Below are 47,274 nucleotides of genomic sequence, written 5' to 3'. Positions count from 1 at the left end.
TCGCTAATGTGTTAACTCCACTGACGTTAATCGTCCGTTAGGTCGAAACGTTAGAAACCCCCACTTCAAGCTTTGCTAAGTGGGGGAGTATTCATTAAATAAAATTCCTCGCATCATTATTCCGCCCAAACTTATAAATCGCAATTAAGAAGAATGCTATCGCAAAGGCGAATAAGATTAAAATATTTAAATACAACTCTGAAAACGGAATTCCTTGCTGCAATTTCGAAATCGTGTCCATTAACCAGCGTTGCGGTAAAAAATCAGCTATTTTTTGTACCGTTTTCGGCATGATATCATACGGAAAATAACATCCCGCTAATAAGCATGTCGGTACAATAACAACATTTTGCAACGCATTTGAAGCAGTTGAACTTTTTGAAAAAGACACAATAACTAATGATAAACCAATTGCGATTAAAGCAAATATCATGAGTACACCAATCATAACTGTGAAAGGCATATTTATATTCGTATGAAAAACATTCGTCATAAATAATACTGCAATTACAATTTGCAATGTTAATATAATCATATTCACCGCGACATTAGATAATATAAATTTCTTTCCATCTATCGGTGTCGATAATAATCTAAAATACGTTCTGTTCTCTTTTTCTTTTAAAATAAATCCTGATAAGTTCACCGCTGAAAATAGCATAAACATGATAAGATAACCAATCGTTTGATTTGTCATATCCTTATTTTTCGAAGTATCTTCAAGTGTCTCAGACTTTACTTTAAATGAACTTTTTTGATACCCTGCATACATATTATTAAACGTACTTTGATCCGCACCTGCCACTTTACTAATCGCAGCGATGTTATCAACATAGTTATATAAATATGATTTTATAAACCCCGTTACTTGATCGCCTTTAATCGATGAAATCTCAATATGGCTCGGTTTCCCTTCTAGAACACTTTCCGAAAAACCGGACTCTAATGTAATAACACCATCAAGTTTTTTTGAAGTGAGTTTATCTTCTACTTCAGACTCCTTAACTTTACTTACATTTACATGATTTAATCCTTCTAAAAATTTCACTGTATCATTTGCTATAGGCTGATTTTCTTTATTTATAACCCCGATATTTAACGTTCCTTGCTCTACATTTCCATATATCGAAAAGGAGATGAGTGTTCCTATTATCGGCAAGCTAATAATGATTAGTAACCCTTTTTTATTTTTCAGAAGTACAGATAACGTTTTTTGTATGAGCCATAAAATATCTTTCATACTATAGCCCCTCCCGTCTACGTAATGCAATAATCGCAATTAATAAAAAGAGTGCTGAAATTCCGAGATTTAAAGATATTACCGGTAGCGCCGCCCCTATGTCATTTGCATAAATAATTTTCATAATGGCTGTGTTGGCCCACGTTAATGGCGATAAATTCGTAACAACATTTTCTTCCACTACGAAATAAGCACCGCCAAAAATAGAAGCTAATTGCACAACAACCATAATAATCGCTCTAGATGCCTCACCTGTTTTTGTAATATATCCGATCCCTAAACCGAAGCTAATTGCTAGAAAGACTTCTGTTAGTAAAATAATAAATATGATTCCAAGATGGTCGCCCCAATTCGCTTGAAAAACAAATTTACTAAATAAAACGACGAGTAATAGACAAAGTGCATTTGCTACAAGACTACCGAGCACTTTCCCAATGAAAATTTCAGCCTTACTTATAGGTGCTGCAATTAAACGATCTCCTGTTTTACGTATTCGTTCTCCTCGAATTAAAAAACTCGCACCCATTGCAGCATACAGTGCAATCATTGTCGTCATTACAACCGCAAAGTAATCCATAGAACCTGGTTTTTTAGCAGCTTGTAAAGATGTTTCTTTAATATAATCATTATGATTTCCGTTTGAAATAACTAAGCTAACCTTACTTGGGTCTACTTTTGCAACTTCAACTGCTACATTGTACTTATCAACAAATGTCGTAAGCATTCCTTCAACAATACTTCCTTCAATACTACTTCTGTCGCTTCCATAAAATTTCGCACCATCTTTATTCAATTCTACATATGCAGCATATTTATTTTGCTTCACTTCTTCTTTCCCATCTATACCTTCGGAAGCTTTTTTAAAATGGATTCCCGATTTATCGACCTCTTTAGTAAATGCTTCAAATGATTGAGAAAACATGCTAATCGCCTCATCTTTATAAAGCACTTGTATATCTTTAATCGAATGACTATCGCTATTAAATGCGTTACTTAACGCTGTTCCTAATACAAGCATAAGCACAATCGGCAATGCTAACATAAAAACTAAAGTTCTTACGTCCCTGAAATCTCTTTTAATGTGCATAACTGCAATATTGAAGATGTTCAATCGATGAACCTCCCTTTTCTATTCTTAAAATCACTTTATTTATCTCGTAAGTTTCTTCCGGTCAATGTAAGGAATACTGTTTCTAAATTCGGAGCCTGCTCCTCTAACGAGCGAATTTCAATGTCATGATTAATAAAGTGTTGAATAATTTTATTTAAATTATTTAATCCTGCATCAGAATTTACTTTAATTACGTTCTCTTCAATTTGAACAGCTTTCACACCGTTTATCTCTTTTAATTTTTCAACGTCTAGATTTTCTACTGACTTCACTTCAATCCAAACGTCTTTCGTATCTGTAATAATCGCTTTTAACTGTTCTTTCGTTCCTTCTGCAATTACTTTACCGTGATCTACAATTGCTATTTTCGTACAAATCTCTTCTACTTCTTCCATGTAGTGACTCGTATAAATAATGGTGCTTCCCATTTCATTTAATTTCCGGACAGACTGAAGGATATAATTTCTTGACTGCGGATCAATTCCAACTGTCGGTTCATCCATAATAATTAACTTCGGTCTATGAGCGATTGCACAAGCGATATTCAGCCTTCTTTTCATCCCGCCAGAAAAGTTTTTCGGGTAGCTTTTATGTTTATCACTAAGCCCCACAAATTGAAGCGCTTCCTCTACTCTCGCTTTTAGCTCAGCTCCTCTTAGTCCGTACAATCCGGCAAAGAATTTCACATTTTCATAGGCGGTTAGCTCTTCATATATTGCTATATCTTGCGGAACAATACCGATGTTCATTTTCGCAAATCGATTATTTTTTTTTATATTTTTTCCTAGTATGCTGATTTCACCTTCATTACTTCTTAACAGCCCAGCAATCATATTTATCGTTGTACTCTTACCAGCACCATTCGATCCTAAAAATCCAAATATTTCTCCTTCTTTAATAGATAAAGACATATTATCTACCGCGATGAAATCACCAAATTTTTTCGTTAAATTTTTAATTTCCAATGTATTCATCATTTCACCCCTATTTCGGTTTCTCTGCTGTTATTATAAACAAAAAGAATGAACCTGCTCAGTGCAGAAGTTCATTCTTTTCACATGAGATTATTCACTTTTTTCATATGAGATGATTCATCCTCATCACACTTTCCTATATCGGCAACAACATTGTTACTGAAAAACCACTTGTCCCATCTACAATAATTTTCCCGTTTACAGACGCTGTTCTCTCCTCCATCCCCATAATACCGAGACCTTTTTTAACGAGAATTTCACCTTTTCCATTATCCTTTACTTGTACTTTCACCATTTTATTAAGCACACGAATATCTATTGAGATGACGGTTGCATCAGCGTATTTCATCGCATTTGTTAGCGCCTCCGTAACATTTTCACCGATAATTTTCCACTGAATTGGAGAAATCATATCTAAATTCCCTTTATATACGAAAGGAATGTTTATATCATGCTTACCGGCAAATTCCTCTATGAATAATTTCATACGATGAATGCCAATTTGCTCTGTTGGTGGCTTCATATTTTTTAATGTAATCCGAATGCTTTCAATGCCGTCTTTCGAAATATGAATTGCATTTTGTAATAACTCCGCAGATTTCACTTTATCTATTTCCATTAATCTCTTCGCTGCTTCCATTTGAATAAGTGCCCCCGTCATCGAGTGACCAATTTTATCATGAATTTCTTGAGATAATCGATTTCTCTCCTCCAACTTAAATGTGTATTCTGATTGCCTTATGTAATCTTTATTTTCATTTAAACTTTTCGTAAGTCTTTGTATGTCTTTTCTCATTTTATCATTTTGCATTTCGAATTTTAATAATCGTGCTATATAGCGGTGGGCTATCGTTAAGGAAAAAAAACAAAATGCACTAATAAGTCCATACGTCATTTGAATACCTTCACCTATAAAAATAATAGGAAGGGTCATAATGAAAAAGATTAACCATTTCTTTTCTATATAATAATTTGCAATTTCATATAAGTTCAAAGGTAAAAACAAAATAAAAAACGGATGAACCTTCCATGTAAATAACATGACTACGCCAATTGACACACAGATTAAAAACTTTTTGTATGTATCTTTTTTTAATATAGAAATCATTATGTTTACAGAAAGGTATATAAGTAACGTAAATATAATCCACGGTAAGTTCGTAACATTTAAATGAATGTAGCTGAACACTATATATATAAAGACAATAAGTTTACTGACAGTTAACCAAAATTCCATATCATTAATCTACTTTCCCTGTTAAATAGTAAATCGCAATTTGTGTGCGATGTTCAAGTCCAGTTTTCCCTAAAATAGATGTAATATAATTTGCAATCGTTCCTTCTGATATGAAAAGTTGCTTCGAAATTTCTTTATTAGAAAATCCTTTTGCAATTAAAGCAATAATACTAAGTTCCCTCTCTGTGAAAAGAGTCTTATCTATTTTTGACTCCTCTTCTTTATTTTCCAGCAAGTTAGACTTAATTTTATCAAGCACTACGTCTTGCATAACAGTTTGCCCGTTATATACTCCTTTTATCGCATCACGAATGCGCTCCGGGTCGTTATTTTTCAGTAAATAACCTTTCGCTCCGTTTTTTACTGCCTCTAAAATATACTCATCATCATCAAATGTCGTTAAAATAAGCGGCTTCGCTTTTGTCTCCTCACATATTAACTTTGTCGCCTCTACACCATTCATATTTGGCATACGGACATCTAAAAGCGCAATATCTACATCATGTTTTTTGCAATAATCTAGAGCCTCTTTCCCATCATTTACTGTTTCTAACACTTCAAATTCTTCGTATGTACTTAAAATAATCTTCATGCCTTCTCTAATAAAAGAGTTATCATCAGCTATTAATATTTTTATTTTCATGTTTGTTAGTATGGAAATTCTCCTACTAACATTCACATCCTTTCTCCATGTAACATTCCCTATTGCTCATTATATACTTCTCCATACCATTTTTTCACACTTTTTTGAAGTAGTTTCTCCCCTAAAAATATATTATTATGTTTTTTACATATATGTAGAGTCACTAATCATGTCTTACGTCTATATAATTGAAGTAGAAATTTCTTCAGATACTAAAAAACCTTCCACATGGATTTCATATCATATGGAAGGTTCTTTCCTATATAAGTGCTTTAATTCCTTCTAAAACTAATCCAATCATAAAACCACAAACAGCGCCATTCACACGGATCCATTGCAAATCTTTACCGAGGTTATTTTCAATCATTTCAATCAATGTTTGATCGTCTAGCTTATCAAGATTTTCTTGTACAAGCTTTCCAATTTTAGAATGATTATTTTCAACAAGGTTTACAATTTGCTTTTGCAACCAATCCTCTATTTTTTGAACTGTTACTTGGTCTTCTTTCACTTTGTTCATTTGCTTTGTTAAAAACGGAAGAATATATTGATCTGCAAACTCTTCTTTTTTAATAAAAGCAACCGCTCTTTCCTGTGCTTGTCCTAGCAATTCTTTTATTTTGTCAGCAGCATTCCAATTTGTAATCCAGCTTTCTTTCCAATTCTCCAATTCCTGTAATACCGCTTCATTCCCCTTCACATTAATAAGTTCTTGGCGAATTTTCATTAATATAAGTTGTCTTGTACTATTATCAGGGTTTTGTAAACTACTAATATTACTAATCACAAACTTCTGCAAAATGTTTCCGATTTTCTCTTCATCTACAATATTCATGAAAGATTTAAGAGTAAACTGCAAAAATCCATCCACTTTTATATTTTCCATTGCTTTCATACCTAAACTTCCGAGCTGATAACGAGCTTCATCTTGAGCTGTCCACTCTTTCGCTTTCACCAACATGTAATCAAGCGTTTTTTCATCATATTCTTGTACAACTAATTGATTAATAAGGATTTCCAATATGTTTCCTGTATTAATCGTATGCAAATATGTTTTTAATTCTTTTTCAATTACAGTAGCTAGCTTTTCGGTATCAATTTGAAGAATCGCCTTTTCAGCAATTGTAACAATCCCTTTCTTCACGCTATCGGATTGCAACTCTCTCTCAGCAACTTGTAATACCATTTGCGCTAACTGCATTTCTTTCACTTTATTTGTGATACTTTCCTTCGTCAGCCACTCATTCTCTAATGTAGAAATGAGTCCTTTTGTAACCCGTTTCCGGTTTTTAGGTAATAAAGCTGTATGCGGAATGGGAATACCCATCGGATGACGAAATAGCGCTGTAACCGCAAACCAATCGGCAAGTCCACCAACTAATCCAGCCTCAAACCCACCTTGTATAATCTCTCCTGCTATCGTTCCTTGAAACGGGATTGTTGCTGCAAAACCTACGCCCATAACCCCAAGTGAAATACCCGCTAAATATTTTGACTGTAGTGACATTGTATATACACACCCTCTTGTTATGTAAAATGAAGCTTCTTAATTGTATTCAATTCATATTAGTAACCTTGTATATCTTGAAAAAGCTTATATCTATACTATAAAGAACCTCGGTGAAAATAACAAAGAATTTTAGCATTTGCTAGAACGACTAGTTAAATATACGGCAAGTTATATAAATCCATTTTAATTTTTCAATATCTAAATCCCTGCTATGCAGAATAAAAAATAACCTACACTCTGTTTTTACTTCGTATGTGGCAGAAAAAGGCCCTGACCGATTCTATGCATGGCCAGATGCTCTCTCCCACCTAAATAGAAATGTTTTATGTCGTTTTTTTAATTGATGTATATATACTGATTTCCCTCCACTTCTTCTTAAGAGTTGGTAATCTTACTTAAATCAAAAAGATGAGGCTATTCATGCCTCATCTTACATTACTTCTCTTCTTCTAGCGCTAAATTTAATCCCTTTTGATAATATTGCATCATCACTTCTTTAGGAACCATGCTACCACCAGTTCCCCAAACGATGTGTGTACCTTTATTCACTTTTTCCGTTACATTATACTTCTGTAAATATTCTTTGCCCTCTTTACATAATTTCATTGGTCCGATCATACCTGCTAGTGCAGAAGGTTCTAAATAAATCTTCTCTGCATCAGCAAGTTCCTTTAACAACTTATACAACTGCTCGTCGCTAACTGTGTAATTACCACTTAAAAAAGGTTCCATCGTTTTCCCTACAAATCCAGACGGTCTCCCTACAGCAAGTCCATCCGCGTCTGTTACATTATCAATGCCAATATCTTGGACAGCAATTTTATCATGAAGTCCAGTCATTAAACCAAGTAACATACATGGAGAATGAGTAGGTTCTGCAAAGAAGCAATGGACATTGTCTTTATATAATAGCTTTAAACCAAATGCTACTCCTCCAGGTCCACCACCTACTCCACATGGAAGGTAAACGAATAAAGGATGATCTTCATCTACTGTGATCTCTAACTCTTCTAGTTGTTTTTGTAAACGTGATGCTGTCACAGAGTATCCTAAAAACAAATCATGAGAATTTTCATCATCGACAAAATAGCAGCTAGGATCTGCATTTGCTTGCAGACGCCCCTCTTCTACCGCTTTACTATAATCCGCTTCATATTCAATAACCGTTACATTTTTGCTTCTTAGCAAATCCTTTTTCCATTGTTTTGCATCAGCTGACATATGAACAGTCACATTAAAGCCTAACTTTGCACTCATGATGCCTATACTAAGTCCTAAATTTCCAGTTGATCCTACCGTAATGGAATACTCTGCGAAAAAGTTTCGAAAACGATCACTATCTAAAATTGAATAATCATCTTGCACCGTTAACATTCCATGTTGAAAGGCTAATTTTTCCGCATGTTTCAGAACCTCATAAATTCCTCCTCTTGCTTTAATCGATCCCGATATTGGAAGATGGCTATCACATTTTAATAATAATTCCCCTAATATAGGTTGCTCATAATTCTGTTCTAAAGAACGTTTCATAGAAGGCACTCTCACTAAAGGAGATTCTATAATGCCGTTTGTTCCTTTTGTTTCAGGGAATACTTTCGCGATATATGGCGCAAAACGTTTCAATCTTTCCTCTGCATCCTTTACGTCCTCTTGAGTAAGAGGAGAACTTTTCATTCCTACTTCAAATTTTTCGATATTAGGATTAATCCAAAATACTTCTTCCATCGAAATAAGCCTGTCTAGTAACGGGTATTTATCCTTCCACTCTTGTATATTTTCATTTTCAATCCCCTTCATTGGTCCAATCCTCCTCATTTTCTTGTAGCAAGTTTCATAATAAATTATAATTAAATAAATTTTAATACAGTTTAACACACAATTATCTTTATGTTAATTTTAATTTAATTTATTTAAATCAAATTAAATATTTTTTATTAAGGAGTATGAGTTATGGAAAATATAGACATCGGGAAGAAGATTGAAAAATATAGAAAAATTAAGGGATTAAATAGTAGAGAGTTAGCAAAATTAGCTGAAATTACCCCTTCAATGTTAAGTCAAATTGAGAGAGGGTCAGCTAATCCTTCTATTCAAACACTGAAGGTTTTAGCTAAAGTTCTTGATGTTCCAACTTTTAGTTTTTTACTTGAAGAAACTAAAACGGATGATTTGATAGTCAGATCTAGTAAACGAAAAAAAATGATTATTGATAATTTATCTTATGAGTTATTGTCACCCGATTTTACAGGGAATTTAGCAACAGCGATTATGAATCTGCCTCCGAATACTTCTTCGTCAGAAAATCCTCTAGAACATAAAGGAGAAGAAGTAGCATTTATTTTAGAAGGAAAGATTAAGGTATATTTAGAGGAAGAAGAATATGTATTAGAAGCTGGTGATAGTGTGAAAATACCAGCATATTTGAAACATAAATGGGAAAATAATTTTAATCAAAGTGCAGTCGTTTTATTTTCTGTTACCCCGCCTGTATTTTAATGTAGATACATGTAAAATGTTACTCAACAATTGGATTCGTTTGTTAAATAAGAAATAAAAGGGGAATACATATTATCTATACTAATATGTATTCCCCTTTTATTTTTTATGATTTAGATCTTGATATTATAATTTTATCAGACTTTATTTTAAATCAACATTAGACAAAAATATCTAAAGGGGTAAAACGGTGCAACTTTTTTATAAACGGTTAATCTTTATTTCAAATCCACAATTCTTCCATAAGTTATTGAATTCTGTACAGAAAACACCTTTTCAGTCTACAACTATTTTTTAATAGTCTAATACTTTATTCTATAGTCTAAAACATTTTTTTAATAAAACAATAAAAGAAATTAATAATCTATAAAACAAAAAAGTGAGATAAAATATTTGTTTTGGGGGTACTTCAAAATCTTAGCTTGATGGGCATGTATGGTGACCCCTAATAGCGCATTTCACCGTGCTTATTTGTGTCCATATCCCACTCTACCTTACCCTCAAAGTGAAATTGTACCATTAAAAATGAAAAGTAAACAAAAAAAGACCAATGCACCCATTGGTCTTCCCTTACTTCCCTATTCACAAACAAGAATTTGCCGAGAAAAGTTTCCTTTTCTTGTTACGCAGCGGTCTGTAATTTCAAATCCAATTTCTTCGATCATGTGATCCATTGTTTCGCTTGTTACAACTACTACTTTTTTTGCAATACGGCGCGCATGTTTTAAAATCGAGAATTGATCTTCTGGTGTTGCGCACGTAAATAGATTGTACGGCATATCGATAATTGCTACATCGTAGTTTGTCTGAATGTCTTCGATAGGTCCTACCGTTACGTCTCCTTCAAAACCAAAATGCGCGATGTTTTCTCTTGATCCGATTACGACAAGCGGATTAATATCACGGCCAACGATGTCAATGCCCATAGAGAGTGCTTCTACCACTACCGTTCCAATACCACAGCATGGATCGATCGCTTTGACTCCATCAGGATTTGGCACAGCGATATTCGCAACAGCTCTCGCTACACGTGTGCTTAGTGACGTAGAATAGCTGCGTGGTTTTTTCACGTGATGGAACCAAACAGCCTCGCTTTCCATATATGTTCCGAAGTACCAACGTCCGCCAATGATTACAATGCCAAATACACGCTCTGGATGATGCACATCGGCTTCACCTTCAATATGCATGCCGATATCTCGCTCAATAAGGCGGCGTTCTCCGTATTCTATTTTTTTCGATTTATCAAGATCATTAATTTTAACGAAGATGACTTTAAACGTGGATCCAGACAAATCAATCTGTTCGACCTGCTTCAAAATATCTGGCAGCTCATCTCCTTCATACATTACGTCAATCCGTTCTTTAATAAACGGGCTTCGGCTCGGATCAATTTTGATTGTGCTTTTCAATATATTAGAGTGCGATTCCGTTCCAAAAAGTGAGCGCATCTCCATATAACATAAAGAACGTTCCTCTTCGCGAAATGCATACGTATATATATACGCCGGTGTTTGGCTATGATTATCCAATCTATTCCCATCCTTTATCGTATCAAATTGTTCTTTCTCTCAAATGATATCCGTATCATTGTGCAACGTAACGTTGCAAGCGGTAAAAAAGGACTAATAAGCCGAGGCAAAGTTATCTCATTTTATTAGTCCTTTTTATGAGCTTTTACTTATTTAAAGAACACTTTGTCTACATTATATTTCGACTTTTGTTTATTAGCGATATATGTTTCATAAATTTCTCTTTCCATCGCGTTTTCTACAAGACAAACATCAATTTTGATTACTTCATCTCTATGGTCTTTGATTACTGATACAGTATCTTCAAAATGTTTTTTTATTCTTGGTCTTAACTTTCTTGCCTTACCAACAAACATTAGTTCATTCTTGTTGTTATAAAACATAAAGATTCCACCTTTATCTCTAGGAATTAGGTGAAAATCAGTAAACCCATACATATTACTTAGTTCCGGATCTTTCTGTTTCGTAATTGTAATATCGGGTCTAGGCGCTTTAATTGTAATCACGATTGCTCACGTCCTCTTTCTATATAAAGTTAAATGATATCACAGGCTTCAAGTAAAATCTATTGTAGCTTCCCTCTTCATTGTTGGCATGTTATTTCAAACTAAAACTTATGTATCGATACACTTGGCATGGGGCAGGAAAAGAATCTGACCGCTTCTATGGCCTGATGACAGGGTTCTTGTCACTAACCGCAAAGTAATGGTTTATAAAGTATTGCTTTGCGACTCTTTATGGATGTAGATCGCAAGAACATGGTAATGGCTACTTGTTTTTGAACCAATTTTATTGTAATCATGGGTACCAAAAACGACCGTTTATAGGACTTTACTTATTTCTACCCAAATAGAGAAAAATACTATTCAAATTCAGTTTCAAAACTCATTAACAAAAATAAAAGCTCCTAACATATTAGTCATATATAATATGTTAGGAGCTTGATATTTTAAGTGTTTTTTGGATTTAGGTCTTGATAATTTTTTAAATAACTTTATACTCACTTTACACTTATGGAGACACCCCACACTAATTAAAGATACCGATTCATACAATCTATAAAAATACTAAAAACGGCAATGTACGAACAGTTATTCATACATTGCCGTTTTTTATTTTTTCGGAAGCAATACAATACCTATACTAATCACAACAAAAATAAGTAACTGCTGCATAGACAGACCAAATAATAACGGCATTTGCTCAATTATAAGTGAAATCAATATATGCGCAATTCCTTCTACAATTAGAAAATAACTCATGTATTTTCTAGTTCCTAATCTCTCGTTTTTTATCCACAGCCATCCCATTATGCAGATTGCTATCATAATTTCATACATATATATAGGATGATAGAAAAATTTCGAATCATACAGTTTCGTTCCCCACGGCATTGTTGTGTTCATACCAATATGCTGATGGAATAGATAATAAAAAATAATAATGCTTCCGATTGCAAAAGGAAGTACATCTAGTAAGATCCAAAGTGAAAAATTAGCCTTTTTACTTTTCCATATAGCATATCCGCTAGCAATGAAACAGCCAATTATAATGTGATTTACATCTCCAACAGCTAATAATGCTTGCCACGGTGCATGAACAGCCCACTCCGGATTTAAAAGTGCCGGTGCAAATTTCCATACTAACATAATGATAAAGAAGCCATTTGTTATCGTATCCATAATTCCCTCATATGAGATACATTGTTTCTTTAACTTCAATTTCATCAAAACCAGCCCAATTAAAACTCCTAATACAGGGGAAATCGGCTGTACTTTTACCATCCATTCCATCATCATTATGATGTCCCCTTTTACTTCTCAATTAATTGTTTAAATTTCTGTTCTAATTGATTCGGAGGCAATACTCCACGCGCTTGCTCTACAATAATCCCATCTTTATCAACAAAGAATGTTGTTGGCAGTGAAACAATTTTATAATCAAGTCCTGCCACTCCATCTATATCTAGCAAAACCGGGAACTTAAATCCAAAACGCTCTGCAAACGCCTCCGCTTCTTGCACTGGATCTCCAATCGTTGCATTCACCGCAAAAATTTCGATTTCTCCTTTATATTTCTCATAAAGATGTACTAAGTCTGGTGCTTCCATTTCACATGGCTTACACCATGATGCCCAGAAGTTGATAATATACGGCTTTCCTTTTGCATCATTTAATGAATAAAGCTTTCCATCAAGTCCTTTTAGTGTGATTTTTGGAGCTTTAAATCCTGGCTGTGGTAATACTTCTTTCTCTTGCAGTGCTGCTTGTTTTGCTTTCCGTTCTTTTTCTTCTTGCTTGGAATTATAAAAGTTAACTCCAGCCCAAATAAGCGCTCCAGCTAGTATAATTGCAATTAATTTTTTCACTATTTTCCCTCCTATTTTTTTAAAACCCTGTAAGTCCATTAAATAATCTGATGAAGAATGCAGTTATTTTAGTCATTTGATTCGTATAAAGTAAAACACCAGTCAGAATCATTATCCCCCCGCCAATTTTCATCATGACACCCGCATACGTCACAATCCATTTGACTTTACCTATACAAAATGCCATGACAAAGAATGGAACTGCAAAACCAAGTGTATACGCTGTAATATAAAGAAATGCCTCATCTGGATTTGTCGCACCAAGCATTAACACTGCAGAGAATATCGGACCCACGCATGGCGTCCATCCAGCTGCATATGTCATACCAACAAAAATAGAACGTATATATCCAGTCGATCTACCCCTATAATGAATTTTCTTTTCTGACATAAGCCATTTCGGCTGAAATAGTCCTGTCATAAATAAACCCATGATGATAATAAAGATTCCACCAATTTGTTGAATCAGCCTTTGATTAGAGGTAAAGGTTACACCAATCCAACTTACAGATAAACCTAGTGCATAAAAAATAATGGAAAAACCGATTATGAAAAACAACGTATGCATCAGTGCTGATTTTTGCATCATACCGCGGTTTTCTTTTAGATCTTGAATGGAAACACCTGTAATATACGATAAATAAGATGGGTATAGCGGAAACAAACATGGTGATACAAACGAAAGTATCCCTGCTCCTACTACAAGCCATATCGTTAAATCTGCTGCGTTCATTTTCCTCCTCCTACAAAACACTACATAAAGTAGTGTTAAATATTAAAAAAAGAGGCTATATGCACTCTCCAATAATTAGTACAAACGAAATAAGAAATAGCCCCATAGTCACGTAAACTGAATTTGTATGTAACGGCATGCTTAGCTTTATAGATGACGGACTAACAATTTGCTCAATACGCAAATTGATTGCCGTCTTTGCAAACGACGCTGTTATAAACGGAGTAGATGCTGTTTTTATTTTAATTAATTTTAATAATGCACTACCTAACGCAAAAGATGATTTCATTTGATCCATCGCATATTTATCTGCCAATAGCTCCTGATACATATGATAACGTTGTAACATCCCTTTCAATACTGGAACGTACATCATCCCTTCTGCTAACACCGTAAAGAGAAACAATTTTAAAGGATCACGATTCTTTTGATGATATTCTTCATGCAATACAATCGCATCGATTTCTTCTTCTGAAAAAGATTGAAATACACCTTCTGAAAGAACGATTTTCGGATGAATAACCCCGATAGTAAACGCTGTAACTTCTAAAGATGGTAGCAAATACAGTTGTTTTTCTTTCCGAATAACCCCAACCAAGTTTCTCTGTAATTTCCGGCTATAGAAAAACTGTTTCCACACTCTTTTACATACAACCAATAAGGTGAATAACAACAATCCACCCATTATGATGCGAATGATCGATAATTCTCTCATGTGTTTTTGCAATTCAAAGAGACAAAACTGTGATAAAAAAAGTGTTTTATTTTCAAAGAGAAATGGATATGTAACGTAGTACACTAACATACCGAAAAAGAGAATACTAATGATGCATGCTAACAATACCATTTTTCGTATTTGCCACTTCATCATACTAGTCCTCTTTTTTCAATTGATTTAGTTTTGCTTCTAACTTCTTTATTAAAGCTGGATCAGCTTGGTCTAGTTCATCTAACATGTGATTCACAACGAGATCACCAAACTCTCCCATTAATTCTTGTGTCATTTTCTTTGTTTGATTTGATAAAAAGGACTCTTTCGTTTGTACAGCACGATATACACCGCTTCTTTTTACCGTTTGTTTTTGTAAGTGTCCTTTTTCTACTAACCGATTCATCACAGTCATTACTGTATTAAAATTCACAGGAGATTCTTCACTTAAATTTTGTTGGACTTCTTTAATTGTAATACCTGAAGTGTTCCAAATAATCTCCATAATCTTCGCTTCGAGCGGTCCAAAAAAATGGTTTAATCCTTGCTCATTTAACTTATAGTTTTGTGTGAACATATACTACCTCCCATCACACTACGAATTGTAGTATGAAATAAATAAAATGTCAAATATAGAAATTACTCAAAAAACATTTCCTTTATTCATTTACGCTTTTTACTTTTCATATTTTGTTACAGCAGGAATGAAACTCTTTTACAGCGAAATTCTACACATAACAAAAATCTATTAGGTGGTGCTTCATTATGAAGTTAGCTGTAATTGGTGGCGGTTACTTTGAACAAACAAATCATTTCCAAATAAATCAACGACTTATAGAGTTAACTGGGAAACAATCTCCTAGGGTACTGTTTATCCCAACGGCAAGCAATGATGATGAAGGTTATATAAAAGAATTTAGAGAAACATTTGAAACACAATTAGGGTGTGATGTTCACATCCTACGCTGTATAAAAGAAAGCATGAGCGAAGATAAAATAAGTGAAATGATTCATTTTGCTGATTTCATCTATCTAGGTGGAGGAAATTATATCAATATGCTTGAAAAGTGGAAGGAAAACAAAATAGATGAAAAATTAATAGCAGCCCTAAACAATGGAACATTCATTGCAGGATGTAGCGCTGGTGCTATGTGCTGGTTTACAACCGGACTTCGTTCTAATTATATAGGAGATGGCTATATAGAAAACAATGGCTGGAATATGGTAAACAAGCACTTCTGTCCCCATTACAATCAACCGGATAGAGCAACCGCTTTCCATTTATTCTTACAAAATCATGCCTGTAATATAGATGGAATTGCTTTAGAGGATAATTGCGCTTTATATATAACAGAAAATTCCTTTGAGATTATCGGAGATCCAGAGAAAGCCTGGGAATTCTATATGCACGATGGAAAACTCATGAGACACCATTTTGATGTAACTTTGAAAAGTTATTTATAGGTTCTTTATACTCAAAAAAAATAGAAATGTCCCCATTTCAACACAAGGCTACTGAAAAAGTGTCTACCTTGAGTAAATAACAGAATTTTTATCAATATACAGAAATAAAAAAGAAGATAACTATCTATATATAGTGGGTGATTATCTTCTTTTTCTTTTTTAAGGGACTTTTTCAGTGCCCTTTTTCAACACTGAGGACATTTTTATTTTAACTAACAAGTCGTGTAATGCGTTTCTTCTGCCATGAAAGTTTATAATATCCGTATTGTAAAAGTAAGCTCACAATAAATGCTGCTGGATATCCAATCCATATTCCTTTTATACCAAGACTTGTATGATAAGAAAGGAAGTATGCAACAGGTACCTCCACAAGCCAAATTGATACAACACTGATAACAGTCGGCCATAGTACAGTTCCACTTGCCCGCATTGTCGCACCAATAATTTGTGCGTGACCGAAAATCAAATAACTCCACAGTGTAATCATAACTAAACTATGTGCAATTTCAATTGTATTCGGACTCGTTAAGAATAACGATAGAATTTCTCTTGAGAACAAGTAAATAAGAGTAATTAATACTCCCCCAATTATATAGTTCATCACAATTCCTGCCCGAACAACTTTCTGCAATCGATCAAATTGATTAGCACCGATTGATTGTGCAGCAAAAATTGATACCGTAATTCCAAGGCTGACCGCTGGCATTTGCACATAGCTTGCAACCTGGTTCACAACTCCGTATGCTGCAGTCGCATCAGAACCAAAGCGATTCACAAATGCAATTACTGCAATCTCTGATAGCGAAACTAATATCATGTTAATACTCGCTGGAATACCAAGGCGTAATAATAATTTTAATAGATCCCAATCCATACGAAGATACTTTCGTACTGTGGCATCTAACTGTAATGGATGATTCTTTTTCTTTAAATAAATAAGCATAACAATGAACGTTACAATTGTTGAAATAACAGAAGCATAAGCTGCCCCATAAACGTCCTGTTTCGGTATTCCTAACCAACCAAAGATAAGAACAGGTAATAATATCATGTTTAATGCTGTACTAACAATTAGGAAGTAAAATGGTGTTTTAGAATCTCCTGTACCGCGCATAAATGTTGTATATGCAAAATATAAGAATAAAACTGGCATGGAAATAAATAAAATACGTGCATAATGTACACTTATATCAATGATGTTTTCTGGTGTTCCTATAAGGCGCATAATATCCATTGCAAATATGCTTCCCACTACCGCCAAAATGGCTCCTATTATAAAAGTAAAGGTAAGCGTAGTACCAACGATAGCTTTTAAGCGATCTTCATTACGAGCACCAAACGCCTGACCGATTAAAATAGAACTACCCGATCCAATTCCAATTACGAATGAAACAAGCAGAAAAAACAATGGGAAAAATGCAGAAATAGCAGCTAAATCATTCACTCCAAGCCATCGTCCTACCACTACCATACCAAACAATTGTCCAACTGATTGTAATACATTACTTAAAAGTAAAGGAACTAAAAACATGGACATCGATTTCCATATTGGTTTCCTTTCCCTCTCATGATTCTGTGATTCTACACCTTCTTGGTTATTATCTGTAGGTGGTTTCAAAATTCATTTCTCCTTTTATTAAGAGATTACTCGATTGTATCCGCGCTCTCCATATTGCTTCCAATCCTCTTGTAATGCTCTATTTGTATGTGAACCTACATTGAGTTCAAAACGTCTTCCACTCATCGTTTTCAAATTCATCGTACTCTCAACATACATTTTCTTATTTATTGTATTTTTAATACAATAAATACCAGATTCAATCCCAATCTCTTTGTATAGTTGTTTTAATTTTGCTCTCCTATTCATTTTCCTTATAACTTAACCCAATATTTACTTCCATCAGGCGTGCGATCTAGAAAACCATATTCAATTAAATATCTTCTCAAAGTTACAAAATCCGGATATACATTTCCTAAAATTTCATTAACTTCTTTTTCTGTATACTTCTGAGTGCTATCAAACTTTTTCACTAGATGCTTCAATATGATAAGTTTGCGCTTTTGTTTCTTCGGAAAATTAACAAGTGGTCCATCTAATCCTTCTGTAAAATGCAACTTCAACACTTCATTATTTTCATCTTCTGTAATATTGTACCTGTCATCTACCATTGTAGCTGTACGGTGAATCGGTAAAAATTTAGACTGTCCTTTTGATTTTTCTTCTGACAATTCCATTAGTGCTAAAAATACCTTAGCCTGCTTCATTTTCTCACGCAATGTAAATCGATGATTACGGATTGTCGATGTACTTCCTCCATCCATCTCTTTCACAATTTCTTTATCATTTAAACCCATATGAAAAAACTGAACCATTTTCTTTTGTAAATCTGTTAAACCTGTAAACTTTTTATCAAGATTTAATAAATATTCGAACATAGATGTATGTTCTTTTTCAATATGCAACTGCGTAAATTTCTCTGCTTCATACAAAATATTATCGTCTTGATAAATAACACCTTTTATAAAAGTTTCTCCGCAAGCTAAACAAATATATTCTTCTGCCCCCTCTTCAAATACATATCCTTTTTTCAATTCTTCAACGGAAGCATCCCAAAACTTCTCTGAAATATCACTCATACTAAACAATCCTCCAAACCGTTTATTAAATATACAAACAAATTATAATATCGTTTATTTTTTCTTCATCATCTTATCACAAATAAATTAAACTTTTCAAGGTATTGTTTACTCATTTTATAAACATTATTAAAAAACGTTTACCTTTATTTTATTTAATCATAATAAAAAGAATTATTTCTAAAGGTATTCTCAACAACTGCGGAGAAATAACTCTTAATCAATGGAATTTTTCATCTGTCCTTATTCAACTTCTTCGCTTTCACTACATGTTGTGATGAGGAGATTATTAGAATTTATAACGGGGTGTAAAAAATGATGGTCACAATTCAAGATCCTTGGTTTACTGTACAACAAATCGATACAAAAACATTTGCCATTAGTGAATATGGGCATTGGGAGAAAGTTCACTCATTCTTACTATTAGGAGACAAAAAAGCAATTCTTATTGATACTGGATTAGGAATTGACAATATAAAACGAATTACGGATCAATTAACAGATTTACCAATCATCGTGATAACAACACATGTTCACTGGGATCACATCGGGAGTCACGCAGCGTTCGAAGAGATATACGTACATATATTAGAAGAAGATTGGTTAATCAATGGTATTAAAGGCTTATCTATCGACCAAATTCGAAAAGATATCGCTCGTGACATTACCTTACCTATCCCTCAAACATTTCATCCCGAAACTTTCAAACCATTTCAAGGAAAACCAACTGGATTACTACAAGATGGGAATATGATTGATATTGGAAATAGAAGCGTGAAAATTATACATGCCCCAGGCCATTCGCCAGGACATATATGTGTACAAGATTATGAGACTGGATATTTATTTACAGGAGATTTGCTTTACGAAGGAACCATTTTCGCTTTTTATCCAACAACAGATCCACATGATTTAATTCATTCCCTAGATAAAATCGCAAGCCTTTCACACATTAAACAAATTTACGGGGCACACCATACCCTTGGTCTTCCGCCTACTATTTTGGAAGAAGTGAAATATGCTGTTCAATTTTTAAATGAAAAAGATTTAGTTAAGCACGGTACTGGCACTCATTCATTTCGTCAATTCAGCATTCAATTTTAATTTTTTAATATACAAATCGCTACTATGCATGGCCAAATTCTCTCGTCCCTCTAAAAAGAAAGGGGGTTTTCATGTCGTTTTTTTAACTTGTATTTATATATATGATAAAAATGCAACTCCAAATTCATTAATTAAAATTTTCATTATATGTAATACTAAAAAGCCAAGACTCTCAAACGAGAATCTTGGCTTTCTATCATTCATTCAAATTATTCTTTTGGTGCGATCATTTTCTTCGGATCTACAATTTCATCAAACTGTTCTTCTGTTAATAATCCTGATTGTAATGCTGCTTCTTTTAAAGTTAACCTTTCTTTGTGAGCATGTTTCGCAATTTTTGCTGCATTTTCATATCCGATATGTGGATTTAATGCTGTCACAAGCATTAAAGAACGATTTACATTTTGATTAATCACTTCTTCATTCGCCTCAATACCAACTGCACATTTATCATTGAATGAAACAGTCGCATCTGTTAATAATTGAGCGGATTGTAAGAAGTTATACGCAATGACTGGTTTAAACACATTTAACTCAAAGTTACCTTGGCTCGCAGCAAATCCAATTGTTGCATCATTTCCCATAACTTGAGCTACCACCATTGTTAAAGCTTCACTTTGTGTTGGGTTTACTTTACCTGGCATAATTGAGCTGCCTGGCTCATTGGCAGGAATAACAATTTCACCAAGACCGCTACGTGGACCACTTGCAAGCCAGCGCACATCATTCGCAATCTTCATTAAATCAGCAGCTAACGCTTTTAATGCCCCATGTGCAAAAACAACTTCGTCATGGCTTGTTAACGCATGAAACTTATTTGGTGCTGACACGAATTGTTTTCCTGTAAACTGGCTAATTTCTTCTGCTACCATCGCACCAAATTTAGGATGAGCATTAATTCCTGTTCCAACTGCAGTACCACCAATTGCAAGTTCTTTCATATACATATTGCTATCTGCAATCATACGCTCTGTTTTTTCAAGCATGCGGTGCCAACCGCTAATTTCTTGACCTAATGTTAGAGGCGTTGCATCTTGCAGGTGCGTGCGCCCAATTTTAATAATATGTTGAAAAGCAGTTACTTTTTCTTGTAATGTTTCTTTTAATTTCGTAATTGCTGGCAGTACTTGATTTTCCACCGCAATGACACAAGCAACGTGAAGCGCTGTTGGGAATGTATCATTTGAACTTTGGGACATGTTCACATCATCATTTGGATGAATATGTACATCAAGTCCTTTTTCTTTTAAAATTTGATTCCCCCGGTTTGCAATTACTTCATTCACATTCATATTCGATTGTGTACCACTGCCTGTTTGCCATACAACAAGCGGGAAATGCTCGTTCCATTTTCCTGCCAAGATTTCATCAGCTGCTTCTACAATTGCCTGAGCTTTTTCTTCTGACAACTTCCCTAATTTCTGGTTACTAATCGCGGCACTTTTCTTTAAAATTGCAAATGCCTGTATAATTTCAAGCGGCATATGCTCCGTTCCAATTGGAAAGTTTTCTTTACTACGCTGCGTTTGTGCTGCCCATAATTTATCAGCTGGAACTCTCATTTCTCCTAATGTATCTCTTTCCATTCTGTACTCCATTTTTTCATCCCCTTGAAAGTAAAATACCTACATTTTTATTGTAACAGACTTCCATTAGAATGATAAGGATTCTCACTTGTGTTAAGATAATTTCATTCTCCTGTCAAAATAGCAAAATATGTACTTAAAAAAATAAAAAAGGCCACCCTTTGCTTTTCGCAAAAGATGACCTCTTTGTTACTATGATACTTGCTTCCCTTTTTCAGTATCATCCACATACCACATGAACTTACCTGTATATCCGTAAATTACTGCAAGAATCAATGATACAAAGCTTAACCACATAAATGGGACGTATGATATTGTTGACACACCTAGAATACCAGCCATAAAGATTCCGTTATCAGACCATGGAACCATACCAGAAGTTAACGTTCCGCCTACTTCTGAGTTACGGGCCAACACGCGGCGATCTAATTTCAATTTATCATAGCTTTCTTGCATAATTTTTGGTGTTAAAATAAGTGATACATACATTGCACAGCCAAATACATTTGCTAAGAACGCAACAATTAATGTGGAAAGTGTTACATTTCCTGCAGAGTTTAGTTTCTTCTCAAATTTTGATACGATTACTTTTAAAACACCTAGTTTTTCAAGTAATCCTCCAAAACCTAATCCGAAAATAATAACCGCTACTGAACCAAGCATACCGTTGATCCCGCCGCGATTTAGCAGCTGATCAATGAAATCTACACCTGATTTAATAGAGAAACCATTATACGCCGTTCCAATTGCATCTCCAAAGTGCATGCCTTGGAAAAGAGTTGCCCAAATCGCACCGAGAAGCGCTCCCATTGCAATCGTTGGCATGGATGGTTTTTTCATTGCTAATAGTGCAATAACAATAACCGCTGGAACGAGCATCCATATTTTAATATCAAAGTGCTTTAATAAAGATTCTTTTAAAAACTCTACTTTTTGTAAATCAACATTATCTCCGCCATACATCCATCCGGCAACTGTAAACATAATACCGGTAATAATGTATGCTGGAACGTCTAATACAAGCATAGCTCGAACGTGCGCAATAACATCTACTTTTGCCATTGAAGCAGCAAGTACTGTACTATCAGAAAGCGGCGATAATTTATCTCCAAAATAAGCGCCTGAAAGAACGGCACCAGCAACTAGTGGAAGCGGCAAACCAAGGCCTTCACCGATTGCCATCATAGCAATACCAGCTGTACCAACTGTTCCCCATGATGTACCTGTTGCGATAGAAGTAATGGAGCAAATTATTAAGGTTGCTAATAAGAATATACTCGGATGAATAAATTCTAACCCGTAGTAAATTAATGTCGGTACAACACCGCCAGCAATCCATGTTCCAATTAGTGCTCCTACAGCAACTAAAATAAGAATGGCTTCTAGTCCATTGGTAATTCCTTTCGTAATTGCCTCTTGCAATTCTTGATAACGAAATCCTAACCTTAATCCAAGCGCAATAACTAAAAACCATGAAATAAATAGCGCTAATTGAATTGGGAGATTAAAAATCGTTTGAAAAGAAAAGACGACAGCAAGAAACAGTAATAATAGAATGATGATTTCCGGAATCGATGGTAATCTTACACTTTTCATTTGCTTCTCTCCTTCCAAGTCGATAACATGATGTGTGTCGTCTCACGTGTATACTACATACAAAAGACAAAACGCAATTTTCACATTATTTTGATTTATTTTTCTAGTATAATATATACAACCCTTTCTATTGTAAAAGTAGATTGTGCTTTTCGCAATGGAAATTATAAAAAATATTGCATTTTTATTTATAATTTCCGAAAATACATACTCATCCATTACGAAAAGCAAGTCAAAAAACGAACTTTAGAAATAACACTATACGTAATTCGAAACATGTTTCAACTAAAAATTAATTGTATAATAAAACATCAACTAAAATTCAATTTGCTTAGCTGGTTTAACATTAGCGAACCACTGAGCAAATATTTCGTTATGATGATCAATAATTTGTGATGCAGATAAGATTTTAGAATCATATGTACTATGTCCATCTTCTACAAGCGTAAGCTCATATCCAAGACTATAAGCACGCCTACATGTTGCATCCACACAAATCTCCGTTTGAATTCCCGTGATTACAATTTGTTTTATATTTCGTTCATCTAGTTCCTGTTGCAAGTTTGTTCTATGAAATGAATCCGGATGATTTTTTTCAATAATAATGTCTTCCGTCAACGGGGCTATAGATGTATGAATTCCCCATCCTGGAGTCTCTCTTTCAAGTAAAGAACCAGCCTTTCCATTGTACTTCATATAAAAAATAGGTGCTTTAGCAAAGCGAGCTTTTGAAATTAATAACTTGATATTTCCTAATAATTCCTCTCCCCTATATAGTGGTTGTTCCTCCTGAAAAGAACCTATCTGCACATCAATAATAAGTAATGCGGCACAATTTCTTATCATAAAAAATCCCTCCAAAACATTTTTTCAGCCCAATCCCTAAACATGTTCACTTGAAAATTCACCTTTTTAATGTGTCCAAAATACGTTATCAAATTACGTATAATGATTGAAATGACTCATATATTCAACTATAGAGTGGAGCATTTCTTCAACGCATGCTGATTATGAATTGAAACCATTGAGCTTTCTATCAAAACGAAATAATACAAGGATAAAAAAGAAGAAGCTGTCTCCAAAAGGTCGTTTTTTCTCAACCTTTTGGAGCAGCTTCTTCCTTATCCAACTTCACGATCTGCTTGTTGATTATGCACTTCTTTTTCTTCTTTCATTAACGCATACGGTGTACACATATATGTTTTAGCAATTTCATCATATGTAACACGAGCTTTTACACCAAATACATTTTCGAATAATTCATCATTTAAAACTTCTTTCGGTGCACCTTCCATTACTTTATTCCCATCTTTTATAGCAACAAGATGATGTGCATATTTTGCTGCATGATTTAAGTCATGTACAACCATAATGACTGTCCGATTCTCTTCTTCATTTAACTTCTTTAACAGTTCGAGTACTTCAAGTTGATGTGCCATATCTAAATATGTTGTTGGTTCATCTAATAATAACAACTCTGTATCTTGTGCAAGTGCCATTGCAATCCAAACTCGTTGCCTTTGTCCACCAGATAGTTCATCTAATGTACGAGTTTTAAACTCAGTCATTCCTGTTACTTGCAGTGCCCAATTGACCATATCATAGTCTTGATCACTCCGTTTTCCAAGTAAACGTTGATGTGGATATCGTCCGTGCCACACAAGCCCTTCAACTGTAAGTCCTTCAGGTGCTGTCGGAGATTGAGGTAAAATAGCTAGTTTTTTCGCTACTTCTTTCGTCGGCATCGTTTGAATGGCCTTACCATCTAAATAAACATTCCCTTTTGTTGGTTGCAGAAGACGTGCTAATGATTTTAAAATTGTCGATTTCCCGCAACCATTTCTCCCTACTAGAGCTGTAATCTTCCCATTTGGAATATGCAATTCTAAATTATGAATAATAGTATTCTCTCCGTAGGTAAGTTCAAGATGCTCTGTATATAAACTCGTCATCTTGTTCACTCCTTATTATATATCATTTATTTTATGCTGCTTTTCTCTTAACAATTAGGTAAATAAAATAAGGTGCTCCAATAAGTGCTGTAATGATTCCGGCTGGTATTTCAATTGGTGGAATTATAATTCTTCCCACCATATCTGCGCCGACTACAAGTAATGCACCAAGTAAAGCCGAAACTGGCAGAAATACTCTACTATCTGAACCAACTAACAAACGTGCTGCATGTGGAATAACAAGACCAACAAAGCCAATTGTTCCTGCAACCGCTACAGAACTAGCAGCTAATCCAACCGCTGTACCAATTAGTATGAAGCGGACAATGTTTAAGCGCATACCGAGCCCTCTTACTGTTTCTTCATTCAATAAAAGAAGGTTAATTTGTTTATAACTTAAAAACACAATCACTGATCCAACAACGGTCCATGGCCATAACATTTCAACGTGTTGCATAGACCGTGCATATAAACTTCCTTTTAACCAAACAAGTGCTTGTGAGGAGTCAAGCGCAAACTTTACAATAATAAATGTAATTAAAGCCTGTAAGCCAGCAGATATTGCGACTCCACATAACGCAAGACGTTCTGGTTTTAACCCGCCTTTTTGGTACGATAACATATAAACAAGTATACTTGCGAGCAATGCACCCAAAAACGCTGCAACAGGAAGCATCATCGGCGGGGCACTCGGGAACACTAAAAGCATCACAACAGCAACAAGTCCTCCTCCAGCAGAAATCCCAATAATATCAGGAGCAGCAAGCGGATTTCTCGTAATGCTTTGTAAAACAGATCCTGATAGTGCCATATTAATACCTACTAACGCCGCAATTACCAGACGCGGGGCACGATATTTTAAAACGACTCCTTTCCCTGTTGTTATTTCTTCCACGATTTGTGAAAGCGGTGTTGGAACTGCCCCTAATCTTAAGCTAAGCACTGCAAAGAGAATGAATAATAGAACACCTACTATCATAATCATTGTGAATCGCCCAAATTTCTTCATCGCATAGCACCCCTCTTTCTTCTCATTAAGTAAACAAAGAATGGTGTGCCAAGCAATGCGGTAATGACGCCCACAGGTGTATCTGCTGGATAGGAAACCCACTGCGCTACAAAATCAGCAAAGACAAGTAAGTTCGCTCCAAGTAATGCTGAGAATGGTATAATGATTCGATAATCTTCACCGACGATTTTCCTTGCAATATGTGGAACCATCAAACCTACAAATCCAATTGGACCTGCCACTGCAACTCCACTTCCAACTAATAGAACAATGATAAGTGCAAAGATGCGGCGTATACGGAGGACATTGATCCCTAATCCCCGCGCTGTTTCTTCACCAAGAGCGAGAATATTCAGCTGATTTGCTAGTAAAGCCGTAATAATGATAACTGGTCCTGCTGTTACTAATGTTAGCTTTATATCAAGCCAATTTGCCCCAGATAATTTACCAGCCATCCAGTATAAAATTTCATTTAGTTGTGTTTCATATAGTAAAATAGATCCTGTTGTTACAGAACCAAGAAAGAAACTAACCGCAATCCCAGCCAATACAAGGCGCGACGGTGTATACTCTCCGCGAAACGCTAAGGAATACACAACACTGCCACCAACTGCAGCACCAACAAAAGCTGCTATTAAAATAACAAAGCTCGCATCCTTATCACCAAAAATTAAAAGAGCTAACACCACAAAGCAAGAAGCACCTTGGTTTACCCCCATAATTTCTGGATCTGACAACGGATTACGTGTAATTCCTTGTAATAAACACCCCGCAACTGCTAGCGCAGCACCGATTAATATTGCGAGTAAAACACGCGGCATACGTACATGCCAAACTGTATAATAAATTAAGTTTTTCGTATCCGCTGAAAATACTTCATACAGATTATATAGTGTAAGACCTTTCACACGAAATAAAACAGAAATACTAGCGATTACTAGTAATAATAGAAAGAAAAAAATAAATTTAAAAACAGAAGGAGCATACGAAAAAAGTTCCCGTTTGCTCTCTAATTGTTCCTCCTTCAAAGCAGTCCACTCCCTACTTAGCTGACTGACCAGTGAAAGCTGGGATGGCTTCATCTAAAATTTTTGATGCTGCAATTGGCCCGCGGCCACGTGCCCATAGGTTACGATCCACATCAATTACATGTTTTTCTTTTACGGCTTTTAAATTATTATATAGTGGATTTTCTTTAAATTTCTCAACTTTTTCACCATATAAGAATATGTAATCCGGATTAATTTCATTTAAGCGTTCCATAGTGATTTTTGCGATTTCCGCCTTACCTTCTGTTTTCTCTTTTTTACCTTCAAATGCATATTTCACACCAATGTCTGTCATTAATGTTCCAATAAAGGAATCTTTAATCCAAACAGAAAATTCACCATCAAACGCACCAATTACAACTGCAGTTGGTTCACCTTTTATTTGTTCTTTTGTTTTGGCAATCTTATCTGTTAACTCTTTCTTTATCTCTTTTGCCTTATCTTCTTTGCCAACAGCTTTTGCAATGGTATCAACATTTTCTAATACTTCTTGATAGCTATTATCGTCTAAAGCAATCGTTGGTGCGATATCTTGTAATTCTTTCTTAACCATATTATGACGATCCTTACTTGCAATAATTAAATCCGGTGTTGCTGATTGAATTACCTCTAAGTTTGGCGCTTTCCTCTCACCTACATCCGTTGTTTGTTTCACTTTATCTTGTAAGTATTCTGGAATTTTTGTTTTTCCTATCCCTGCAGTTGCAACTGGTGTCATTCCTAAAGCTGTTAATGTATCAGTAAATGAGAAGTCCAGTGCTACCACTCGTTTTGGAGTTTCCTTCAACTCTGTTTCTCCCCACTCGTTCTTAATTTTTACTGCTCCAGTTTGTTTTGTTGCTTCCGCTTTCTCTTCTTTCTTCACTGTCTCTTTTGATTCTGCTCCACATCCAGAAAGAGCACCCACCGCTAACGCAAATGCTAATGCGGCAATACCAAACTTCTGTCTTTTCATTATGTAATCCCCCATCTATTAATATTGATAATCATTTTCATTTAATATAATAACATAATTTTGATAATTGTCTATACTTTTACAAATTATGCACCTTTTGTATGACATCATCGAATACATATTGTTTACGTACAAGTGAAGAAGACATCCCACTTTGCATCCCGCTATATGCTGGAACAAACTGAATTTTGTCACCGACACGATATGTTATACTATCTGTTATATCAATAATTAAATGATCACTACTCCCGCCAAGAATTTCGATATGCTCATCAAGTGGATATAATCCACTAATATCCAAATCTTGTCGACCAATGGCAACGATAGCCCGCAATCGTTCTCCTTTCTCTTCAAAACATGGAACTTGACCAAAAGCGTTTTTTCCAATCACCCCTTTAGGCATCGAGGGCTTTCTTTTCATCTCAATAATCTCAGCTTCCACCAAAAATATATCTTGGTACATAAAAGGAATGTTCTTCCCATATGCTGTTTCTTTCCCGAGGAAAATAGCTTCGCCAATCCGAAGAGAATTGACACGTCCTAGTTCTTTCCTCTGTAAGATAAGAGGTAGGGAACTAGAATTCCCGCCCGAAATAATTGAAAGTGGCTGTGCGATTTTTCTTTCCACTAACTCCGCTAATTGCGTTAACTCTCGTAAAGAAGACTCAGTTGGAATCACACCGCTAAAACAGGTGAAATTAGCTCCAATACCAAACAGTTCTATCCCTTGTACTTCAATTACCCTTTGAGCAGTCTCTACCGTTTGTTCAGGCATCATCCCTTCACGAAGATCTCCTAAATCTACCATTAAAATAACCCGATGTATTTTTCCGCATCGTACTGCCGCCCTTCCTAACGCCTCAATCACACAAAGTTCAGAATTCAAACTGATATCTACAGTCTGAACCGTCTCCTCCACTTCTGATAAGGCTGGTGTACGAATTAAGAGCAATTCTACAACGCTTCCCATCAGCGAACGGATTTTTTGGAGATGTTGTAATCTTGAATCAGCAAACCTTGTAAATCCAACTTCGTTTAAAATTTCAATTACTTTTGTTGCAGCCCCCACTCCTTTAGTTACAGGAAAACACATAATATTTGCACGCTCGCACAGTTGTTTCATCATAAGAGCATTATGTTTTAATTTTGAAAGGTTTATTTTCATAATGGGTGACATGTTGCATCCCTCCTACATACAAAGCGGATTTGCAAAATTTGTATATAAATACGATTTTGCCTGATCATGTATTCTCATCGAAAAAAGTGCCTTTGTTTCAATGAAAGGAGCAAATATTGCGGCTTTTTGCTCTGTTGTTGCCCCTGCCATAAAATCTTCCACAACATTTGTAACAATTCTCCATAACTCTTTTTCTTGTATATCATCAATCGTTCTAGCTATTGTAAATAACAAATCTCCAAAATGATTTTGTAAAACAGAATGAATGAATTTGTTATACACTTCGTTCATATCATCCGTAAACAACGCAGCTTCTTGCATGCTATCAAGATTTATCCATTTTGCTAATTTCTCTTTATGAATTCTCACCCCGCCAAGATCACGAACAAGAATACGAGTTACTTCACCATCTTTTGTAGCAATAATCGAATTTTGCATATGTCCCTCTAAGGCTATCCCATACTGTAAAACCAACTCCAATAATGGAAACATCACCTTTTCAGTATAATGAGCTATATAGTGACATACCTCTTTTTTACCAACGTCTTCCTTTCCGAAATATGTACGCATGATATCTAAAATGACCGGTTCATTTTCTTTTAATGGATTACTTGCTGTTAAACTAGCACCAACCCATAGTAATTCTCCGTCTCTTCTATATTGATTGGGATCTTCTCGTAAAATAAATGCTAAATTACGCCCTAAATCTCTATTATTCTGTTTAGAAAAATAAGCTCCTACCCGCTCTCTTATAACAACGACAGATTGCTCTAACTGTTGCTCCTTTTTATATATGCTATCTAGTACTTCGGATAATAACGGGCCATTTACTGTAATTTCTGGCGATACAGTACGAACAGCACTCGTTGCTTGTGCCCGTACTGGAAGTTTCACATGATATGGTAGTTTTAATATATTCATTGTTCGAAATGATAGTGTTGCACGTGAAGACAATTGATATGGAATTGGAATAATCCATCCTTCTTCCAATTCCGGACCGTATTCTTCTTGTAACACATGCTCATATTGCCATGGATGAATAAGAAATGGATAATAATCCTCCATTCTTTTTTCCTTGTTTATAAGTAATGTATATACTGCTTCATATAAATCTGATGAACTTTCATATATGAGTGGTTTTTTTATATGATCTCCGGTTACTTCAGCTACATCTTTATGAACAAGCAAAACGTTTAATGGAACAACATGTTCAAATTCTGGTGCATACAACTCCACTTCTTCTTTTAATAAACCAAGTTTCGTTTTCGTAGATGGATGAAGCGGATGGCCTTCAATGACGAGTGATTCCGTATAAATAAACTCATCAAATGGTATGCATATTTTTAAAGTTTTTAAAAATTGATATAGATTATTTGGCCTTGTTTTTGTTACAAACATAACGTTTGTCTCTAATTGTTGTTTCACCCATTCCTGTTTCCGATCCCATGCCTCATACGCTAGCTCTAAATTAGTTACACTATTCTCCAATTCTTCTTGTAAAGACTGTGAAATATAAATACACAAAAATGGAGCTACTTCTTCCAAAAACATTGACAATGACTCAATCCATCTTATATGTCCACGAACTTTAAAACGAATGGGGAATATGAACTCGTAGCGTTCAAATGCGCCTTCTTGCTCGACTTCTAACAATAATTCCACATCATTTAAGCTATCTACAATTTCTATGCCCTGCTCATGTTTGAATATCGCACAACTCTCTTGTAATACCTTCTCTCGAATAAGTGCATTACAAAAACGATTTAAAATACTCCGTTCTGCTTTTACTCTATTAACTCGTTTGCTTTGAATGGACAAACTCTCTCCCCCTCTTTTTTTGTTGTTTCAGACTGATAAATTGAAATAAAAGTGGAATCATACATACAATCCCCATCAAAATAAATGTTTCAACAATCCCAACATATTCAAGGGAATAACTAACTAAGATTGAACCAAGCGGAATCATCCCTCGATCCATCAGCACTACGCTAAGCATCAGTCCTCGCTCTTCCTCACGGACATGATGCTGAAAATAAACACGATTACTTGATCGTAATAGCTGACCAAATAAACCAATAGAGAATAAGAGAACAAAAAATACATATGCATTATTAATAATCAGTAGCGCTAAAGAAATGGAAAATAGGATTAAGCTAGCATAATACAGACGCACTTCTGAAATATAGCACAGTGCTTTCGGCAGAATTATAGTAGCTATAATCGCACCAATTGCAGCTGATGACATAGCAATTCCAAACACTTCTGCTTTTCCCGTAAATTGTTTTGAAACAAGCGCTGGCAAGACAGACGTATAGGAAAAACCGAAAGCCATTGTAATAAGTGATGTCACAAAGATATTTCTTCCCATTTTGTCATAAGAGAAATACGCAATAATTTGTTTCCAACTCGCTTTTCTCTTTTCTTTTCGTTTTTTCATCGGTTGATCTTTCATTGATAAAACAAGAACCCAGGCAATAAGTGAACAAACGGCCTGCATCATAAATGTTAATGTAATATGTCCTGCTGCGATAAGAAATCCTGCTAATGCCGGGCCTGTTGATCGACAAACATTCATAACAAATGAATGCATAGAAATCAGTTTACTAATTTGATTATTTGTATCAATATCTGAAAGAAGTGTATTCCGATTTGGTGTTTCTAATGCACTAATTACCCCTCGTATAAATGAAAAAAGTAAAAAAACAAAATATGAAGGAGTAACGAAAGCAGCATAAATCGCAAGTAAAGTTGTCAATACAAATCCCCAAAAAGAATATGATCTCATTAATTTGACACGCGGATATAAATCACACAGTTTTCCTGCATACACACTAAATAATGCAATAGGAATAAGTCGCACAAAGTTTAACCACCCTAAATAAGTTGCACTATGGTACAAATCATAAACGTACCAATTGATAGCGGTCATTCCGAGCCAATTCCCCATAAACAAAAAAAATGAACTAACAAAAAAAGGTTTTCGAATAAGAATCACCCCAAATTTTTTGTTGCAATTTTAAATCCACCCCTTATAATTGAGATTGATTATCAATTTCATCACAAAACCAATATAAAATATTCTTTCTTTTTTGTAAAGATTAAAAATTAAGAAAGGTGGTTCCTATGCAGTTAAAGAGCATTCATTCATTTGAGACAGAAGAACAAACACTATTTTCTTTTTTACAGCAAACTCATCCACCGTTACATGAAACATATAAACAAAATCTATCTAAAGGTCGGGAGGGTATATTAGAACGCCTTCTCTCTTCTGTCATTCGAGAAAATATAAGTAGGTTAATGAATACCGCGGTAACGTTTCAAAAATCATATGAAACATTTATTTCTATTTCAACAGACGATTGTCCAGATTATTTACTAGACTATGTACATACACATCAGAAGTTATTTGAAAAATCTTCTCTGATACAAGCTTTATATTTTAAGAAACAAAACTGTTACTTACTTGTACCAATTCAACAAATATATGCTTTTGATCGTCCAATTGTACATGGTCCATATATACATATATCACCATCTACACAAAAAGAAATTACGCATCCAAACGAAGTATTAGCTTTAATTTTCCAAGAAGATTGGGAGGGACCTTCTTCCTATTTTCATATGTTTGAAGAAGATTTGGCTAATAGCGCTGCTAATTTATCCTTGGCCTATACATTTCATGAACAATCTAATGCAGTTTCAACATTAACTGCAGCGGCCCAAACAAATGATCATTATACTTTTTTTGAACAACTTGTTATCGAAGGACACCCTTGCCATCCGGGAGCAAAAATGAGAAAAGGTTTAAATCCTGAAGAAACAATCGCTTATTCAGCAGAATTTAAAAATACGATTCCACTCCGGTTTGTAGCCGTTCATAAACAAAATGTAAGTACCGCATTTATGAACTCACAAGATTGGAATCCTATCATTTTTTCTTTTGAACCTATATTAAAAATCGAGGCAAAGATACGATTGGGCGATAAAATAAATGATTATTTTTTATTACCTATCCATCCTTGGCAAATGATTCATACATTGCAAGAATTATATAAAACGGAAATTCAACAGGAGAAAATTATTATTTTTGATTATGACGCACCATATGTAGCTGGCATGTCATTTCGTACCATCTTCCCGGCGAATTATGAAACAAGAAGGCCCCATTATAAATTAACAACAAATGTTCATTTAACGGGGGAAGTGCGGACATTATCAGAACAGACCATCCATAACGGTCCTCTGATGAGTAACATATTACAAAAAATTGCAAAAGAAGATACAAGTATCGATGAAGCAAAATTCATTCCGATTATGGAACGTGCTGGTGCACATTTCCTTGATATAAATGACTCTAATATAGATTGGCAAACAATGAGAAGTGAAAATCTCGCATGTGTCATTCGTGATAATGTTCACTCCTATATTCATAAAGACGAATGGGCAATTGTAGGTTCTGCTCTCGTTGCATCAGTACACGGAGCAAATCAACCTCTTATCGTTGAACTTATCGAACTGTATAAAGCGAAGCATTTTCTACCATTGCATGATGCAATCATTACCTTTATTGAAAAATATGTAACTAACGCTTTAACTGGATTTATTCCACTTATGGTGAAATACGGAATTGGTCTGGAAGGCCATCTACAAAATATAGTGCCTGTCTTTAAAAAAGATGGTACACCAGATCGACTTCTTATACGTGATTGGGAAGGCATCCGAGTTCATCGTGGTCGCTTACGGCAAGCAGGAATTGACATTACAAACTTCCATCACAAATCTCGAATTTTAGTTGATGATGAAAAGAGTGTACGAAATAAAGTATTTTACTCAGTAATGCAAAATCACTTTGGAGAATTATTTATTCATGTCAGCCGTTTCTATAAAATTGATGAACAACTGCTTTGGAATATTGTAAAACGAGTTACACAAAATATTTTTATGGATTTACGCCAAGACATGCGCTATATACAAAATGCAGCCGCGGATTATGATGTTTTCTTTGCAGAAAAGATAGACTATAAAGCTTTAACGCTCATGCGGATGATGGGTGAAGCACATTCCTACTTTTATGTAAAAGTTGATAATCCATTGTACAAATAATAAAACATCCTTCTTTTCTCATTAGAGTGAAGAAGGATGTTTTACGTTCATTTTTTCTTTATACATGTTCTGTATACACGTATCTCGATCTACATTATTCTAATCCATTACTGCGGCAGAGCATCATACACATACGGATCTTTTGGCTTTTCGATTTTTTCGACTTTACTTACTTTCACAAGTGGAAATAGCGTTCCTTTATATGTTGTTTCATCTAATAATCCAGTTACTTGTACCCACGTCTCTTCCGGAAATTTTTTCATTTCTTTCCCAGTTACAATCATCCCCCACACAGAAGCATCTGCAATACAACATGTAATACCATACCTGGCAACTACTGTTTTATCCCCTTTCACCTCTTTATCGTTATAAACAAACCCTGTAAATGTAATTTCCTTTCCCTTAAATCCAAGAACATCTTGACCAATTATATTCATTGTTTGAATATAATTTTTGTCCTCTATTTGTATCTTCTTTTGATTCATTATCGTTTTCTCTAACTGTTCCGACGATTGTTCTGATGTAGGAAGATTTTGAATCGGCTCTTCTTCTTGATCAACTAATAGCTCTCGCCAATCAGAACTTACTTGTTTTTCCTTTATTACTTGCTTTTCTACACTTTTTGCCTGTGCACTTTGATTCATTCCTCTCTTCGATGCTAAGCTACCATCAATTGTTACGTTAGAAAATAAAAAAGCGCTCACAATTGGAATAACGAATAGAGCATATAAAAGTACAACCTTCATTCTTGATTCCGGTGCGGAATGATGCGCGCAACAATTACAATCCTTTTGTTCCACTTCCCCATTTCTGCATACTTGTAAGCAGCCTAGAAATAGAAATACAGCAAACGCTACATATGTAAACCTCGTCATTTTTGGTGCAATGAAGTGTTCAATGTTCCCTGTCACAAGAAGTTTAAATAACAACATCGCCAAGCCAAGCAAAATAATCCCACGAATATAACGATGAAAGGCCTTTTGCTTTTGACTACTCATCGTTTCCCCTCCTTATCACATTGTGAGCTGAACAACCATGTACACAGACACAATCACAATCCCAATAAAAAAGAATACAAACTTCTTTTGAAAATAGGCAAATAACATAAACGTATTTTTAAAATCAAGCATTGGACCGAATACAAGAAATGAAAGAAGAGCTTTAGTCGAAAATATATGACCGAAAGATGCGGCAATAAAAGCATCCGCAGCTGAACAAAGCGATAAGACATACCCAAAACCCATCATCACGACTGGTGAAATCAGCTCATTATGTGCTACTACATCAAGTGCATTCCGGTCTAAAAATGTTTGAAACACACTTGCTAAACAAGCACCGATTAATAAATATTTTCCTGTATCAAAAAATTCATCAACTGTGTGACTTGCAACATCTTTCCAACTCTTTTTTTGCTTTTCATGGACCGAGACCGCTGCATCTTTTAAAACGTTTTTCCCTCGATAGCAATAATACACAACGAGTCCAATTATTAGTGAAACTAGAACTGTTATACCAAAACGAGCGTATACGACAGTTGCATTTGTTTGAAATGCATAAAATGTCGATAAAAAAACAATCGGATTCATAATTGGAGCACTTACTAAAATAACCATTCCAACATGAAGAGGTAGTCCCTTTTGAATGAGCCTTCTAACAATAGGTATAATGACACATTCACACATTGGAAATACAATACCTACAAATGCTGCAGGAATCATCGCTACGATAGGAGATTTCGGCAATACCTTTTGAATCATATCTTCTGTAACAAATACTTGGATAATAGAAGAGACGATAACTCCTAATAAAATAAATGGTACTGCTTCAAAGAAAATGCTTAAAAAGACTGCATTCACATTCAGCCATTCTTTCGGAATACTTTTGTGTAAGTTTGCTAGGCTTGTAAAGTCCACAAAAAATAATAAAAAAAGAAAAATAGCAATGAGGAGTGTACCAATTAACTCTTTTGATATTCTATTAAAAACCAACTTCCTCGCCTCCGTTTTATTCATATTTAAACGTATGCTTGTCCTCTTTTTCTATGACATAATCCAAATATTTTTCTATGATCTATTCCTATTCTCAAATCGTAATCATTATGATTTATTGTTGCATTTTATCTCCTTGTCGTTTATTATAAAACGTAATGATTACGATTTAATAGGAGGAATATACAATGAAAAGAGTACCCATTACTGTATTAAGTGGTTTTTTAGGATCCGGAAAAACTACTTTATTAAATCATATTTTGACAAATAAAGAGGGATTAAAAGTAGCAGTCATTGTAAATGACATGAGCGAAATAAACATTGACGCTGCTCTTGTAAAACAAGGAGGTTTTTCCCGCACTGAAGAAAAATTAGTAGAAATTCAAAACGGTTGCATTTGTTGTACACTTCGAGAAGATTTAATCATTGAAGTAAACCGTCTTGTAGAAGCAGGAGATATCGACTACATCGTTATCGAATCTTCCGGTATTAGTGAACCCATTCCAGTCGCACAAACATTTACGTATATGGACGAAGAACTTAGCATTGACTTAACAAGTAAATGTCGCCTTGATACAATGGTTACTGTAGTTGATGCAAATCGATTTTGGGATGATTTTGCCGCTGGCGAAAGTTTACTAAATCGAAAACAAGCAATTGATGAAACCGATACAAGAGAAGTTATCGATCTATTAATTGATCAGATTGAATTTGCAAATGTGATTCTTTTGAACAAAGCGGATTTACTGGAGAAAGAAGATGTCATGGAATTTCATCGCCTCTTACAAAAATTGAATCCTGGGGCAAAAATCATTGAATCTTCATTTAGTGTAGTTCCACTAAATGAAATTTTAAATACAAATTTATTTAACTATGATGAAGCAAGTCAATCAGCTGGTTGGATTCAGGAGTTAAATACCGAACACCATACGCCCGAAACAGAAGAATACGGCATCGGTTCCTTTGTTTATCGCCGCAAACGTCCATTTCATCCTGTACGCCTTATGAAATGGTTACAAAAATGGCCATTAGATGTAGTAAGAGCGAAAGGCTTTTTCTGGCTTGCATCTCGTAACCATATGATGGGGCTTCTTTCTCAAGCTGGTTCTTCGATTACCATTCAAGGTGCTGGTGAATGGATTGCCGCATTACCTGAAGCTGAGCAACAGCAAATACTTATAGAAGAACCAGACATCTTAAAAAATTGGGATAAACAATACGGGGATCGTATTACAGAACTTGTCTTTATTGGAATTGAAATGAACCAGTCTACAATTGAACAATCTTTAGATACATGTCTACTAACTGATGAAGAAATGGAACAGGAATGGGATAATTTTGTTGATCCAATTCCTCCGTTTACCGTTGTATCATAATACAACGTAAAAAAACAAGATGGTTTCCTCAAAGGGTGACCACCTTGTTTTTATTTATGTTTTAGATTTATTAGGCTTATTGATTACATTACCCCATATAACAAGTATAATTGTACTTATCACAACAAGAATCCCGTAACCGATTCCTGCACGTAAATCTATTGAAGAGCACAATTTAATCATCGAAGCATTAAGGAACAAGGATGCAGCACAAATAGAGCAAATAATGTCTCAAAACTGGTTGCGACCAATGAAAGAAATACAAAAAATAATTTCTATGCAATAAGAGAAAGAGCCGTTTATGTTGTAGAAAACATAAACGGCTCTCCCTTCACACTTCTCTATGATTATGCACGAATCTCGGCATATTTCTCAATGTCCCTAAACTCTTTTTCTAACTCTTCTAAGGAAAGCTCGTATAATTGTCGGCCGAGAACTTTAAACACACCTGCCCCAATTAACTGATCAATTAAATACCTCTTACGATTTTCAACAGCAAAACGGAGTTGACTACCCATCTAAAAAAACTCCTTTCTACAACAATTGAAAATGATAACCTTTATTAATTACCACTTTGATTGTAAAAGATGATGTTTTATAAGTAAAGTAATTTCATGAAATATTTACCTTACAAACTGTTTGTGGCCACATTATATATATGTATGTTACGCAAAGAATGTTATGACACTTTTTATCATCTTTTTTCTTTCATACTTCGCAAATTGTCTGAATATGATTAAATTCTCCTCATCTTTTTTGATAATAAGGTGACAAATCCATACTTTATATGTAAATCATGTACTTCTTTTACAATCGTAATATTTAATAATGTATACTTTATTTTGTGTTACGCCACGAGTCACCTCTCCACTTATACAATCTTCGTTACTTTTCATACAAGTCCTTTTTTCTCAACAAAAAAATAGACTACTTCTTTTTCTCTTTCATATTGTTTAATAGTAAACAAAAATTCAAGGAGGTTATAGTTTTGAAACGGCTATTTCTCTGTATGGAACGAGAACTTGTTGTCTTGGAAGAAAAAAACGAAGAGTATCAAATTCAATATCATTTACAAAATATGCAGCCTACTTGTATTGCAGTAGACCCATTTCAATCCAACCGTATATATTGCGGTACGTTTGGCCGGGGGTTATGGTTAAGTGACGATAGTGGGGATTCTTGGAGACCGATTGGCGATTCTTACCGTTACTTTGATTTCCCTAAAGAAGATGGTATTTTACATTCTTCTATTACTGCGATAACTGTAAGCTCCAATAAGAAAGTTAATGGCTATGGCGTCGTTTATGTTGGCACAGAACCTAGTGCCTTATTTTACTCAGAAAATGGTGGTGAAACGTGGAATGAATGTAAAAATATGAAATCATTACTTTCTTCATATACGTGGGCATTTCCCCCTCGTCCTTTCACACATCATGTACGATGGATTACAGTTGATCCAAATAAACAAGATACGCTACATGTATCAATTGAAGCCGGGGCCGTTATTCAAAGTAACGATAATGGACAAACCTGGACCGATAAAAAATTCGGTGCTCCTATCGATGCCCATCAATTGCTTATGCACCCCGATGCTCCTAATCGTCTTTATACATCATGCGGTGATGGGTTTATGAGTGGTCCTGATCGTGCCTATCTCGAAAGTTATAATGGAGGAAGTAGCTGGACTTCATGCAGTGAAGGATTAGAACATCACTATTTATACAGTATGGCTATCGATCCTGCTGATTGCGATACGATCCTCGTTTCTGCTGCGCCAAGTGCTGATTTAGCTCACCACCGTATTCCTTATGAATCTTATATTTATCGAAAAACGAAAAATACACCTTTCCAACAAGTACATCAAGGACTACCATCTGCAATCAGTACAGTTATTTCCATGCTTGCAACAAATCCAGCCGAGCCTCATACGTTTTACACGTTAAATAATAATGGTGTCTTTCAATCTTTAGATGCTGGACAAACGTGGGAGCAATTAAATATTCCATGGAAAGAAGAATATAAAACGCAGCATCCTCACGCTTTATTAATTACTACTTCTTAATACAAGGAAAAGGACTGCCAAACTATTAAGGCAGTCCTTTCCTCTTTTATTTCTTTAAATCAATTACAATATCATCTAACACAATATTTTTACTTTTCGCTTCTTTTTTAGGTACTTCAATTTTATTCTCTTTTCCGCCGCTCATTTCTACTCCGCCATGATTTTCAGGTGTATGAACTCTTAAGTTAACACGGGGAGTAACAATCAATTTTGTTGCATTTTCATTGAGTTTTCGGAATGTAGCACTCCAATGACTTTTATATGGTTCTGCCGCTGTACTTTTCCCTCCATTTCCTTCACCTGCATATTGATTTCCTAAATCATCTTTAATTTCTAATTCAACATCCGCATCATCCCATTGACTTAGTAACTCCTTAGAATCTTCTTGATTGTAAAAAATGATGAATGACATCGGGGTCACTTCCATTTTTTCCATACTTACTTTTACTCCTTCTTTTTCCGAACTTCCATGAAGCTTTATCTCTTTACTGTCCATTGCCTTTAAAGTAAGCGCAAAATTCCAGTTCCCTTTTATTGCTTTCTTTTCCTCCAACATATCTGTTTGTTCTATATTCCATCTAATATTTGCAACATCTTTTCTTTTACTACCATGATCAGTTGCTGTTATCATACCTACATACTTTTTATCCCCCACTTTAGTAGTCTGAGAGCTACCTCCCATTCCATCCGAATCCATTATATCTAAGTGACCAAATATACTTGGCTTCTCACCTAAATCTTTCTCACTTTCTATAGAATACGTTATTGATACCGTTCTTCCATCAAAAACAGCATCATTAATCGTTATTTTTACTCCATTACTTTCCCTCGTCATATTTAACTCAGTAGAAAATTCTTTATAATTTTCATAAAGTCCCGTCCTACCATTATCTAAAAACCGAAAAATATCCCCTACTATCGGAAGACTGCCAGCGTAAGTAGGAAACCCAATTCCAAGTGTTACAACTGACAACCCTACTAAAACGGATGCGGCAGCGACACCCTTTTTCCAGTTCTTCATTTTTTTCTTTTTACGCATAGCTTGTTTTAGATTCCGTTTCACTTTTTCCTTTTCAAATTCAGAAGCTTCTATTTCCTCAAATTCTTTTTCATCTATTTCGATATCATTTAATAACTCATAAACGTCTTTCATATTACACTACCTCCAAAACTAATATTCGTAGCATTTTGTTGTAGTTTCTTTTTCCCACGATAAATCCGATTATCTATTGCTGCCCGAGTTAAACCTAATTTCTCTCCTATCTCCTCTGTCCTTAAACCGAGAAGAAATTTCATAATGAACACCTTTTGGTCTACAGGCTCTAATTGGTTAATGAGCTGTATTAGTTCCTCCCTATTTTCCATAACAATCAATTCATCTTCTATCGATTTTTCTGTACTTAAATTAAATTCATCTGAAATGACTTCCACTTTCTTGTTGGCTTTTCGGTAATAATCAATTGCTTTAAACTTAGCAATCGCCGCAATCCATTTCTTAAAATCGTTTGAATCCCCGTAAAACTTATTTGCGTTATTCCAAACAGAAAGAAAAATATCATTGATGCATTCTTCTATAAGCCCATCGTTTTGAATGGGAACAAGAACTTTATGCGTTATCCCTTTTACTAATGGCAAATATGTATCGACAACGAATTCTAGCGCATCTTCTTTTTGCCGCTGCAACCTTTTTATAAAATTTTTATCATTTGATTTCATGTAGCGATTCCCCTTATTTTTTTGTAAAAGCTTTTACACCTTATATAACGTACAGGAAAATTTTTTCTCTTATAATTACCATTATTTTTTTCATTTCATAAAGTGAAATTCTCATCTAACATACTCCAGAGCATACAACTTCACATATTCTGTCTATCTAACAAGATACAGTAAAAAGACAATGAATCGCTAACAAAACCGGAAATTGATGATTTCCAAGCTGAAAGTGCAATGGAATATATGCTACAAGTGAATGAGTGGTTAAAAGTTTACCATATTCATGTTGCTTAAAAATAAAGAGAGTTCAAGACGTATATGTCCTGAACTCCCTTTTACATTTCTTAATTTGCACGTTTTCTATTTTCTGTATCAATGGACCATCCAATAATCGTAGCACAGTCCCTTCCTTTCCATTCAAGGACATTCGCTAAGACGGGCTCAATTTGTAGAAATTCGCCATCATGTAGTGCATCAAATAAAGATTGATCATCCTCAAACGTTTGCTTATCACACTCTAAAATTCCATCTGTTGCCATAACAATGTGATTCATACCTCTTTCTAATCCTCGAACCCCCGAAGTAAAGCAAGGTGTATTCACCGCAAAAACATTTCTTCTTCCTATACATTCATAGTATTTCCGCTGATTTAGTCTTCCTTTTCCATTCTTTCCTCGTTCAGGATGAAATAAATAAGCAAAACAATCACCAACTGATAACCAATATAAGAACTCACCTTTTCGTAAACAAATTAAACACGCAAGTTCTCCATTCTCTTGTTCACATTTCTCAAGAAATAACTCATCTGTAAACAATGCTAATAAATACATATGTGTATGATGAAATGCTAGATGAATGGGATATGAGAATAATTCTTGTAACTTCTCTTTTCTTTCAGAAATTGCTTCTATTATATAATGTATATTTTTCGTTTTATGATGAGCATCAAAGATCATAACAAATTCGAATTCTAATTGTGGGTCCCACCAAGCTAGTACTGCATCTCCTCTTTCATACGCATCACTCTCTTGATTCCCTCCATATACGCCAACTGAAAGAGGACCACATTTTTCAACATGTATTTGGTCTAAATACATCTTTTCATGACTAATCCATTTAAATGTATTCACTTCTATCATCCTCTCTCTTGCTATGTGTATGCCCTTACACTAAGAGTACCGTATATTTCAAGAAAAATAAACTTTTTCAATAATTTTTATACAAATAAAAGGATTTTACATCTTATAAAACGAATATATCTTACTATACGATATAAAAAACGGAGGCATATCATTATGAAAACCATCAATCAAAGTTGGGAAACCATTTACTATCATTTAAGGTATGAATATGAAGATAATCTTTCTCACCAAGCCATTCGGATTCTACAAATCATTTTCCGAGAACAGGAAACTACAATTGGCAAGGTTGCTTTTGAATTAGGCTTATCTCATAATACGGCATCAGAGCATGTCAAACGTCTTATTCAAAAAGGATTCGTTATGAAGGAGCGAAATAAACAAGATGAACGAGTCGTTAATCTAACATTGACTACAGAGGGGAATCAAGCTTTAACAAAGCATACATTATTAGATGAAGAAAAACTAAAAGTTTTAGAATCTCAATTTTCAAAAGAAGAACAGCAATTACTCGAACAAGCTTTTTCATTATTAGCAAAGGAGGCAAAATATGCATTTCCTCGTTAAAATTATCGTCTCGGCCCTTATCATTGGTGGTGTAACTGAGTTTGCTAAACATTATAGTACCATTGGCGGCTTTATTGCTGCTCTTCCACTTATCAGTTTACTTAGCTTATTTTGGATTTCTGTTGAGGGCGGAAGTAAAGAAGAATTAAGTCAATTTGCTATAGGAGTATTATATGGTTTTCCTGCATCAGCATTACTATTATTTATTGTCTATATTGGGTTGAAAAATTCTTTTTCATTAAGTACATCTGTATTATTCGGTATAGGTATTTGGTGTATTTTATTAGCTTGTCAAAGAATCTATCAAGCATAGAGGGGGATTATAGAGTCTATAAGATTGAGGCGGGGGGGCTCACTCCCCATTCGTACAAGATAAGAAGAAAAGCCATTTAGGTTATATAACCTAAAATGACTTTTCTTACTTCTATTATTTAGTAACATAATAATTTGTCACATACTTTATCCAGATTTCATGACCTTTTGCATTTTGGAAACCAAACTACTGTGTGATCAGTTGAGTTTGAAATATTACTTCTTAGCTAATTCAAGATGTTCCTTTAATTTTTCAGATACATTTTGACGATCTTGTTCAGATACGAAATAATACCAAATTTCATCTTGCAAATGACCATCTCCAGGAATTTGAATATCTTCTTTATTTTGCAAACAATCTTTATAGTTCTTTTGCATATCAAACATTTGATCTTGTGTTAAATTTGTCTTTACATTCTTTTGAATTGCTTTTAATACGTCACCGTAACTTGCAAGAGAAGAGAAGTTTGCTCCTTTCATAATAATAGCTTGCATCACTTGACGTTGGCGCATTTGACGACCGAAGTCGCCATGAGGGTCTTCCTTACGCATACGTGTATATGCTAAAGCTTCATTTCCTGTTAAATGAATGTTTCCTTTTGTAAAGTGACTGTCATCTAGACTAAACTCTAAATCATTATTAACATCTACACCACCCACTGCATCGACAATATCTTTAAACCCTTCCATATTCACTTCAATATAATAGTTAATGGGCATATTTAAGAAATTTTCTACCGTCGCAATAGACATGTCCACTCCACCAAATGCATAAGCATGATTAATCTTATCTTTCTTTCCTTTTCCAACGATTTCTGTATACGTATCACGTGGAATACTTAGCGTTTTCATCGATTTTGTCTCAGGGTTTAATGTAATTACCATTAAAGAATCCGAACGCCCTCTATCATCGCCACTTTCGTCCACCCCTAATAATAAAATAGACATTGGTTCAGATTTATCAATTTTCTTCGTTTCTACACGATTAACATTTTTATCGCGCTCTAACGGTTTATGAACTTCATTTAATGTTTTGGAAACTGAAGAATATACAGTATAAGCATAAACTCCAACACCGATTACAATTACACCTACAACTCCTAAGATCCAAAATAGAATTTTCTTTTTCATCTCTGTAACCTTCTTTCTACTTGTACACTAGCTCTTTGTATATCCATTCGGAAGCTCGTTATACCAACGCTAAGAAGAATAACGAGTGTCCTTAATAGGAAGTAACGGTTTCCATCCTAATTACCGATAGATTTTCTCCGCAGATGGTACAAATAATTTTAAAATTTATCGTGCTACAGCAGATACTTGTAATACATTTCGAATCGTTTCAATGACTCTATCTTGCTCTTCTACTGTCATACTTGATCCAGAAGGCAAACATACTCCCTGACCAAACAGGTTATCCGAAACACTTCCTATTTCACTATGAGTATAATACTTTGATCCTTCGAATACAGGTTGTTTATGAAGCGGTTTCCAAATTGGACGTGCTTCAATATTTTCTAGCGCTAGAGCCTTAATAATATCTAAATATGTAACACCTGTTATCTTCTCATCAATAAGTAATACCGATAACCAGCAATTTGGAACTGCATCTTGGAACTCTGGCATACATGTAATACCTAAAATATCTCCTAAAGCCATTTTATATCGATCAAAAATATTACGACGAGCTTGCACACGCTCATCTAACACTTCCAATTGCGCCCGGCCCACGCCAGCAAGAATATTACTCATCCGATAGTTATAACCAACATGACTGTGTTCATAATGAAGTGCTGGATCACGGGCCTGTGTAGAAAGAAATCGTGCTTTTTGAATTGCTTCATCATCATTTGATACCAGCATCCCACCGCTAGAAGTCGTAATAATCTTATTACCATTAAAAGAAAAAATACCAAACTTGCCAAATGAGCCTGTTTGCTTTCCTTTATACATGGTCCCTAACGATTCTGCTGCATCTTCAATAACAGATACACCATACTTATCACAAATCTCTACAATTTCATCCATCTTTGCACTTTGACCAAACAGATGCACAACAATCACTGCTTTTGGAAGTTTTCCAGACGTTTGTGCATCTTCAAATGCTTTTTCAAGAGCAACTGGAGACATATTCCATGTATCTGGCTCTGAATCTATGAAAATTGGTTTTGCACCTTGATACAAGACAGGGTTCACACTCGCTATAAAAGTTAAAGACGAACAAAATACAATATCTCCTCTTTTAACCTCTAATAATTGTAATGCTAAATGTATAGCAGCAGTACCAGAACTAACAGCAGCTGCAGCTTTTACCCCTACATATTCAGCAAGTTGATTTTCAAATGCATCTACGTTTGGTCCTAATGGAGCTATCCAGTTCTGTTCAAATGCTTGATTTACATATTTTTGTTCATTTCCACTCATGTGTGGTGGCGATAAAAAAATCCTTTTGTTGCCCATTATTCTATTATCCCCCTTATAATAAGGTAGCTTATTTTATAACTCTTGCTGGAGATCCTACTGCCGTACAAAAAGATGGTATATCACGAATAACGGTTGCTCCTGCACCAATTATACTCCATTCACCAATTTTCCGATTTGGAATTACAATTGCTCCTGCACCTACCTGTGTGCCTTCATTAACACTAACTGATCCTGTCAACGTTGCATTTGGAGAAATATGTACAAAATCCCCAATATAATTATCATGCTCTATCACTGCTGCAGTATTAATAATGACATGATTCCCAATTTTAGTATCTGCATTAATAACAACATTTGGCATAATAACCGTTCCAATTCCCACAGAAGCAGACTTACTAACTACAGCAGTTGGATGAATGATTGCTTCATAACTGTTATCTTCCAAGTTTAACTGCTGAACTATCCTTTTTCTCAAAGCATTATTTCCAATTGCAATCACAATCTTAAATCTAACCTCTACTAATAAAGGAGCAATAGAAGAGATTGGACCATACCATATACCATGTTCCTTACATAACCTTTTATATTTATCATCAAACAAAGCAACCACTTGATAACCTATATTTGCTTGAATCATATCTGTAATAACTTTCGCGTGTCCACCTTGACCAATTAAAGCTATTTCTTTCATTTCATCACTTCTTTATTTGAATTTACCCCTGCAAATTTTTGCATTGTTACATGCCCTTGCTGACTAATCCCCTCTGATTTGGATACCTTAACTACTGTTAAGAAGAGAATCTTCAAATCTAACCAAACAGATTGATTATCAACATACCAAACATCTAAGGTAAACTTTTCTTCCCAAGAGATTGCATTTCGACCATTTATCTGTGCCCAGCCTGTAATACCTGGCCGAACTTCATGACGCCTTGCTTGCTCAGGAGTATATAAAGTAAGGTATTCTATCAATAATGGACGAGGCCCTACCAAACTAATATCCCCTTTTATTACATTAATCAATTGCGGTAATTCATCTAAACTTAACTTTCGAAGCAACTTACCAAATGATGTTAACCTCATATCGTCTGACAAAAGGTTGCCATGTTGATCTCTTGCATCTGTCATTGTTCGAAATTTATATATATAAAAAGGTTTACCTTGTAACCCAGGACGTTTCTGTTTAAATATTACCGGTGACCCTAACTTTATTTTTATTAGAATCGCTACTATAAACAATATTCCCGAGAATATTAGCAATAAACATAAGGAGATTAATAAATCAAAAAAACGCTTCATTCATCATCACGCCCCCTACGGATATATAATCATACATATATATGTCTTAGATAAAATAAAAAAACTGCTATCTGCAGTTTTCACTTCATTTCTTATACATCATAATGAAAAAATCTTTGGATAGGCTACACTGAACTAGACAAAAAAATTAAGGTCAAGTAGACTACAACTAATATATTTGAGGAGAATCTACTATGACGAAAAATAAAAGA

At 34.8% G+C, this 47,274-nt stretch carries 45 protein-coding genes and 1 pseudogene; 9 read left to right on the top strand and 37 right to left on the bottom strand.

Annotated elements, in window-relative coordinates; translation table 11 throughout:
* Positions 1 to 94 precede the first annotated feature (94 nt).
* The 7 genes from ACIQ7L_RS26710 to ACIQ7L_RS26680 all read right to left on the bottom strand — a co-directional run bounded on the left by ACIQ7L_RS26710 (position 95) and on the right by ACIQ7L_RS26680 (position 8,512).
* Positions 95 to 1,240, bottom strand: a complete 1,146-nt coding sequence (locus ACIQ7L_RS26710) for an ABC transporter permease (protein WP_400573054.1) — start codon at positions 1,238 to 1,240, stop codon at positions 95 to 97.
* 1 nt (position 1,241) lies between these two features.
* Positions 1,242 to 2,351 carry an ABC transporter permease gene (locus ACIQ7L_RS26705; protein ID WP_400573052.1) on the bottom strand — a complete coding sequence of 370 codons (1,110 nt, stop codon included), beginning with the start codon at positions 2,349 to 2,351 and terminating at the stop codon, positions 1,242 to 1,244.
* Positions 2,352 to 2,386: 35 nt separating this feature from the next.
* The gene (locus ACIQ7L_RS26700; RefSeq protein ID WP_400573050.1) at positions 2,387 to 3,325 is read right to left on the bottom strand and encodes an ABC transporter ATP-binding protein; all 939 of its coding nucleotides are present in this window, start codon (positions 3,323 to 3,325) and stop codon (positions 2,387 to 2,389) included.
* Between the two features lie 136 nt (positions 3,326 to 3,461).
* The gene (locus tag ACIQ7L_RS26695) at positions 3,462 to 4,562 is read right to left on the bottom strand and encodes a sensor histidine kinase (protein ID WP_400573048.1); all 1,101 of its coding nucleotides are present in this window, start codon (positions 4,560 to 4,562) and stop codon (positions 3,462 to 3,464) included.
* A 4-nt stretch (positions 4,563 to 4,566) separates the two neighbouring features.
* Positions 4,567 to 5,205, bottom strand: a complete 639-nt coding sequence (locus tag ACIQ7L_RS26690; protein ID WP_400573060.1) for a response regulator — start codon at positions 5,203 to 5,205, stop codon at positions 4,567 to 4,569.
* Positions 5,206 to 5,464: 259 nt separating this feature from the next.
* The gene (locus ACIQ7L_RS26685) at positions 5,465 to 6,712 is read right to left on the bottom strand and encodes a DUF445 domain-containing protein (protein WP_400573047.1); all 1,248 of its coding nucleotides are present in this window, start codon (positions 6,710 to 6,712) and stop codon (positions 5,465 to 5,467) included.
* Between the two features lie 438 nt (positions 6,713 to 7,150).
* A complete protein-coding gene (locus ACIQ7L_RS26680) occupies positions 7,151 to 8,512 on the bottom strand; it encodes a D-serine ammonia-lyase (RefSeq protein WP_400573045.1) in 1,362 nt (453 codons plus the stop codon).
* 153 nt (positions 8,513 to 8,665) lie between these two features.
* On the opposite strand from ACIQ7L_RS26680, the gene ACIQ7L_RS26675 reads away from it, so the two are divergent.
* On the top strand, positions 8,666 to 9,211 hold the full coding sequence (locus tag ACIQ7L_RS26675) for a cupin domain-containing protein (protein ID WP_400573043.1): 546 nt from the start codon (positions 8,666 to 8,668) through the stop codon (positions 9,209 to 9,211).
* A gap of 578 nt (positions 9,212 to 9,789) precedes the next feature.
* Here ACIQ7L_RS26675 and ACIQ7L_RS26670 read toward each other — a convergent pair.
* The 7 genes from ACIQ7L_RS26670 to ACIQ7L_RS26640 all read right to left on the bottom strand — a co-directional run bounded on the left by ACIQ7L_RS26670 (position 9,790) and on the right by ACIQ7L_RS26640 (position 15,130).
* On the bottom strand, positions 9,790 to 10,743 hold the full coding sequence (locus tag ACIQ7L_RS26670; protein ID WP_097898858.1) for a TRM11 family SAM-dependent methyltransferase: 954 nt from the start codon (positions 10,741 to 10,743) through the stop codon (positions 9,790 to 9,792).
* A gap of 149 nt (positions 10,744 to 10,892) precedes the next feature.
* Complete coding sequence (locus ACIQ7L_RS26665; protein WP_400573041.1) at positions 10,893 to 11,249, bottom strand: nucleotide excision repair endonuclease; 357 nt, start codon at positions 11,247 to 11,249, stop codon at positions 10,893 to 10,895.
* 606 nt (positions 11,250 to 11,855) lie between these two features.
* The gene (locus tag ACIQ7L_RS26660; protein WP_400573058.1) at positions 11,856 to 12,539 is read right to left on the bottom strand and encodes a diacylglyceryl transferase; all 684 of its coding nucleotides are present in this window, start codon (positions 12,537 to 12,539) and stop codon (positions 11,856 to 11,858) included.
* 17 nt (positions 12,540 to 12,556) lie between these two features.
* A complete protein-coding gene (locus tag ACIQ7L_RS26655) occupies positions 12,557 to 13,111 on the bottom strand; it encodes a TlpA family protein disulfide reductase (RefSeq protein ID WP_400573039.1) in 555 nt (184 codons plus the stop codon).
* A gap of 19 nt (positions 13,112 to 13,130) precedes the next feature.
* Positions 13,131 to 13,844 (bottom strand): cytochrome c biogenesis CcdA family protein, encoded by a 714-nt coding sequence (locus tag ACIQ7L_RS26650; protein ID WP_400573037.1) that lies wholly within the window; start codon positions 13,842 to 13,844, stop codon positions 13,131 to 13,133.
* 55 nt (positions 13,845 to 13,899) lie between these two features.
* On the bottom strand, positions 13,900 to 14,712 hold the full coding sequence (locus ACIQ7L_RS26645; protein WP_400573035.1) for a M56 family metallopeptidase: 813 nt from the start codon (positions 14,710 to 14,712) through the stop codon (positions 13,900 to 13,902).
* 4 nt (positions 14,713 to 14,716) lie between these two features.
* Positions 14,717 to 15,130, bottom strand: a complete 414-nt coding sequence (locus tag ACIQ7L_RS26640; protein WP_400573033.1) for a BlaI/MecI/CopY family transcriptional regulator — start codon at positions 15,128 to 15,130, stop codon at positions 14,717 to 14,719.
* A gap of 188 nt (positions 15,131 to 15,318) precedes the next feature.
* Between ACIQ7L_RS26640 and ACIQ7L_RS26635 the strand changes: the two genes are divergently transcribed.
* The gene (locus ACIQ7L_RS26635) at positions 15,319 to 16,017 is read left to right on the top strand and encodes a peptidase E (protein WP_400573031.1); all 699 of its coding nucleotides are present in this window, start codon (positions 15,319 to 15,321) and stop codon (positions 16,015 to 16,017) included.
* 208 nt (positions 16,018 to 16,225) lie between these two features.
* On the opposite strand, the gene ACIQ7L_RS26630 is transcribed toward ACIQ7L_RS26635, so the two are convergent.
* Genes ACIQ7L_RS26630 through ACIQ7L_RS26620 form a run of 3 tightly spaced genes read right to left on the bottom strand, consistent with a single transcriptional unit; the run spans position 16,226 to position 18,654 of the window.
* Positions 16,226 to 17,635, bottom strand: coding sequence for an MATE family efflux transporter (locus tag ACIQ7L_RS26630; protein ID WP_400573029.1), 1,410 nt, complete (start codon positions 17,633 to 17,635; stop codon positions 16,226 to 16,228).
* Positions 17,636 to 17,653: 18 nt separating this feature from the next.
* A complete protein-coding gene (locus tag ACIQ7L_RS26625) occupies positions 17,654 to 17,884 on the bottom strand; it encodes a GIY-YIG nuclease family protein (RefSeq protein WP_400573027.1) in 231 nt (76 codons plus the stop codon).
* 5 nt (positions 17,885 to 17,889) lie between these two features.
* Positions 17,890 to 18,654 carry a DUF2087 domain-containing protein gene (locus ACIQ7L_RS26620; RefSeq protein WP_400573025.1) on the bottom strand — a complete coding sequence of 255 codons (765 nt, stop codon included), beginning with the start codon at positions 18,652 to 18,654 and terminating at the stop codon, positions 17,890 to 17,892.
* 318 nt (positions 18,655 to 18,972) lie between these two features.
* Between ACIQ7L_RS26620 and ACIQ7L_RS26615 the strand changes: the two genes are divergently transcribed.
* On the top strand, positions 18,973 to 19,758 hold the full coding sequence (locus ACIQ7L_RS26615) for an MBL fold metallo-hydrolase (RefSeq protein ID WP_400573056.1): 786 nt from the start codon (positions 18,973 to 18,975) through the stop codon (positions 19,756 to 19,758).
* A 209-nt stretch (positions 19,759 to 19,967) separates the two neighbouring features.
* On the opposite strand, the gene fumC is transcribed toward ACIQ7L_RS26615, so the two are convergent.
* From fumC to ACIQ7L_RS26565, 10 genes are all read right to left on the bottom strand, one after another.
* A complete protein-coding gene (gene fumC, locus ACIQ7L_RS26610; protein WP_400573023.1) occupies positions 19,968 to 21,356 on the bottom strand; it encodes a class II fumarate hydratase in 1,389 nt (462 codons plus the stop codon).
* Positions 21,357 to 21,536: 180 nt separating this feature from the next.
* The gene (gene nhaC / locus ACIQ7L_RS26605) at positions 21,537 to 22,940 is read right to left on the bottom strand and encodes a Na+/H+ antiporter NhaC (protein ID WP_400573021.1); all 1,404 of its coding nucleotides are present in this window, start codon (positions 22,938 to 22,940) and stop codon (positions 21,537 to 21,539) included.
* A 315-nt stretch (positions 22,941 to 23,255) separates the two neighbouring features.
* The gene (locus ACIQ7L_RS26600) at positions 23,256 to 23,786 is read right to left on the bottom strand and encodes a cysteine hydrolase family protein (RefSeq protein WP_400573019.1); all 531 of its coding nucleotides are present in this window, start codon (positions 23,784 to 23,786) and stop codon (positions 23,256 to 23,258) included.
* A 275-nt stretch (positions 23,787 to 24,061) separates the two neighbouring features.
* Complete coding sequence (locus tag ACIQ7L_RS26595) at positions 24,062 to 24,892, bottom strand: ABC transporter ATP-binding protein (RefSeq protein ID WP_400573017.1); 831 nt, start codon at positions 24,890 to 24,892, stop codon at positions 24,062 to 24,064.
* A 31-nt stretch (positions 24,893 to 24,923) separates the two neighbouring features.
* Positions 24,924 to 25,901 (bottom strand): FecCD family ABC transporter permease, encoded by a 978-nt coding sequence (locus tag ACIQ7L_RS26590; protein WP_400573015.1) that lies wholly within the window; start codon positions 25,899 to 25,901, stop codon positions 24,924 to 24,926.
* Positions 25,898 to 26,929, bottom strand: a complete 1,032-nt coding sequence (locus tag ACIQ7L_RS26585) for a FecCD family ABC transporter permease (protein WP_400573013.1) — start codon at positions 26,927 to 26,929, stop codon at positions 25,898 to 25,900. Before ACIQ7L_RS26585 ends, ACIQ7L_RS26590 begins: the two co-directional genes overlap by 4 nt.
* Positions 26,930 to 26,942: 13 nt before the next feature.
* Positions 26,943 to 27,905 carry an ABC transporter substrate-binding protein gene (locus tag ACIQ7L_RS26580; protein WP_400573011.1) on the bottom strand — a complete coding sequence of 321 codons (963 nt, stop codon included), beginning with the start codon at positions 27,903 to 27,905 and terminating at the stop codon, positions 26,943 to 26,945.
* 79 nt (positions 27,906 to 27,984) lie between these two features.
* Positions 27,985 to 29,082, bottom strand: a complete 1,098-nt coding sequence (locus tag ACIQ7L_RS26575) for an alanine/ornithine racemase family PLP-dependent enzyme (RefSeq protein WP_400573009.1) — start codon at positions 29,080 to 29,082, stop codon at positions 27,985 to 27,987.
* A gap of 12 nt (positions 29,083 to 29,094) precedes the next feature.
* Positions 29,095 to 30,900 carry an IucA/IucC family protein gene (locus tag ACIQ7L_RS26570; RefSeq protein WP_400573007.1) on the bottom strand — a complete coding sequence of 602 codons (1,806 nt, stop codon included), beginning with the start codon at positions 30,898 to 30,900 and terminating at the stop codon, positions 29,095 to 29,097.
* The gene (locus ACIQ7L_RS26565; protein WP_400573006.1) at positions 30,875 to 32,077 is read right to left on the bottom strand and encodes an MFS transporter; all 1,203 of its coding nucleotides are present in this window, start codon (positions 32,075 to 32,077) and stop codon (positions 30,875 to 30,877) included. Before ACIQ7L_RS26565 ends, ACIQ7L_RS26570 begins: the two co-directional genes overlap by 26 nt.
* A 128-nt stretch (positions 32,078 to 32,205) precedes the next feature.
* On the opposite strand from ACIQ7L_RS26565, the gene ACIQ7L_RS26560 reads away from it, so the two are divergent.
* Complete coding sequence (locus tag ACIQ7L_RS26560) at positions 32,206 to 34,185, top strand: IucA/IucC family protein (RefSeq protein ID WP_400573004.1); 1,980 nt, start codon at positions 32,206 to 32,208, stop codon at positions 34,183 to 34,185.
* A 107-nt stretch (positions 34,186 to 34,292) separates the two neighbouring features.
* Here the strand turns inward: ACIQ7L_RS26560 and ACIQ7L_RS26555 are convergent, their stop codons facing one another.
* Together ACIQ7L_RS26555 and ACIQ7L_RS26550 are read right to left on the bottom strand one after the other, a co-directional pair.
* A complete protein-coding gene (locus tag ACIQ7L_RS26555; RefSeq protein WP_400573002.1) occupies positions 34,293 to 35,183 on the bottom strand; it encodes a TIGR03943 family putative permease subunit in 891 nt (296 codons plus the stop codon).
* Positions 35,184 to 35,198: 15 nt separating this feature from the next.
* Complete coding sequence (locus tag ACIQ7L_RS26550) at positions 35,199 to 36,173, bottom strand: permease (RefSeq protein ID WP_400573000.1); 975 nt, start codon at positions 36,171 to 36,173, stop codon at positions 35,199 to 35,201.
* A gap of 188 nt (positions 36,174 to 36,361) precedes the next feature.
* Here ACIQ7L_RS26550 and ACIQ7L_RS26545 point away from each other — a divergent pair, with 188 nt between their 5' ends.
* Positions 36,362 to 37,549 carry a GTP-binding protein gene (locus tag ACIQ7L_RS26545; protein ID WP_400572998.1) on the top strand — a complete coding sequence of 396 codons (1,188 nt, stop codon included), beginning with the start codon at positions 36,362 to 36,364 and terminating at the stop codon, positions 37,547 to 37,549.
* A gap of 142 nt (positions 37,550 to 37,691) precedes the next feature.
* Positions 37,692 to 37,835, top strand: a pseudogene (locus ACIQ7L_RS26540) (GntR family transcriptional regulator); the annotation flags it as partial.
* Between the two features lie 61 nt (positions 37,836 to 37,896).
* On the opposite strand, the gene fbpA reads toward ACIQ7L_RS26540, so the two are convergent.
* Complete coding sequence (gene fbpA, locus ACIQ7L_RS26535; protein ID WP_400572996.1) at positions 37,897 to 38,067, bottom strand: Fur-regulated basic protein FbpA; 171 nt, start codon at positions 38,065 to 38,067, stop codon at positions 37,897 to 37,899.
* A 470-nt stretch (positions 38,068 to 38,537) separates the two neighbouring features.
* On the opposite strand from fbpA, the gene ACIQ7L_RS26530 reads away from it, so the two are divergent.
* Positions 38,538 to 39,611, top strand: coding sequence for a beta propeller repeat protein (locus ACIQ7L_RS26530; protein WP_400572994.1), 1,074 nt, complete (start codon positions 38,538 to 38,540; stop codon positions 39,609 to 39,611).
* A 46-nt stretch (positions 39,612 to 39,657) separates the two neighbouring features.
* On the opposite strand, the gene ACIQ7L_RS26525 is transcribed toward ACIQ7L_RS26530, so the two are convergent.
* From ACIQ7L_RS26525 to ACIQ7L_RS26515, 3 genes are all read right to left on the bottom strand, one after another.
* Positions 39,658 to 40,764, bottom strand: a complete 1,107-nt coding sequence (locus ACIQ7L_RS26525) for a DUF4179 domain-containing protein (protein ID WP_400572992.1) — start codon at positions 40,762 to 40,764, stop codon at positions 39,658 to 39,660.
* The gene (locus ACIQ7L_RS26520) at positions 40,761 to 41,327 is read right to left on the bottom strand and encodes a sigma-70 family RNA polymerase sigma factor (protein ID WP_400572990.1); all 567 of its coding nucleotides are present in this window, start codon (positions 41,325 to 41,327) and stop codon (positions 40,761 to 40,763) included. Before ACIQ7L_RS26520 ends, ACIQ7L_RS26525 begins: the two co-directional genes overlap by 4 nt.
* Positions 41,328 to 41,668: 341 nt before the next feature.
* Positions 41,669 to 42,463, bottom strand: coding sequence for a PP2C family serine/threonine-protein phosphatase (locus ACIQ7L_RS26515; protein WP_400572988.1), 795 nt, complete (start codon positions 42,461 to 42,463; stop codon positions 41,669 to 41,671).
* A 156-nt stretch (positions 42,464 to 42,619) separates the two neighbouring features.
* Here ACIQ7L_RS26515 and ACIQ7L_RS26510 point away from each other — a divergent pair, with 156 nt between their 5' ends.
* A complete protein-coding gene (locus ACIQ7L_RS26510) occupies positions 42,620 to 43,030 on the top strand; it encodes a MarR family winged helix-turn-helix transcriptional regulator (protein ID WP_400572986.1) in 411 nt (136 codons plus the stop codon).
* On the top strand, positions 43,014 to 43,343 hold the full coding sequence (locus ACIQ7L_RS26505) for a DUF3147 family protein (RefSeq protein WP_400572984.1): 330 nt from the start codon (positions 43,014 to 43,016) through the stop codon (positions 43,341 to 43,343). Before ACIQ7L_RS26510 ends, ACIQ7L_RS26505 begins: the two co-directional genes overlap by 17 nt.
* A 215-nt stretch (positions 43,344 to 43,558) precedes the next feature.
* On the opposite strand, the gene tagU is transcribed toward ACIQ7L_RS26505, so the two are convergent.
* The 4 genes from tagU to ACIQ7L_RS26485 form a co-directional block, all read right to left on the bottom strand.
* Complete coding sequence (gene tagU / locus ACIQ7L_RS26500) at positions 43,559 to 44,473, bottom strand: polyisoprenyl-teichoic acid--peptidoglycan teichoic acid transferase TagU (RefSeq protein ID WP_400572983.1); 915 nt, start codon at positions 44,471 to 44,473, stop codon at positions 43,559 to 43,561.
* A 165-nt stretch (positions 44,474 to 44,638) separates the two neighbouring features.
* Positions 44,639 to 45,799: a DegT/DnrJ/EryC1/StrS family aminotransferase gene (locus ACIQ7L_RS26495; protein WP_400572981.1), complete on the bottom strand. Its 1,161-nt coding sequence runs from the start codon at positions 45,797 to 45,799 to the stop codon at positions 44,639 to 44,641.
* A gap of 31 nt (positions 45,800 to 45,830) precedes the next feature.
* Complete coding sequence (locus ACIQ7L_RS26490) at positions 45,831 to 46,454, bottom strand: acetyltransferase (RefSeq protein ID WP_400572979.1); 624 nt, start codon at positions 46,452 to 46,454, stop codon at positions 45,831 to 45,833.
* Entirely contained in the window at positions 46,451 to 47,062 is a 612-nt protein-coding gene (locus ACIQ7L_RS26485) for a sugar transferase (RefSeq protein ID WP_400572977.1), read from the bottom strand. The genes ACIQ7L_RS26490 and ACIQ7L_RS26485 overlap by 4 nt, the downstream gene beginning before the upstream one ends.
* Positions 47,063 to 47,274 lie beyond the last annotated feature (212 nt).

Source organism: Bacillus sp. NPDC094106 (genome assembly GCF_044764345.1).
Taxonomy (GTDB): domain Bacteria; phylum Bacillota; class Bacilli; order Bacillales; family Bacillaceae_G; genus Bacillus_A.
The sequence above is the reverse complement of the archived record's forward strand: the minus strand, read 5'-3'. Positions and strand labels throughout refer to the sequence as shown.

Bases quoted from the DNA above. Each gene is read 5' to 3' on its own strand.
- ACIQ7L_RS26555 (WP_400573002.1), bottom strand. From the start codon at position 35,183: ATGAGTAGTCAAAAGCAAAAGGCCTTTCATCGTTATATTCGTGGGATT.
- ACIQ7L_RS26600 (WP_400573019.1), bottom strand. From the start codon at position 23,786: ATGATAAGAAATTGTGCCGCATTACTTATTATTGATGTGCAGATAGGT.
- fbpA (WP_400572996.1), bottom strand. From the start codon at position 38,067: ATGGGTAGTCAACTCCGTTTTGCTGTTGAAAATCGTAAGAGGTATTTA.
- ACIQ7L_RS26560 (WP_400573004.1), top strand. From the start codon at position 32,206: ATGCAGTTAAAGAGCATTCATTCATTTGAGACAGAAGAACAAACACTA.
- ACIQ7L_RS26545 (WP_400572998.1), top strand. From the start codon at position 36,362: ATGAAAAGAGTACCCATTACTGTATTAAGTGGTTTTTTAGGATCCGGA.
- ACIQ7L_RS26595 (WP_400573017.1), bottom strand. From the start codon at position 24,892: ATGACGAGTTTATATACAGAGCATCTTGAACTTACCTACGGAGAGAAT.
- ACIQ7L_RS26695 (WP_400573048.1), bottom strand. From the start codon at position 4,562: ATGGAATTTTGGTTAACTGTCAGTAAACTTATTGTCTTTATATATATA.
- ACIQ7L_RS26680 (WP_400573045.1), bottom strand. From the start codon at position 8,512: ATGAAGGGGATTGAAAATGAAAATATACAAGAGTGGAAGGATAAATAC.
- ACIQ7L_RS26620 (WP_400573025.1), bottom strand. From the start codon at position 18,654: ATGAGTGATATTTCAGAGAAGTTTTGGGATGCTTCCGTTGAAGAATTG.
- ACIQ7L_RS26580 (WP_400573011.1), bottom strand. From the start codon at position 27,905: ATGAAAAGACAGAAGTTTGGTATTGCCGCATTAGCATTTGCGTTAGCG.
- ACIQ7L_RS26515 (WP_400572988.1), bottom strand. From the start codon at position 42,463: ATGATAGAAGTGAATACATTTAAATGGATTAGTCATGAAAAGATGTAT.
- ACIQ7L_RS26640 (WP_400573033.1), bottom strand. From the start codon at position 15,130: ATGTTCACACAAAACTATAAGTTAAATGAGCAAGGATTAAACCATTTT.
- ACIQ7L_RS26525 (WP_400572992.1), bottom strand. From the start codon at position 40,764: ATGAAAGACGTTTATGAGTTATTAAATGATATCGAAATAGATGAAAAA.
- ACIQ7L_RS26690 (WP_400573060.1), bottom strand. From the start codon at position 5,205: ATGAAAATAAAAATATTAATAGCTGATGATAACTCTTTTATTAGAGAA.
- ACIQ7L_RS26615 (WP_400573056.1), top strand. From the start codon at position 18,973: ATGGTCACAATTCAAGATCCTTGGTTTACTGTACAACAAATCGATACA.
- ACIQ7L_RS26485 (WP_400572977.1), bottom strand. From the start codon at position 47,062: ATGAAGCGTTTTTTTGATTTATTAATCTCCTTATGTTTATTGCTAATA.
- ACIQ7L_RS26590 (WP_400573015.1), bottom strand. From the start codon at position 25,901: ATGAAGAAATTTGGGCGATTCACAATGATTATGATAGTAGGTGTTCTA.
- ACIQ7L_RS26685 (WP_400573047.1), bottom strand. From the start codon at position 6,712: ATGTCACTACAGTCAAAATATTTAGCGGGTATTTCACTTGGGGTTATG.
- ACIQ7L_RS26575 (WP_400573009.1), bottom strand. From the start codon at position 29,082: ATGTCACCCATTATGAAAATAAACCTTTCAAAATTAAAACATAATGCT.
- ACIQ7L_RS26505 (WP_400572984.1), top strand. From the start codon at position 43,014: ATGCATTTCCTCGTTAAAATTATCGTCTCGGCCCTTATCATTGGTGGT.
- nhaC (WP_400573021.1), bottom strand. From the start codon at position 22,940: ATGAAAAGTGTAAGATTACCATCGATTCCGGAAATCATCATTCTATTA.
- ACIQ7L_RS26660 (WP_400573058.1), bottom strand. From the start codon at position 12,539: ATGATGGAATGGATGGTAAAAGTACAGCCGATTTCCCCTGTATTAGGA.
- ACIQ7L_RS26645 (WP_400573035.1), bottom strand. From the start codon at position 14,712: ATGAAGTGGCAAATACGAAAAATGGTATTGTTAGCATGCATCATTAGT.
- ACIQ7L_RS26520 (WP_400572990.1), bottom strand. From the start codon at position 41,327: ATGAAATCAAATGATAAAAATTTTATAAAAAGGTTGCAGCGGCAAAAA.
- ACIQ7L_RS26700 (WP_400573050.1), bottom strand. From the start codon at position 3,325: ATGAATACATTGGAAATTAAAAATTTAACGAAAAAATTTGGTGATTTC.
- ACIQ7L_RS26650 (WP_400573037.1), bottom strand. From the start codon at position 13,844: ATGAACGCAGCAGATTTAACGATATGGCTTGTAGTAGGAGCAGGGATA.
- ACIQ7L_RS26510 (WP_400572986.1), top strand. From the start codon at position 42,620: ATGAAAACCATCAATCAAAGTTGGGAAACCATTTACTATCATTTAAGG.
- ACIQ7L_RS26490 (WP_400572979.1), bottom strand. From the start codon at position 46,454: ATGAAAGAAATAGCTTTAATTGGTCAAGGTGGACACGCGAAAGTTATT.
- tagU (WP_400572983.1), bottom strand. From the start codon at position 44,473: ATGAAAAAGAAAATTCTATTTTGGATCTTAGGAGTTGTAGGTGTAATT.
- ACIQ7L_RS26495 (WP_400572981.1), bottom strand. From the start codon at position 45,799: ATGGGCAACAAAAGGATTTTTTTATCGCCACCACACATGAGTGGAAAT.
- ACIQ7L_RS26675 (WP_400573043.1), top strand. From the start codon at position 8,666: ATGGAAAATATAGACATCGGGAAGAAGATTGAAAAATATAGAAAAATT.
- ACIQ7L_RS26635 (WP_400573031.1), top strand. From the start codon at position 15,319: ATGAAGTTAGCTGTAATTGGTGGCGGTTACTTTGAACAAACAAATCAT.
- ACIQ7L_RS26710 (WP_400573054.1), bottom strand. From the start codon at position 1,240: ATGAAAGATATTTTATGGCTCATACAAAAAACGTTATCTGTACTTCTG.
- fumC (WP_400573023.1), bottom strand. From the start codon at position 21,356: ATGGAGTACAGAATGGAAAGAGATACATTAGGAGAAATGAGAGTTCCA.
- ACIQ7L_RS26625 (WP_400573027.1), bottom strand. From the start codon at position 17,884: ATGAATAGGAGAGCAAAATTAAAACAACTATACAAAGAGATTGGGATT.